Genomic DNA, 57,671 nt, shown 5'->3' on the forward strand with positions numbered 1-57,671 from the left:
ACTGGCCCGGCTCAATATTTAAGGTATGAATGAATCCATAGAAATTCGCTTCGTTTCCGGATTCGGCCAACGGCGTCGTGAAGGGATCCTTTTGCTGGTCCCCTAATCCGGTTAATCCATTATCGAACGGATCCGGAGATCCGACCGCAACGCCTAGCGGCTTATTGTTTCTCGCGCTGCTGTCTACAACAACCCATGAATCATCCGTCGTCACCTGGAGATCGTGCGAAGAGGTTGCCTTTACGACAGCTGCATTTGTTGTCGTACCGTAGCCTAATGAGCCGCCGAAAGAGACATCGACCTTTACGGCCACGTTATTTATATTCGTGAACGTATCAAAAAATCTCGTTCTGTTATTTTTGGTATCGACGTAAACCTCGCGTGTGATCAATATATTTCCCAGATTAACGGATTGCGTGGAAACAAATTTATTGACCCCGTCATAGGACAGGTTAAATCCGCGCATCATCTGACCATTCATCAGCGAAGCTGAGGGCGACGACACTTTAACAAAGATATTGCCGAAGCCTTGTACTTGCGTTGAACCGACCGTACGTAAACTTCCCGTGTCCAGGCTAGGGGCAAAAGCATCGTGAATCTCCCATACCGTGCCGCTCTCCGAAGTGACTCGCGTTAAGGCATCCGCAGATTGAAACGGAAATACGCCCGTTGCGATCACGGATAACGCAATCGAAGCGGCAATCACTTGCTTTTTACCTTGACGCAAACGTTTTGATTTATTCATTATGTAGGTTTCCCCTCCTTTGTATGTAAGGAAATATAACCTCATAATGATTGATAGTCAATAAAACCTAGACTTATTTATTATTTTTATCGATACTATACGAAAAAATCGGGATTTATTGTGATTTTTTTATAACACAAATATTTATTATATTACATATATATTACATAAAATACATGAGTATCTTGTACGCCTGCCGAGTTTTTATTTCTATGAATCGACCGCCTCGAGCACCCAGTTGCCCAAGCGTCGGCAGGTCGCACAGAATAAGCTAGGGGCAAAACGACTCGATGCCAGCTTATCCAGGACGAGGAGGCCCTTATGCCAAAGGTTATTCATATTGGTGTTATGACAAGAAGAAAAGGAAAATCCTTCTTCGAATCCGGTTATTTCCGGCATATGCATAAAGAAGGAGAGAAGCTCGGTTTAAACGTCTATTTTTTCTCGCATGAGGATGTTCATGTAAACAAACGTCTCGTATATGGGTATGTGCCTAAAATAAACGGAGGATGGATAAAAAAGCTGTTCCCCTGGCCGGATATCGTCATCGACCGTTACCGAAGCGGATGGACGCCGTCCTTCAAAGCACTCCGGAACAGCGGGTTGCTTCGCATCGCCAATCCCAAATTCACGACCAAGAACAGAGCAACGAAGCTCTTCGAGGATACGGCAAGCATGAGGAAATGGATCCCGGAAACGAAGCCTTACCATGCATCCACCCTGAAAGAGATGTTTAACGCTCACCCCATTCTCTATTTAAAACCGGCAAACGGGACCGGCGGGGCCGGTGTCGTTCAATTAAGAAAAAGAAAAAACGGGATCTCCGCCCAGTTTCGTACTCGGGCCATGAAGGTGGGGAAGTACAAGTTCCCGACGATTGGGAAAGCCGTAACCGCTATGAACAGGTGGGTACAGAAGGAGAAAATCCGCGGTGGGGCTTTCCTGCTGCAGCAAGGGCTGGATCTGGAGCTCGTTCAGGGCCGGTGGGCGGACATTCGGCTATTTATCCAAAAGAATGGTTCCGGCAACTGGGAAGTGACGGGAATCGGGGTACGTCAAGCGGCGGCGGGAAGTCCCAATACCAACTTGATCGCCAAGGGGAATCAAGGTTATCCGTTCCAATCCTTTATGGAAAAGCATTTCGGGGAAGAAAAAACGCGCCAAATCCAACATGAATGCGAAGCGCTCGCTCACGAAACGGTAAAGGTTATCGAAAACCGCTTCGGGAGCATGATGGAATTCGGGTTGGACATCGGAATCGACAGAAACGGGCATGTATGGCTGCTCGAGGTCAACCCTAAGCCCTGCAAAGATATCATGTGGAAAATCGGCGAGTCCCAGAATTACCTCCGAACCGTGCGCCGGCCTCTACAATATGCCAAATACTTGGCGGAAAATAAGAACGGCACACCGTAGGTCGGGTGCATCTAACAACCCAGACCGGAGATCGCAGTGTGAGTAGGGGAATCTGAACAAACCTTATATGCAAGTTCAGGGCCATCCGACGGGATGGCCCTATCGCTGCGAAGATCCTAGTCCTCTTCATGGACAACAGTCTAATTAGACTATATAATATTTTTAGTCCAATTAGACCATAATCGTTATGAAAGGAGTGAAGGTTAAATGATAAAATCGTTTTTAATGTTGGGTCAGTCTAATATGGCAGGCCGTGGATGGTTGCAGGAAGTCGACCCTATCTATAATGAGAAAATCAAAATGCTGCGCAATGGGCAGTGGCAGATGATGACAGAGCCGATTAATTATGACCGTCCGGTTGCCGGTGTCAGCCTGGCGGCGTCTTTCGCCGATGCCTGGTCGAGGGCCAATCCCGATGAAGAAATCGGGTTGATTCCTTGTGCGGAAGGCGGCAGTTCCTTGAACGACTGGCATCCGGAAGGCATCCTGTTTCAGCATGCTTTGTCCGAGGCCCGCTTCGCTTTGCGGTCCAGTCAAATCTGCGGAATCCTTTGGCACCAGGGCGAGAGCGACAGTTATCGTTCGCTGCATGAAACTTATTACGGGAAATTAACCTTTATCATCGAGACGCTAAGAAACGAATTGAATCTTGAGGAGGTGCCGTTGATCATTGGCGGACTTGGCGATTTCCTTGGGAAGACCGGTTTTGGACAGCATGCGACAGAATATCGGCAGGTCAATGACCAATTGCAGCGCTTCGCTAACGAGCAGCCTAATTGTTATTTTGTAACAGCGGCGGAGTTGACCGCGAATCCTGACGGCATTCATTTAGACGCGGTCTCGCAGCGCAAGTTCGGCTACCGCTATTTTGAAGCTTTTTCGAAAAAGTGTCATGTCCTGGAGCCCATCCCGGGTGAGGAGCAGTCGCTGAAAGTGGCGCGCGAATATTCGAAAACAGAACAGATCTACCTGAATAGCATGGATTTGGCTTCGGGTCGAATCACGTACGCGGAATACGAGGCGAAGATCGGGAGGGTTATGCAGCCTTGATCCCCTTACTCATCCTTGGCTTGCTTATCCAAAACCCCGGCGCTCACGGCTATGAACTACTGGCCCTCATGGAAAAACGCCATTACCAATATATCGTAAGCTTCACGAAAGGCTCGTTTTATTACAATCTGCAGCAGCTTGAGGAAAAAGGCTGGATTGAACAGGTTCAGCAGAATCCTTCAACCAGTGGCCGCGAAATTCGGAGCTATAAAGTCACCGGCTCGGGAATGGCTGAATTCGAAAAGTTAATGGTCGAATACGGCACCAAGTCGGAATATGTGAACCTGCAATTTTATGGGGCGCTCCTCTTTGCCGATGAATACGACAAAAACAAACTGCTGGCGCTGATCCAATCGCAAATCGACCAGACGAGAGCCCGAATCGCCCTTCTTGATGCGTACCTGTCCAACTCACAAGAACTCCCCGGCACAATCGATTACTACCGCCGCATGAACGAAAATTCCCTTTCCCATCACTTGGTTAACTTGGCGTGGTTTGAACAATTGAAGACAGCTATAGAGGCTATAGAGGGACCTGTTGCATAAAGCCCCCTGTTGCGAGGGGGCCTTCCACTGCAAATTTCCCCAATGTGAAACCACCCATTTTAGGCAGCTCTTCAAACACTTTTCGGCATCCATCGCTGCCATTGAACTGATTGTTTTGGCCATTCCGTTTTCAGGGTCTTGCCGCAAAGGCGTTACTACCGGTCCAGGCGAGATCGAGTTCACTCTAATACGACGAGGTCCAAACTCGCCAGCCAGCATTTTCGTCAAATTATTAAGCGCCGCTTTGGTCGTGCCGTAAATTGGCAATAACAATTCGGGCATCTGTGCATTTACGGAAGAGATATTTACGATTGCACCCTCATGGTTCTTAAGGATATGCGGTAATGCCGCGAAAAATAAGCGGTTGCGCTTAGAATTCCGCTGGTTCGATGTATCATCTAGACGGCGAAATTGAAAAGGCACCCAGTCGGGTGCCTTCGCTTATGAAATCAATGTCGAGCCGTTTGGACATTGGAACTATTCCGATTTCCAATTTCGACCGCCAACTGCCCTAGAGTAACGTTGCCTGACGGATTGAATTGCAAAGAAAAGACGAGCTCCGCGTCGCCGCGAACACTCGCCCCCTATTCTTATTCCCGTTCGATCAAGCGCATTAACATCAACACGACCTCTGCTCGCGTCGCATTAGACCCGGGCATGAACGTTGCATTCGGGTACCCGTTGATCGCGCCATTTGACGCCAGAATTTCCACGCTGTTCGCCGCCCATGACGGAATCCGATCTAAGAATGTCTTGCGGTTACTTGCATCCGCCTTCAATTGATAAGCATTCTGGAACAACACCGCAATCTCCGCTCGCGTAACGAACGAACTTCCTTTGACATAATGCTTGCCATTATGCGCTGAGCCGGATATTAGCCCATTCGCGTAAGCGGCGGCAGCGTAAGGCTTGCTCCATTCGGCCAGTTCGTTCCAATCGGCGAAGAACGCCGCAGCCGCGTCCAGGTCGGCCTGATTGCCGATGGTCAACTGCCTCGCTCGTACAAGCATCGCGATCGCTTCGGCTCTTCGCGTATCGCTGTTCGGAGCGAATACCTCAGGCGCTCGGCCGGCAACAAGACCCATCTTGTAAGCTTTTTCAATGGCCGCCTCAGCCCAAGGCGCTTCGGCATGCACATCCTTGAACGTGGACTTGGGCGGATTGCCATTGTCCGTCGAGCCATCGGTTTGTCCGGTACCCGCTGGTACGCCGTCTTTGCCTGGGTTCGTGCCCGGATTCGTGCCCGGGTCCGTGCCTGGATTCGTGCCTGGGTCCGTTCCTGGATCGTCAGACTCGTTGCCTTTCACAATTGTGACATCGTCTTGGGAAAGGTTGCCCACATAATCGATCGCCGTTAGCGTGATATAAGTTTTCTTGTCCGCGTTTAACGTACCGCTCATGCTAAACTTGCCCATATTGTCCGCCGTCGTACGACTTCCCCGACTGTCCAACACGGTAGCATACGGCACCGTACTGCCTTGAATCTGATAGCGACCTTCCGAATCGGTCACAATCTTGCCGTCCGGCCCCGTTTCGACGAACAAAGCAGGCGGAAGATGATTGTAATGGACGGCCAGACCATACTCGTATACGTCGCCCTGATCATTCTCGGCCACGATCCGTATCAGGCTTGAACCGGCATCGCCATCGACAGAGATCGGCACGGATATCCGAGGCTCATAATCGGAACTGATGTAGATTCGATTAAAATTCGGCATATTCGTGACTGCGTCGATCGTACCGTCGCTCTGCCACACTGTGAACTTCGCGTTCAGGTCCCTGGACTGTCCGTCCTCGGCGCTCACGTAAGTGGTCGCCACATCCAGCTTGAAGTCGCCGTTCACCGTAAGCACGTTGCCCAGCAGCGAATCGCTCGAGATCGCGCCCAAGCTCGGTGCCACATGAATGACGGGCGTCTTGACCAGCGGCACGTCGACGACGGCTGTAACCGTCGAAGCGCCATAAATAGAAGACGCGTTGGAATCCGAGGGGTCCGCGCTTGCATATGGCGTCACCGCAAGCTTGTAGCTGTTGCCCGGCTCCATCCCGCCGAAGTCAATAGCGAATGCGCCGCCAACCGCATCGTCGGCGGAGATTTGATACTCGATTGGTCTGCCTGCATGCGCGATTTGGTTGCCCGTCGGATTGCCGTCGCTGCCGATCTCATCCGTATACTTCAGAGGCGACATAACCGCGTTGCCATCGGCATCAAGCAAGCGAATCAGATAACCGTGCGCATTGGAGACGGCGCTCCAGGTTGCATGGATCGTGCCGCCGCCGCCCGCCGATACCGATACCGCGCTGACCGAGTCGGGCGCAAGCGGATTGACGACGTCCATGGCTTGCTTCGCGTTCAAACTTGCATACGGAATCGTCCTGGACGCATCGCTCTTCGGCGTTCCGATCAGCGTCACCCTCGGGTAATACTGCCCGCTCTGCAAGTAGCTTAAGTCTTGCGCCGTGAAGGCGTAGCTGCCCCCTGCGATTCCGTCCGTCACTTGCCCGGCAACGATATCGACCGTATGGACAAGCACGCCCGCGCCAGTCTGCGTCGGATCGTCGCCGTTGTCCGTCGACAACCGAACTTCGACCCGGTAGTCTTCCGTCTCCGTATCGAGACCTGTCAGATCCCAGCTTGCCGTGCGGGTGCCCGCATCGTACGTCGTGCCGGCGATCTTCGGAACAGGCGCAATGGCGATAACCGAACTGTCAAAAGACTGGCTCGAAGAGATCGTCCAATCTCCGGGTTGCCTGCCCAAGCGAATCATAATCGTGTTGTCGGACACGACTGCGGCATTCGCATTCGGGTCGTCATAGAAAGGCGTTCCGTCAGCCAATGTTACGGGATACGTCAAGCCGTACGGATTGCCATCGGGGTCTAAGATGCTCATATCTTCCGAATCGGCGGAGACGAGTACGGCATAATCATCCGTCAAGCCCTCCGGGAACGACACGGTATGAACCGTACCCGAGTCGTTCGTCGAGATCGAGGGCGTAAGGGCAAGCGTCCGTAATCGGCCAGTCGAGTCGCTCGATGCGACCAAGCTTACGTTGGAGAAGGCATTAATCTGCCCGGCCGCGTTGCCGTTCTCATCGAACACAGTTTGCCCTGTCTGCTCCGACTGTATCGAACGCAGGGTCCGCCGCCCCACGCCGACAGAGCCGCTTCCATACGCATAGTTCACCTTGAGCCCGAAGCCGAGCACGCTGAACGTCGCATAGGCGTTCGTATCGCTAAGGCCGATGTTGCTGTTGAGCAACGTATACGGACCAATGGAGAACAGCCCGACTTCGATCTCCGGTATCTGGAGGCGACCATACAGCTGACCGTTCAAATTGTAGCTGCCGCCTCTGTAATAGGTGAGGTTGGCATTGCCGCCTGCCAGAATAACCGAGAAGTTCTTCAGAATATTGGCGGCGACTTGCATTTGATACGATACAGACGTATTGGTCACATAGATACCTGCTTGGAACTTATCGAAGACTTCCATCTTGAGCAGCTTCGGATTCCCCGACAGGCTGATCTGGGAAGGTCCGATCGCCAGCTGTACGTCGCTGAACTCAAGCAGGCCATTGCCGGGAATCAAGCTCCCTACTTCAAGGTCGCCGTTGATCAGAATCAAGATCGGGGCCACGCCTTTATAGTTGCCTGTAATCGTGTCCGCCAGACCCGAGACGCCGCCGCCGACTCTGGTCAACTTCGCGATCGGCAGCGCGGGCGTTACCGGAATGCCGTCGCCTAATCCGACGACGATCTTGATCGTGTCCGGAATAAACTGACCGGTCGCGCTGTTCTTCTTCAGGCTCATGTTCGCCGCGAAATTCGCCAGCTTCGCGTCCACGTCAAGGGCAACGGAGTACTCGCTCTCGAACGTATCGATCGAACCTTCGGCCGTTGCACCCAACCCGAAGCCGCCGAGCAGTTTCTTGGACATATCGTTGCCGGGGGTGAAGTAACCGTCCGCCTTGACCCCTTGGAAGCTCAAGCTTCCCTGACCGTCCGCGCCGTATTGAAGCCGGTCGATATTGAGACCGAACCCCACGTTGCTGCTGCCCGGCAGCGCCATTCCGAAGTATACCTTGCCGTCGAACATCATCGCATTGCCAAGCAGCGCAGCTCCGGTAATTTTGGCTGTCATTCCGCTGCCCAGAACGGTCAGTTGGTTCCGGTTATCAAATGCGATCTCGACATTCTGCTTGTCAGGGTCCAGCAGCTCCCCATCCGGGTCCTTCGCATACTCGGTCACGTACTGGACGCCCTTCTCAAGCTCGATCGAAGCGTCGGATTCGGACAGAAGGTTGAACGCGCCTGCGACCAGGGTGACCTTGTCCATCGTGATCGTGACACCGCCGCCGGCATCGTCGCGAACCCGCAGCTTGCTCTGACCGGTTGGCAGGTAGCTCGTCAGCCCGCCGTTAATGATGGTCGTTCCGCTGAACGCATATTCGCCCGTCACGGTCGCGCTTGCCGTGAAGCTGCCCTTCAATTTGACGATCGGATTGCGCCCCCCCAGCTGCTGGGTCAATTCCTTCTCGCTTTGCGCCACGATGACGGAATGCTTGAATTGATTGTCGGATACGACGGCCATACTCCCGAACGCGGTATGGCTCAAGTTCTGAGCCGTTGCGATCGTGACTGATCGTTGTACGCCGTTAATGGAAATATAATAAGTAACATCCGTACTGTTGGACAGCATGCCGGCAGGTACGCTGACGACCAGCGATGCGGATGTCGTTTGGGATACGGTCGCCGGCACTGTCGGATTAGGCGACGTGCCCAGCAGCACCTCTCCTCGGCCATTCATATTCGTTCCATACACCACAATGGATTTGAATATGCCCGCCAGCTTGGAGTTCGGCGCGATGGATGCCATCGTTTTGGTTTTGACTGCACCTGGAATGGATTCTATATTCGTCGAATCGTACAGCAATTCGACGGATTGGGTGGAGCTCTTCGTGACAGCCGGGCACGTATATACGCTCTTCGTCTGGTCTTGCGCGTCTGTCCTCACAAACGTACACGGATATACGGATGTGAGGCCCGGATTAAGCGCATCCCGGAACTTGACCTGCGGCTTGTAGATCTTGCTCGGATCCTCCGGCGGCGCAAAGGTGAGCGGAATCGCTTCATTGATTTTTACCTTGACCGGATAATTCGAAAATTGTGCGTTGCTATTCGTCGTTACAGGTATCGCGATATCTTCGAAGTTGACGATCGCTTTTATCGTAGCCCCAGCCACTAACTCAGTGCTTGAGGATACGGGCTTGATGCTAAAATCGATCCTTGAAGCGTAGGGATCGGACGGTTTCCCCTGCTTGTAAAGCGATCTCGTGTTCTCGAACACGCGCCAGATCTGAACGTTCGATACATATTTCGTCTGATCCGTGTTGACGATATGTAAATTAATCGTATCGCCCGCATAAAAAAGCCTCGAGATCCTGGGTCACTTGCGCCCCGCTATGATTCGCAACCTCTACTTCTATCGGATTCGAGACGATCCGCTCGACGAGAACCGTCACGACCGCATCGGTGAACGGCATCGCGAACGAATAGGTGCCATCCCCGTTCGACGTTGAGGGCAATACGACATTCAGCAGCTCGGATCGTACTTCAATCCCGGTAATCTTGTACATCCGATGATCGTAGCTGCCTGGATTGACGGTCACAATGTCGCCCGAATGATCCGTCGCAAGCGCCCTCGCGGTCGCCTGCACGAAGGTCGCGCCCCCGGACAACGCCGGCAATACGACGCCCGGGATCGTGGCTCGTGCCAGGATGCTATGCGCGGCCTTGCCGTCCGTGGACGTCACCGACATGAAGACAGGCTCGCTCGGCATCGTGAAGGTATAGCGGAATTGATAGGTCGACGTATTGAACAGCGTATTCGTCAAAGGCGACGTTTTCGACGAGCTTTTGCCCACGAGCTGAACGCCAGCCGGAATCAGCCCCATCGACGACGTCTGCATGGATAGCAGGTCGCCTGGCAGAAAGTAATAGTAGTTGCCGTATTCATAAGGATACGCTCTTCTTGGATTCGGCTGGTTCGCATAATCGATCGTCGGATTCGTGAAGCCGGCCAGATTGCGAATATCGATTCGCTGGGCGGTGGCGGTATCTACCGTCACTGTGATCGTTCTGGCGGCTGAGGTCGTATTCTTGCCGATCGTAATCGTCAGGCTCCACGGATGATTCTGGGCAACGCCGCTCGACACGACTTGTACGTTCTTCAGCGCATTGTTGCCTTGACCGTCTAAGACCCTGACGCTCTTGACCATTGCCGCAGTCAGCGGCGCGGACGGATTCGTCGTATCGATTGAATCGTTCACCAGCGTAATGCTGTAATCATCTGCCGCTGCGACGGATAAACCCTGCGCGGGAATGAGCGTATGGCCTGAATAAGCCTGGAAGTCAGCCGTATTGTTCAAGCTGATCTTTACCTTATCGCTAATTGCCGTTGCCGGCCAGGCGACGATAATCGTCAGCGTATCGTTAGCCAGGCTTGTCGTCGACACTTGGGCCGTGAATGCGCCCGCGCCCAGGCTGGCAATGCCGATCGTATTGTATGCCCCCGCTGTCGCGTTAAATTGATAGCCGGTTAGGGCAGTGAGCACATACCTGGTCTTATAGCTCGTCCCGATTGAGAATGTCCCGCTCGCAGGCTGATAGGAGCTTCCATTGTCGGCTGACCATGCGATGCTCGCGGTCGCATGATTGAAGACGCTGCTTCCATCCGCTTGAGCGGCTCCCGTCAGCGGAGCCGCCGTTCCGATGGAGATGTCCGCTGGCACGATCGTGGCGGGGGCCGTAGTCGGCCACGTGACAATAACCGTCAGCGTATCGTTGGACGAGCTTGCCGTCGATACGGTCGCGGCGAACGTGCCCGCGCCCAGATTGGCGATTCGACCCGTCAGATCTCTCGCTCCGTTCTGGTCGTATGCGCCCGCAGCCGAATCGAAGGCGTAGCCCGCCGAGGCTGTCAGCACGTATTTGGTCTTATAGCTCGTCACCGCGGCGAATGTGCCGCTGGCTACCGCGTAAGTCGTGCCGCCATCTCCAGACCAGACTACGTTCGCGTCTGCATGCGTCAAAGCAATCGTGCCGTTCGTCTGCGCCGCGCCTGTCGCCGGAGCGACCGTGCCGATCGCGATGTCCGAAGACAAGATCGTTGCCGCGCCCGTCGTCGGCCATGTCACAATAATCGTCAACGTGTCGCTCGTCGCCGCGCCCGAAGTCACGTCGGCGCTGAAGGAGCCCGTGCCGAGATTCGCAATGGCAACGGAATGGTAGGCATCAACCGCCGGATCGAATCGATAGCCGGCTGCCGCAGTCAGCACATACTTCGTCTTATAGACCGTATTGGGCGCAAAAAAGGCCGCCGGCTGCCGCATAATTTGCGCCGCCATTGCTTGACCATGTGACGTTGGCGGTCGCATGAGCGAATGCGTTCGTGCCATCCGCCATTGTCTGTCCGGCCACAGGGGCAATTGTCCCGATGCCAAGATCGGCAACGACGATCGCAGCGGCGGCTGTTGCCGGCCAAGTCACCGTAATCGTCAAGGTGTCGTTGGCTGTGCTCGACGTCGATACTTGAGCCGTGAACGTACCGGCTCCCCTATTCACGATGACAATCGCGTCGTACGCGCCAGCCGCCGAATCGAAGATATAGCCCGCGTCCGCAGTCAGTACGTACTTCGACTTATACGTCTTCCCAGGCGCGAACGTGCCGCTCGGCGCAGCGTAAGTGACGCCATTGTCATTCGACCACGTCACGCTTGCGCTTGCATGCCCGAATGAATTCGTGCCGTTCGCAATACTGTCCCCGGTTGCCGGCGCAGCCGTTCCGATCGACAGCCCCGCAGCGGCGATGGTTGTTAGCGCAGCCGCGGTCGTCTTCGGCCAGGTGACTTCAATCGTTAACGTGTTATTCGACGCACCGGATACGACCGCCGTATAGGCGCCCGAACCGAGATTGGCGATGCGGCTCGTCAACGAATTCGCGCCGCTTGCTCCGTATACGCCTGCAGCGGGGTCGAAGGAGTAGCCGGCTGCCGCCTCGATGACGTATCTCGTCTTGTAAGTGGTCTCATAGGCATAGGCACCGCTGGCCGAATTGTAGGTTGTGCCGTTGTCGGCGGACCACGTGACGATGGATGATGCATGACTGAACGTATTTGCTCCGTTCGCCATGCTCGCTTCCGCAACCGGCGCTAGCGTGCCAATCGAGATATCGTTCGGTACGAGGATTCCCGTCTTCGGCCAGGTCACTTCGATGTACAAATCATCTCCGTCAGGACTGTAGACGTAAAACGTGCCCGTGCCGAGGTTCGCAATCCGACTCGATAAGTCTCTTGCTCCACCTTTGCTGTACGCGCCGGGCGTGTCGAATGCATAACCGTTCGCCGCGAGAAGATGGTATCCCGTTTTATAGGTCATCAGGGAGACGAATGGATCCCCAACATCCAGGGACTTGAAGGGACTCGTCTGACTCCACTCCACATAATCGAACGTTCCGCGGTTGAATACGTTCGTTCCATCCGCCACTTGAGCATTCGGTGCCGGTGCGGCGGTTCCGATCAGGATGTCGGCGGCTCCGATGAGAGTCTGCCCCGATGCGTTCGCTGTCGAATCCCACATCACGACGAGAGTCAAGGTGTCATTGGCGCGCACTTGCGTCGAGACGGACGCCCCGGCCAGAAAGGCCGTACCTAGATTGGCGATGCGGCTCGTTAAAGACTTTGCCCCGTCCTGGTAGATGCGGCTCGTATTGTCGAATGCGTACCCTGCGTCGGCCGTAATGACGTATTTCGTGTAATAATTCGTGCTGGGTGCGAAGTTGCCGCTCGCCGGACTGAAGGATCCGCCCGTAGCGGACCAGGTAATAACGGCGGTGGCATGCTTGAACGTATTCGTGCCGTCTTCGATGGCCGCGCCTTTGACCGGAGCGTTCGTACCGATCCAGATGTCTGCGGGCTCGATCGTCGCATTGGGCCATGTTACCACGACGGTTAGCGTATCGTTCAGCGTGAACGCCTGACTTACGATCGCCGTGAACGTCGCCGAACCTAGATTGGTGATACGGCTCGACAAGTCCTGCGCACCGTCCTTCTGATACGCGCCGGGTGCCGGATCAAATACATGGTTCGAATCCGCCGTAAATATATAACGAGTCTGATAGATCGTACTTTGCGCAAAGCTGCCGCTGGCCGCAGCATATTGGGCTCCGTTCGCGGACCACTTTACATCCGTTACCGTTCCGCCGCCGAATGCGATCGTTCCATCGGCCATGCTCGCTCCGTTCATCGGAGCGGCCGTCTCGATCGTGATATCGGCCGCGGCAACAACGGTCTCCGCTGATGCGGTGAGCGGAAGCATCGCGAATAGGAGTACAATCGATAGGGTCGCCGATACCAGCTTCGTAGCGATTCTTGTTCTCAGGTATAATTGCAATCGGTTCATGGCGTCCTCCTATTGATAGAACTAGGCCAATGGCACAGCTCTCGGATGCGAGAATCTGTGCCTTTCGATAACGAGCTATTTGGAAAGGTCTATCAACTGCAAATCGACATTTCGGCATACGGTCAGCATTCGAACAATCATCGCTGCCGCCTGCTCGCGAGTCGTATAGGCGTTCGGATAAAACTTGCCGTCGCCCGCGCCTCTCACAATATCCGCGTCAGCTATCCGCTCGATATATGGACGCGCCCAGTTAGCGCTCGTGTCCGAGAAATAGGCGTTGCCAGTCGTCTGGTCGAAAACCATCAACCGTGCCAGGATCGCTGAAATCTCGGCGCGGGTAATCGGCTGATCAGGCTTGAACGAACCCGCGCCTACGCCTTCGATCACGCCGGCAGCTTTCAAAGTCTCAATTGCGGTCGCAGCCCAGTGACCTTGCGTATCGGAGAACGTTGTGCCCCGCTCGCTTGTCGTGTCGAGATACAAAGCCTTCGCCACCATCGCGACAAACTCTGCGCGGGTAATCGATTCGCTGCCGTGGAAGCTGCCGTCCGGTCTTCCTTGGACGATGCCAAGCTGCCGGGCGACTTCGATCGACTGATAGCTCCAGTTGCCCGCCGAGACATCAGGGAACGGCTCAGGAGCTGTCCGGTTAAGCGCAGCCAGAGCGGCTTCCTTCACTTTCTTAACGTTCGTGATGGCATCGTTGAGAAGAGGGCCCGGCGATGCTGGCGGCGAGGCGCTATCGCCTGCTCGCTTCACCGTCACGATGTACGTCCTCGTCGTCGTGCCGTCCTGCGCCGTCACGACGACCGATATCGGGTTGTCCCCGAGGCTCAGGTTAATGGCACCCGAGGCCGCACCGCTCGTCACCGTCGTACCGTTGACCTTCACCGTCGCCGTGCTGTCGCTCACCGTCGGCGTAACCGTGATGCTGCTCACGCTGTTCGCCACGCTCGCCGCGTAGCCCGTCGTGCCCGCTGCAAACGCCGGGCTCAAGCTCCCGCTCGACAGCGTCAAGCCGCTCAGGCTTGCATTCGTACTCCTGCTGACGCTGTCGCCGCTGGCAATCGTCGCAGCTCGCGTCACCGTCACGGCGTACGTGCTCGTCGTCGTGCCGTCCTGCGCCGTCACGACGACCGATATCGGGTTATCCCCGACGCTCAGGTTGATCGCTCCCGAGGCCGCACCGCTCGTCACGGTCGTACCGTTGACCTTCACCGTCGCCGTGCTGTCGCTCACCGTCGGCGTAACCGTGATGCTGCTCACGTCGTTCGCCACGTTCGCCGCGTAGCTCGTCGTGCCCGGCGCGAACGTCGGGCTTAGGACGCCGCTCGACAACGTCAGGCTGCTCAGGCTCGCGTTGCTGCTTGGCGCTCTAGTCACCGTCACGGCGTACGTCTTCGTCGTCGTGCCGTCCTGCGCCGTCACGACGACCGATATCGGGTTGTCCCCGACGCTCAGGTTAATGGCACCCGAGGCCGCACCGCTCGTCACCGTCGTTCCGTTGACTTTCACCGTCGCCGTGCTGTCGCTCACCGTCGGCGTTACCGCGATGCTGCTCACGCCGTTCGCCACGCTCGCCGTGTAGCCCGCCGTGCCCGGCGCGAACGTCGGGCTTAGGACGCCGCTCGACAACGTAAGGCTGCTCAGGCTCGCGTTGCTGCTTGGCGCTCTAGTCACCGTCACGGCGTACGTCTTCGTCGTCGTGCCGTCCTCCGCCGTCACGACGACCGATATCGGGTTGTCCCCGACGCTCAGGTTAATGGCACCCGAGGCCGCACCGCTCGTCACCGTCGTTCCGTTGACCTTCACCGTCGCGTTACTGTCGCTTACCGTCGGCGTTACCGTGATGCTGCTCACGCCGTTCGCCACGCTCGCCGCGTAGCTCGTCGTGCCCGGCGCGAACGTCGGGCTTAGGACGCCGCTCGACAACGTCAGGCTGCTCAGGTTCGCATTGCTGAGCGACGTCCGTGTCACTTTGTACGTCTTCTTCGTGCCATCCTCTGCCGTCACGACGATCGCCACGGTGTCTCCCACGCTCAAGTCGATAGCGGCAGATTCCATGCCGCTCGTTACCGCCGTACCGTTGACCTCCACCGTTGCGTAGCTGTCCCTGACGGTCGGCGTGACCGTAATGCTGCTCTCGCTGCTTGGTATGACGGCCGTGTAGTCCGTGGTTCCCGAAGAGAACCCCGGACTCAGGCTGCCGCTGGACAAGGTCAGGCTGCTCAAGCCGGCATCATTGGACTCGCCGATTCTCCGGACCACATGGTTCTCTGTATCCGCAATATGCAGATAACCATCGCCGTCAAAGGCGACGCCGTTAGGTGAAAATAAATTGGCAGCGGAGGCGGGACCCCCGTCTCCCGAATAGCCGGTAAGCCCGGATCCCGCAACTTTGCTGATCGTGCCTGCAGTCAGGTCTAATTTAAGTATCGTCGTGTAAGTTGAGATAAAGAGATCGCCGTTGTCGAAGGTCATGCCGATCGGACCGTTTAAATCAACGGAAGTAGCCGGACCCGTCTCCATGTTGCCTCCTCCAGCCACAATGCTGATGTTGCCTGACGGATCTACTTTGCGAATAAATCCGCCCGCGCTTATGGAGTATTCCTCGGCAATATACAGATTGTCTTCGTCGTCCACGGCCAATCCGGCCACCGCGCTTAAGGGTGCCAACGCCGCGGACGTCTCGACCGCCGAATAGCCTTGGTCTCCCGTACCTGCCACCGTGCTGATGATTCCTGTCGACGCATCAACCTTCCGAATGCGGGCATCGTTCGTGCTCGAGATATACATATTGCCATGGCTGTCAAACGCAAGGCCCCGGATCCAGCATAGGTTGGCCGATATGGCCGGCCCCCCATCTCCAATGTCGGCACCGTCATTGCAATATCCGTTGCCCGCCACCGTGCTGATCGTTTTAGAGGATAAATCGACCTTTCGGACCGTTCCGAATCCCCCCGATGTACAAATCGCCGTCGTGGAACGCAAGGGCGTAAGGCAAACTCAATTGCGCCGATGCCGCCTGTCCTCCGTCGCCTGAATCGCCGCCGATTCCCGTACCCGCCAACGTGCCGATCTCTCCGGTCAGCGCATCGACCTTGCGGACCCGGTTCTCGTTCTGATCGGAGATGTACATGTTCCCGGCGCTGTCGAAAACGACGTTCTGAGGAGAATTCAACTGGGCCGACGTCGCCGGTCCTCCGTCTCCCGAGGCCCCCCCTCGCTCCTGTGCCCGCCACCGTGACAATAACCTTCCGGCTATCGGCATAGGCCTTGCCCCCGAAACCATCGATCAATGGGAACGCCGTCAATAGGATAACCATAACAAACGCTATAATCGGTTTTACTTTGTAAGGGTTACGCATTCTTGTTCCTCCTTAAGAAACGGTGCCAAATTCAAAGTTATAAGAAAACCGACAAGGACGCATCTAGAGAAAGTTATAGACACCATGAAAAGACTCTCTATTTGTCAAAAGAAGTCGAGAGCTTGCGCGCGCGCCAACAAAAACAGACCATAGCCGATGTCCCGAATGGGATCGTCTATGGTCCGCTAGCGTGAAATGGATCGTCTAGCCTAACAGCAGGAGCTCTCTTGCCTTTTTGATCGCCTGCACCCTCGTACGAACCTCCAACTTGCCATAAATATTGTTTGTGTGACTCTTGACCGTTCCTTCCGTAATCCCCAAATGCGACGCAATCTGCTTGTTGGACATCCCTTCGGCCATCAGACCGACAATCTCCCTCTCGCGATTCGTCAACCATTCAACCGGGAATGCCTTCAAGCCGCGTTCCCTTGCTCCTGCCTTAATCGGCGCTTCCGATTCATCTGGCAAGCTATTCAACACCCGAAGCAATCTATTGGCATAATCCACTAGAACGGAAGGCGTCTCCCTTGAACGACGGTCTTGATGCGCTCTCCAATAAGCGTTCAGCAGCTCCGCCATCGCTTGGCCCTCGTCCACGAAGCTGCGAATGAACCCTTGCGGCTCCGCCAGGCGCAAAGCGGTCTCCAGAAGACCGATCGCCTCCCGCATTTGACCGGTGCGATGCAGCGTCACGCTTTGCAAGATAACCATTTTGATTCGATCCCGGAGACGATCCTCTCTCCAGAACAACTGCTGCAATCGTTCGGATAGCGACATCGCTTCCTCCGTCCGCCCGCATGCGGCGAGCACTCTGGCGAGAGCCATCCGCTCCGCCGCGCCGTTCAGCGACACCTCGTCCGTCGAAGCCATCCCGCACCGATCCAGCCATTCTACAGCATATCGCATATTCCCTTGCCGTAAGGCCAAACAAGCTTGCTCTGCTTCGATCTTCCGCACAAAACGCTCAAAATCCGGAGATTCGATCCGTAATTTTAGCTGCTCCAGCAGTTCAGCGGCTCGGGTCGGATTGCCCAGCGATTGCCGAATACGCGAAGCGTTCACGTAAATTTGGAGCAAGCTCCTCGGATTGGGTTGCCTGGAATTGGGTGTCAGTACCCGTTCAATGCAGGCCTCGGCTTCCTCCACTCGGTTCCATTCATACAGCACCATGCTGTATGAAGCATGAAAGATGGCGGCAGACGGATGAACTTGCTGGTCTCCCCAATGTTCAATCCACTTGAACATAAATGCGGCAGCGGCATGATAATCGTTAATGTAGGACATATGATCGTCGAATTCGTCGTAGCCGTAATATTTGTTGTCCCCCAGAGATTCGAAGAAGCTGCCTTCCGGCGCGACGCGCTCCGAGAGCTCGAAGTATTCCGAGATACGATTCAAATCTTTTTTGAAAATAACAGGCGCTCGCGCACAAAAAGTACATATTGCCCATCAATTGCTTCCATTCCGCCTCGTCCATGCTCCCCTGCATAGCTTCATAGCGGATTTTTGCTTGCTCTATTTTTTGAATCGCCGTCTCCCATTGCCTGATGCCGATTAAGAGGGATAAATAAAACATTTCGACCAAGGGCCTCTTCGAAAGGAAGCTTTCCGGCAATTGCAAAACCCACCTGCTTAGCTTTTCAACCTTTTTTATGCAAAAAAAGCATGCAGATTTTTTTCGATCACCCGAACGACATCATCGTATTGCTTCGCTTCCAAATAATGCTCGGCGGCCTCCTCCTCAAAGCCATGAGACTCCAGCCACTGCGCCGCATGAACATGTGCTTGCTCCCATAATTCAGGAGCCGTTCGGGCAAACAGCTGCCGCAAAAAATTGGACAGTAAATGGTGATAACGATACCATTTTCTTTGATCGTCCAGCGGGAACGCAAACAAATTCAACTGCTCTAACCTCTCCAGGTACTCCTGGCTGTTCGATTGTCCCGTAACGGCTTGACATAGGGAGTGATCCATACGGCTTAGAATAGACGTCCGGAGCAAAAAAGGCGCGCATCTCCTCCGATAGACGCGAAAATACTTCTTCGAGTAAATAATCCGAGATATGATGCTGATGGCCGTTAAACTGCCTGATGGATTCCGCGATGTTATCGCTGCTCTTCAGTGTAAGCGCCGCGAGCTGCAGTCCGCTGACCCATCCTTCCGTCTGATCGTACAGCTCCGCGACTTGCTCCCTGGACAACGACAAACCCGCCGTATTCCGGAAGAAGACCAACCCCTCCTCAGGACGAAACCGCATATCCCGTACCGAGATTCTCTGCATTTCTCCTTTGGTCATCAGCCTGGCGGTAGGAAAAGCTAGATCGTTACGGCTCGCTATGTAAAGATGAATGTGCGGGGGCAGGTGCTCCAACATATAGCCAAGAGACTTCTGAATCGCGGGATGTTCGATCGCATGATAATCGTCGAGCACGATGGCGAGCGCTTCGGGTAATAAATTCAGCTCGTTCAACATGGCGGAGATCGCAGGCTCCGAGGACACGGATGACGCCGACGGCCCCTTCTCCAGCAGCGGCCAGATCTTCCGGGCGTAGCCGGGGACCCTCTTCTGGATCGCAGCGGTTACGCTGCTCCAGAACGAAAACCACTCGTCATCCTGTATATCCAGCGACAGCCAAGCCACCAGGATGCCGCATTGCCTCGCCCATTCGCTTAACGCCGTCGTCTTCCCATAGCCGGCCGGAGCGGAGATCAGCGTCAGCTTGGCTCGAAGTCCCTCATCGAGTTTGTGCGTCAACCTTGGCCGAGGGACTAAAGCGTTACGTACATGGGGGGATGTATAATTTCGTTTGAACAATCAACTGGACCCCTCCACGATAAATTCTATATCCCATCGACCGACTCGAAGGCCATTGATTCGAATGATTACTATTTCGACAATAACAACCAGAGTCCTACATACCTGGCAGCAGCCCATCGAGCAGCAGCTATTTCAAGTTACAATCCTCGCAAGAATTCACAGATAAAATATTCGCCGTCACTTATGATAAGGTTCGCCGTCTCATCTTCTCATCTATAGAGCGAAATCAAAAGACACCCGAGTTGGGTGCCTTGATATGTCTGACCACGATCGCCGGAACATCTTGACGTCCCTGATCCAGCGTTCCTCACTAGTCGAGGATATAGGCTCCGCAGACGTCACCAGCGTCAAATCCAGCTTATCGTCCAGCTTTTCTTTCACCCACTCGCTTGCGCCAGCATGTTCAGCAGCACCGTCACGGCCTCTGCTCTCGTCGCAGGGTTCCCCGGCGCATACCGGTTCGCGCCCTTGCCTTCGATGATGCCCAGCTGGTTCAGGGCCGCGACCGCTCCTTTGGCCCATGCCGGAATATCCTTGTCATCCGCGAAGCCGGTTGCCGTCTCTTGGACGGACTGTCCCATCGCGCTCGAGATCATGACCGCCATCTCGGCACGCGTAATCTTCGCATTCGGACGGAAGGTGCCGTCCTCGTATCCATGAATGATGCTGGCCTGCACGGCTTGCGCGACGGCTCGCTGCGCCCAGGCGCCGATCCGCTCCTTATCGGCGAATGCGAGCGCCGCTCCCTCTTGCTGCGGCTTCAACGCATTCATCAGCATGACCGCGAATTCCGCGCGCGTCACCGCGGCATTCGGCTTGAACGACCCGTCCGGATAGCCGCCGACGATTTGCATGCCGACCGCTTGCTTGATTTTCGTCTCCGCCCAGTGTCCCGAGATGTCGCTGAGGCTGATCGACGGCGTCGCGCCGTCCGTCGGGTCTGCCCCTTCGCCTACGCCGAAGACCGCGAATTTGGTAAAGTGATTCACCTTGACGGTAATCGTATTCCCGTTCACCGTGCCTCCGACCTTGACCCAGTTCTTCTTTGCTTCGTCATAGAAGAATACGGCAGGGATTTGATTGCCTTTTAACAATTGCGGATCAAACGTGAAGATCAGCGTGATATCCTTCTCGAAGTTTTCCGCGAAGCTTTTCAGAATTTCATAGACCGGGGTGGCCAGCACGTCATGGCTTGTGAGCAGACTTTGCGTGTCCGTCACTTGTTGGATCGTGATTTTCAGCGCTTTGCCCGAGGCATCGGCGGGGATCACGACCTTGACCCGGTTCCCCAGGCTAACCTCGCCTGACTTGCCGACGGGAAGCGTGAGCGTACCGTCCGACGAGACGACGTTATTGCCGGCAGCCGCCGATCCCGTTGGTCCCGTCGATCCCGTGTCGCTGTCACTGGATGTATTCGCCGTCAGCCACTTGGCGTACAGCGTCACATCCGCCGTCCCCATCGTGAACGAAGCGCCCGCGGCGTAATCCGTACCGCTGCCGTCCGCTTGCGTATTCCAGCCCGCGAACGTGTAGCCTGTCCTCGCCAGGCCGCCGACGTTGCCGGACAACGACACCGCAGCGTTCTGCTCGTACAAACCGCTGTCCGCCGGCGCGCTTCCGGACGTAGCTCCGTTGGCATCATAGCTCACAGTGTACGTAGGATTCTTCGTCCACTTGGCGTACAGCGTCACATCCGCCGTCCCCATCGTGAACGAAACGCCCGCGGCATAATCCGTACCGCTGCCGTCCGCTTGTGTATTCCAGCCCGCGAACGTGTAGCCCGTCTTGGCCAAGCTGCCTGTGTTGCCATACACCGATGCCGTGACACCCTGCTCATACGAGCTGCTATCTGCCGGTGTGACCCCGCTATCGCTGCCGTTACCATCGTAAGTCACAAATTTTTGTATCGCACGCAGATAAGGATATCCGTCATTGCCTGACGCGTTTATCCCCCATATGCTTGTAAAATCCCAGCCCGCATAGGTACTTTGCTTCCTCATATCTAAAGTCGATAAGCCAATGCCCTTGCCTGTATCCGATTGGTTCGTTGTTTCCGAGTCATAGAAGCTATCGCTAACCGTAGCATAATTATTACCGACCAAACCGCCTGCTGCACTGCTTCCTGTTACACTTCCCTCGGCATAGCTCTTGTCAATCGGAGCATAATTATCACCGATCAAGCCGCCGACATTATTGGTCCCTGTTATACTTCCCGTATGATAGCTGTTGCTGATTGGAGCGTTATTTTCGCCGACCAAGCCGCCGACACTATCGGTCCCTGTTATACTTCCCGTATGATAGCTTTGGTCAATCGGACCATAATTTACGCCTACGAAGCCGCCGGTAGTATAGCTTCCTGTTATACTTCCTGCAACATAACTGTTGGTAATTGCTCCTCCATTTCCACCTGCCAAACCGCCTGTATTCATACTGCCTGTTATACTTCCCGTAACATAGATGTTGCTCATCATTCCGCTATTCCAACCTGCCAAACCACCAACGTAGTTAGATCCTTTAATATTCACATCCACTAGTTTCAAATTGGTCACGCTGGCATTTTCGTTGTTAATAAAGCCAAATAGCCCTGTAAAACCGGCTGACCTATCAATAAAGAGGTTCGTGATCTTGTGTCCATTGCCATCCAGATTCCCCCTAAATGGCGTATTTTCTCCCCCAATGGGCTCCCAGCCTGCTCCTGACTGATAATCGCTCAGGTCCAGATCGGCCGTGAGCTTGAAATACAAGCCACTCTCCAAGAAGTAGTTTCTGAGCTTATCTAATTGCAAGGGAGTTGCAATCTGAAACGGATCATTCGCTGTTCCCGTGCCACTATACACGGACGCTGCAGGCTCACCCCACTTCCACCAGTCATACAACCTTACGTTGGCATTCCCCATCGTAAAAGTAGTGCCTGCAGGATAGAGAGTCCCCGTTCCATCCCACATCGTATTCCAGCCCGCGAAGATAAAACCCGGTCTCTCCAGCTCCCCTTGGTCCGGAACCGTAACAGTTGCCCCCACTTCATATGAATTACTATCGGTTGGCGCACTCCCGGTTGCAGCGCCAGTGCTGTAATACTGCACACTCCCTTTGGCGACGTAACACGCTTTCTTTACACCATTGATGGGATCGCTGACATGGAGATGATCGATCATACATACCACACCTGAGGTAAACGTAGCAGAATTATAGGCTCCGTTCGCGCCAAAATAGACAACCTGCGTTCCCGGAAACTTGCAATAGTCAAGCTCATCTGCACACTTAAACATCTTGCTCGTGTCAATGGAACCCGTATCGGCCGAAGCCGGCGACGCAAACGAAAATGAGGACCATACCATCAACGCCAGTAATAAAAGGATAGCGCCCTTCTTCAGCAACTTGTCATTCACTCCACTTCTTTATTCTGGTGACTGCTTATTCAGGTGACTTCTTGTCGATTCTTGAAACTTCAACCTACTATAAAACGATAGGGGATAAAAAAAAATCCCCCCGTCCGGGGGATGCGCGGGAGAAGGATGTCAGTCCAATATGCTTAATTCTCTAGCACGCTGCAAGGCGCGAACGCGGTTGTTTACCTCAAGCTTTCTGTACACGCTTTTGATGTGCGTCTTGACGGTCTCCCCCGTAATGTTCAGGCGAAGGGCGATTTCCTTATTCGGCAGGCCGTCCGCGATCAGCTGCAGGATCTTCGTTTCCTGCTCGGTCAGCACGCTTCTCATCGGTTCCGGCGCGGACTGCATCGCTTGAAGCAGCCGCTTGGCATAGGCCCAAGCATCACCTGGCGCAACTCGAGCGGGAGCCTTCGGCCTTGTCTTCACATACGCTGACAGCAGCAGCTCCATCTCCTCGCCCTCGTCGGCGAAGCTCCGGATATAGCCTTCGGGCTCGGCCAGCCGCAGCGCGGTCTCCAGCTTGGCCAGCGCCTCCGCTGCCCGGCTCGCGCGCTGCAAGGTCACGCCTTGCAGGATAAGCACCTTGATTCGGTCCCGGAGGTGATCCTCCCTGCGCAGCAGCGCATTCAGCCGGTCCAATAATCCCAACGCTTCTTCCGGCCGTCCGCCTGCCGCGAGCACCCTGGCATACGCCATATGCTCTTGCACCTGATCGAGCGCGACTTCGTCCGTATGGGACAAGCCGCAGTCCTGCAGCCACGCGAGCGCATCTTCGACAGCGCCCTGGCGCAGCGCCAGACAAGCCTGCTCGGCTTCGATCTTCAGCATGAACAATCGATATACGGGCGTGTCGAGCTGCGACTTCAAGTCCGCGAGCAGCTCCGAAGCGCGGTCCGGTCGGCCTAAGGCCTGTTGAATCCATGAAGCGCCGATGGCGACCTGCGTGAAGATCCGTACATAAGGCCGGACATCCCTTCGTCCAAGCGCCAGATTCGCATACCGTTCCGCCTCCTCCAGCCGATCCCACTCGTACAGCAATTTGCTGTAAGCGGCGAGGAAGGTGCCCGCAAGCGGATACGCGGTCTTGTTTCCCAACGCATCGGTCCAGCGGGATAGGAACACATCGAGTGCATGAAGATCATTGATATGCGCCAAATAATCCGTAAAGGGGTTATAGCCGACATACTGGTAGCGCCACATCGTTTGAAAGACGCTGCCCTCCGGCATATAGCGTTCACATCGCTCATAGTATTCGGAGGTTTTGACCAAGTCCTTTTTCAGAAAAGCGTCGACCGCGCTGAAAAAGTAAATATTGCCCATTGCTTGCTTCCATTCCGGCTCACTCAGCTTATCCTTCAGCGCTTGGAACCGAGCCCGGGCCTGTCCGATTCGAAGAGAAGCCGCTTCATGATCCCCTGTCCCCGATAGCACCGTGATATAGAACAATTCGACCAAGGGCTTCTCGGCAAAATAGGACTCCGGGATCGCCTTCATCCATCTGATAAACGCAATACTCTCGGACTGCACCAGCGCATTCAGATTTTTCTCAATGAGTCGAACGGCATCCCCATAGTGATGTCCTGCCAGGTAATGCTCCATCGCATCCTCGTCCAGCCCCTTGCGCTCTAACCAGCAAGCGGCATTCCCATGCGCCTGCGCCCAGTCGTTCGTATCCGTCCTCGCCCCCATACGCTGCAGGAAGTCCGAGAACAGGTGATGATACCGGTACCAGCTCCGCTGATCGTCGAGAGGGATGATGAACAAGTTCAACTGCGCTAATCTCTCCAGATAGCGCTCGCTATCCTGCCGCCCGGTTACAGCCTGACATAGGGAAGCATTCATTTGACTTAGAATAGACGTTGCCAGGAGAAAGGATCGCATATCTTCCGTTAGATGACGGAAGACTTCTTCCAGCAAATAATCCGATATATGATGCTGCCGCCCGTTGAATTGACGGATGGATTCAGCGATATTATCGCTGTTCCTCAGAGAGATCGCCGCCAGCTCCAGGCCGCTGATCCAGCCCTCGGTCTGATGAAGCAGCTCCGCCACTTGCTCTGCAGTTAACCCTAAATCCGTCATGTCCCGGAAGAAGACATGCCCTTCGTCCAGCAGGAAGCGCATTTCCTGCATCGTGATGAGATTGCATTCGCCCTTGGCCATAAGTCTGGCGGTCGGGATCGCCAACTCGTTGCGGCTCGCGATATAGAGATGAACGTGGGCGGGCAGATGTTCAAGCAGATAAGCCAAAGATTCATGAATCATAGCGCTCTCGATGAAGTGATAGTCATCAAGAACGACAGCCAGCTCGTTCGTTAACCGATCCAGATCGTTCAGCAGCGAAGGCACCGCATACGCCCGGGACGCCCCAAGCCCCTTTTCAAGGAACGAGCAGATCTCCTCTCCAAAGCCTGGGACTACCTCCTGAATAGAAGCCGTAACGCCGTTCCAAAATTGAATATAATCGTTATCCCTCGCATCCAGTGAAAGCCAGGCGACAAGCGCGTCGCCTTGTTTCGCCCATTGGCTTAACGCGGTTGTTTTGCCATAGCCGGCTTGCGCGGAGATATGCGTCAGTTTGACTTGCATTCCCTCGTTGAGCCTATGAGTCAGTCTCGGTCTAGCCACCACCTCGTGACGCACATGGGGGGATATAGAGCTTCGTACGTACGATCATGGGGAGCCCTCCACATTAACGTTACTATAGGCTACAATTCGACAAAATGCTCGCTTCTCCTGTAGCGTACTGCGCATTTTAAACGCCGGCTTGCCAATAACGCTCCCGCTTCTTTCGTTCTATTTATGGAGATGCCCCGATTTTCACAAAGGAATACGATTTTATGACTTATTGCTTAATAGAAACGGCTTTAAGAATAACCGTGGCAGCCTCGGCACGCGTAGCATTGCTCTTTGCCCCAAATGTGCCATCGTTGTAGCCTTTCATTAGTCCTTTCTCGACTGCGGCTGCTATATCTGCAATGGCCCAACCAGAAACCGCTGAATGATCCTTAAAGTCAATGGACCTACTGGATGCCGTCAGCTTAAGCGCTCGGACGACGATCACGGCCATTTGCTCTCGAGTAATCCGATCGTCCGGACGGAAGGTATGATCTTCAAGACCGGAGACCATACCCAAAGCCGCAGCCGTACCGATCGCATCCTTAGCCCAATGGCTTGCTGTATCGTCAAAGCTGTTGCCGGTCGTTGCTGTCAGCTTGAGTGCCTTCACTAGGATGGAAACGAACTCAGCCCTTGTAACTTTCACTTGCTTTCACTCACCTTTCACGATTGTGGATATTGTCCGCTAAAATGAATATGAAAAAAGGCCCAATACGAAATCGGACCTCATAATGCTAATTCAACAGTTGCAGCTCCTTCGCTTTGTTAATCGCCTGCACCCGTTTGTTCACTTGCAGCTTTCCGTAAACGTTGATCACATGCGTCTTGACTGTTCCTTCCGTTATCGATAATTGAAAGGCAATTTGCTTATTGGACAATCCTTCGCCCATGAGACGAAGGATATCCACTTCACGGCTCGTTAACGCTACGACGATTGAAATTGCGGGTTTCGAAGCCTCCAGCGTATCCTTATCGTCCGAGCGATCTTCCCGACACTTGGGACGTGGAATAAGAAAATCGCAATCGAGAGCGCACGCAAATTAAGAACATACAAACCCACCCTAGGATCCTGTTCAACTCGGCAGGTATTATGCGCGCATTCGAAATAATGGACGATAACCTCGATTTGGAGCGGACCACCGCAATGGGCATCGAGTCTATCGTAGAGAACAGATGCAAAGCATCCTATTTTTAACCCGACTGAAGGCCACGGGAATGACGATAGAAGAAATGAAGCGATATCGTGAGCTCTCAAGCCGCGGTAACGATGCCATTCCCGAAAAAATGTCTATACTCGAACATCATAAGCAAAAGATCCAAAATGAAATTTCTAGATTAATGGAAGTTCAGAAGATTATCGAATATAAATTGGATCACTATCAAGAAATCGTCCAGGATCCCGATCTTAACGATACGGGTTGTACGCCTACCCTTTTAGATAGAAAAGGCAACCACCTTTATCTTATTGACATATCGGAAAATGTAGATATAATGGGAGGATGGATCCAATTGAGTTGTTCAAGGCATTGTCTAATGAGTCGAGGCTGCAGATTCTACAGTGGCTCAAGGAGCCCGAAAAACATTTTGTGCCCCATGAAGGAGTGGATATGAGGACAATCGGGGTATGTGTCAGTCAGGTGACGGATAAGTTGAATATGACGCAGTCAACGGCTTCGCAGTATTTGTCCATTCTGCAACGGGCCGGACTGATTCGGACCGAACGGATCGGCAAATACACGTACTACAAACGGGACGAAGAGAAGATCAGCGAGTTGGCTGCCTATTTGAACCAGCAACTCTAATCTGAACTGAATACCTCAAACGTATTCAGTTTTTATTTTGCACAAAATATCGATATATCGCGATATGTAGCTTTGACAGCGATCATTAAACAACGAAGAAGGAGAAGAAGAGGCATGTCTAACACGTGGAAAGTCTATTTCTTGGCTTTGGTTACTTTTTTTGGTGGGCACATCCGAATATGTTATTTCCGGCATCTTGGACAAGATCTCGGATACAATGGGCATTTCCCTTACCTCAGCGGGGCAGTTGGTCACGATTTTTTCCTTCGTATACGCCATCAGCACCCCGATCCTTATGGCATTGACGGCAAAGGTGGAAAGACAAAAGTTGCTGGTTGGGGCGCTAGGTATCTTCGTAATCGGGAATATATTGTCATTCGTTTTGCCTGGCTATTCCCTATTTGTCGCAGCTCGCGTGGTCATGGCCATAGGCGCGGGAGTGGTCGTGGTAACCGCCTTGGACGTTGCCGCGAAAATCGCCGCCGCAGGCAAACAAGCGAGCGCGATTGCTACCGTCGTTATGGGCTTTACGGCTTCCTTGATTATCGGCGTGCCCCTTGGCCGCATCGTCGCAGCGCAATTCGGGTGGAAATCCGTGTTCGGCATATTGGCACTGGCAGGTCTGGCGGCTATGTTCGTACTGTACGCCGTCATCCCTCGGGTTCAAGGGGATCAACCGATTCCCTTGTCCAAGCAGCTTGCCTTCCTGAAAAACGGAAACGTAACGCTAGGGCTCGCGATTACCTTTTTCTGGCTTGGCGGGTACTCGATTGCCTACACCTACATTTCACCGTACCTGCTTCATGTTGCCGGTTTGAAAGAAGGAATGCTGAGCGGCGTGCTGTTGGCATTCGGCATCGCCAGCCTGATTGGATCCAAATTCGGCGGCTTCAGCACGGATAAATGGGAGGTATTCCCGACCTTGTCCGGGGGGGATGCTCCTGCACGTCACCGCGCTGCTTCTCCTCTCTCTAACCGTTACCTATACGCACGCCTGGCTGCCGATTGTGACCCTCCTGACCTTGTGGTCGTTTGCGGCTTGGTCTTCCGGTCCAACCCAACAATACAATCTGGTGCGAATTGAGCCGAATTATTCTGGCATTATGCTGAGTCTGAACCAATCCACGATGCAATTGTCGATGGCGGCAGGTGCTGGAATCGGAGGAGTCATCGTCGACCGGGCATCCCTGTCAATGGTTACATGGGTTGGAATGGCTGGAGTCGCGATTGCGATCGTGCTCGTGGCGTTCTTGAAGATACGGATGAGTGCCGGGAGACAGGGCGCCGGAGCGCTCAGCAGAAACTAATACAAAGCAAAATCAGCCGAAGTTGAGGAGCGCCGCCTCTCGACTTTGGCTTTCCTGGAGAATTTCCGGTTCTCTTCTTTTTATTTCAGCCGCTCAAGGACCCTTTCCAACACCGGCTCCTTCCCGTTATCGATATCGGTCGCCGACCCTTGAAATAAACTGCTTAGGGATCAACTGCTTGCGTTCATAGAATCGCAAAGTGGATATGGGTAAATCCGTCAGCTTAGAAACTTCGTTAGCTTTCATCATTTTTCCCTTCTGAATCAACATTAAATTTATATTTGCTATAAACCTAAGTTCATAGTTCAAAATAACATTAGGATAACCCGGGACATCGTTACTGTCAAAATAAATGGGTTGTATCAAAAGGAGTGCATGTATGCTGGAGCGTATCCAAAATAACGATTTTGTCAACATTTTGACCGGCCGTCGTTCCGTACGACTGTACGATGAGAACGTCAAAATTTCAGAAGAGGAAATGCGCGCAATCATTCAAGAAGCAAGCTTGGCGCCCTCTTCTGCGAATATGCAGCCATGGCGGGTAATCGTGGTGCATTCCCCTGAAGGGAAAAACAAGCTTCGGCCACTGGTCCAGTTTAATACACGACAAAATGATACATCTGCGGCGATGCTCATCATTCTGGGAGATACGCAGAGCGAAGTATATGTCGAAGAGATTTATAATATGGCTGTGGAACAAGGGAAAATGCCCAAAGAAATACGCGACAAGCAGGTCGCGCAGATTCTGAGCATGTATCCGCAAGTACCTAGAGAATTAAAGATCGAAATTGCCAAAATCGATGCAAGTTTATTCGCCATGCAACTGATGCTGGTAGCCCGTGCGCATGGGTATGATACCAATCCGATGGCAGGCTTTGACCGTGATCAGGTTGTTAGCGCATTTGATCTGGACGACCACAGGTATGTTCCGGTCATGATCCTATCCATCGGAAAAGCCAAAGATGAGGGCCATGAATCCGTACGCCTGCATAGCGAGAAGATTACCTTTTTGGCGCTAATGCGAATATATTTCAGAAAGCAGAAAGGGTCGGACCGTACAGCCTCGACTCTTTCTTTTTCTTATTAACAGGTCAGCCAGCATTTCTAGCAGGCAAGTTTCATGGCAGTTTTGATTGGCGGTAGAGCGTATTGCAGCCTTATGTTCTGCTCCGATCTCCGTTCTCCAGCATATCAAGCAGCAGGCTGGAAAGCGGGGCTGGAACTTGTGCATTATGCGCCGCCGACAGCAAGAGGCCGACATCTTTCTGCGGAATTTTGCTTTGGGATATAGATGCTGACTTTTCGGCAATCATTTTTCCATAGCTTTGATAGATGGGGGCGGTAAACAGTGTGCTGGTAAGCATATCGACCGCTGCTTTGGGATCAACCCCGCCGCGCTCGGCTATTCCTAGCGCTTCTTCCAGTGAGCTTGCGGCGGAGACGATCAGGAAGTTACCAATCAGTTTGACGAGTACAGCCGAACCGGCTTCCTCGCCAAAGTCAAAGATCCCTTTAGCGCCCATCGCTTCCAGCAGCGGCCGCACCCGCTCCTTTGCTTCCTGCGGACCCGCTATTGGAATCCACAATTGCCTGGCGGCGGCTGCCTCCGGCCGCCCAAAGATAGGCGCCTCAACATAGACGGAACCGTGCCGCGCGTGCAGATCCGCCAGCTTCCTGCCCGTATCCGGCGACACCGTACTCATCGATACATGAATACCGCCTATGCCCAGGCGTTCGAGGAAATCTTCGCTTTTGACGACGTCCTCCAACGCTTCATCGTCCCACACCAAGGTGACGACGATGCCGCCCGTTGTCACGGCGTCAGCTGGACGGAACGCCTGCAGCGCACCTTGGGCCACGAGCGGCTCCGCTTTTTCCGGAGTGCGGTTATATACGGTCAACGCATAACCAGCTTGCAGCAGATTGGCGGCGACCGGCATGCCGAGCAGTCCGAGTCCGATAAATCCAACGTTTTCCTTCATGAAATTAGCCTCCTTGGAATAATAAACATGACGTTAACCTCATGTTTAGAGCAAAAAAAAATTAATCGCCTTCATTCGCCTCGAGCCACCGCTCAAAACGTTCTATATTCGACTGCAAATCGCTGCGGAATAGCCCAAGCGCTTCAAGCTTCTGGTCCGTGTCGGCCAGATGCCGGCGCAGTATGCCAAGGACTTTCCGTTTCGGCTGCACCCCGCTCGTATCCGTAAAGTAAAGCTCGACGACGTCCCGAATTTCCTCCAAACTTAGGCCAATCTTCTTCAACTGATCGATTTTTTGCAGACGGGTAACCGTTTCTTCCGTGTAGTAATGATGACCGTTGCCTTCGCGCTCGCCCGATGGAAGCAATCCAATGCTCTCGTAATAGCGAACCGTGCGCTGGGTTACCCCGGCTCGTTCTGTCAAATCGCCAATGCGCATGCGGTTCATGATGGATCACTCCCTCCAATATATAATATGACGTTAACGTCATGTTTGCATGATAGCATTCGGATTGGAAAATGTAAAGGAAGGCTTAGCCGCAGCATGGCGACGACACCTTAACAGAGATTATAATGATCGTGTACGTAAAGCTAGGGTCTATTTGCTCAAATACGATACGTATTCTTCCATATAAGTAATTAGAGGTGAGCTGCTTGAAAACAAATCGTTCCTCATCGGCATTGGGCGAGTTCATCAAATCGCGCAGAGAACGCTTGCAGCCATCAGAGGCGGGGATCCAGCCGCTGCCCGGACGAAGACGCACGCCGGGACTTCGAAGAGAAGAAGTCTCTTATCTTGCCCATATCAGCGTGACTTACTATACCTGGCTGGAGCAAGGCAAGGAGGTGAATCCTTCGCCGGAAGTGCTGCTAAGTATCGGCAAAGCGCTTCAGCTCGACGAAGATGAGCAGAAGCATCTGTTCGATCTGGCCCATGTAGACGCGGCGAGTGTCGTTGCAGTGCCGAATAACGGAGGGCCGGATGCGGGATTTTTGCAAAAAATCGTAAATCAACTTTATTATCCTTCTTTTATCACGGACGAAGGTACGGATGTGATCGCCTGGAATCGGGCAGCGGACTGTTAGTCCCGTTAATAGAATAGACGTGCTGTGGCTAGCAAACATGTTTCATTACAGGAGCGTTTGGAGGCTTGGCTTCACGTTTAACTCGCCGGTTGCTGGACAGGGGGGATCGTGTAGCCGCAACGATACGCAAGCCGGGTGTGCTGGATAATCTGCAGGCACAGTATGGCTCCCAGCTATGGCAGGCTCATTTAGATCTGACCAACCCTCAGCAAATTGCCGAAGTCGTGGAACGCGCATTTTCGGAACTGGGCACGATCGATGTGTTTGTCAATAATGCAGCCTATGGGTTGTATGGCGCGGTCGAAGAAGCAAGCGACAAGCAGATTGAGCATCTGTTCATGACTAATGTGCTTGGCTCCCTGCGTGCAGCGCGTGCAGTCCTGCCTTTTTTCCGCAAGCAGGGCGGCGGCCACATTGTACAGATCTCGAGTATGGCGGGTCATTATTCAATTCCGGGCATGGGGCTGTATTGTTCTTCGAAATGGGCGGTCGAAGCCGCCTTTGAAGCGCTGGCTAAGGAAGTGGCTCCGTTCAATATTAAGACCACGATGGTGGAGCCCGGCGGGATCCGAACGAATTTTATTACAAGCAACGCCGTATTCGGCGAGCGGATGGACGAATACCGCAATACGGAGGCGGGCCAGTTCGTTAGCCTGATGAAGGGGGGAACTGCCAGGTATAGATATGAGCATGTTCAACCAAATGGTTGTCGGCGATCCGGATAAGATGGCGCAGCAGATTATACGCCGCGTCGATCAGGGAGAGGGTGCGACGCGCATGGCGTTGGGCAGTGACGCCTATGAGCAAATCCGGGCAGCCCTGCTGGACAGACTGGCCGCTCTGGAAGCACAGAAAGAGCTGGCTTACTCCACGGATGCAGATGATGTGGCAAAGCCAGTTTAAAGAACACCAGGGACTTCGGCATCCACGGTAACTGATAGGCTTCCTCTGCGAGCAGCCGGTTTCGTCTATCGGCAAAAACGAATGGCGGCCCTGTGGCCGCCACGTATCGTCTTGCTTATGCCCGTCATGACTTTTTCGGGGAATACGAGCACTAATCTTGCGGCATTTGCCAACCCGCTTCCTCATCCCAGATGGCATCCGTATCATCTAGATGCACATGCCAATCCCCATTAGAAATGCTTCTTCTCACATCCGTCAAACAGTTCAACCAATAAAACAGCGCATGCCATGTATCTTCGAAATTATCTGAAAAGGGCAGCTTGGTAGAACCTGCAAATATCACTGTTGGCTTATCCTGATCATAGTCATAGACATAAAATGTTTCTCCCATATCCTTCAATTCAAAACCTTCATTGTATTTATCGATGATGGCCGTTATCTCTTGCTCCTCACTGTCGGTAAGGTTATGGTCTCTCATACAAGTGTAATAGACAGAAACGCCCACGCTGCATTTCTCCTTTTTCTCAGTATATCAGAACCGATGTTGGATACTCATCTATGCGAATCGGAATTGGGCCACTTGCCTCGCCATTCATTTAAATCAGTATTTGCGCGCTGCATCGAACCAGCGTAGCGCCATATCTTCCGTTATAGGCTGGCCAACCAGGTGATCAGCCTGGCTGAGCTGCCAAACGGCTTCAGCAAGGTCCTCTCGTTCGGTGGTTTCGATGCCTTTGAGCGTGTTGAAGCGCATGGTGAACGCGGTAATAGCCGCCTCGGCTTCGGCCAAGCTGCGGGCCTGTGCTAGATTTGCCAGTGCAACGTTGTAAGCTTCGTTAGCCAGCTTGGCCAGATGTTTAGGCCAGGACGAGAACGGGCGTCCGAACTCGGCAGTCCACCATTCAGGCTTCCGCAATTGGCTCACCGAAGCATGGCCGGCCCAAGGGCGGGTTTTCGCGCGCGTTTTCATTTCCTGCTTCAGACGCTTACCCTCGGACTCTTCCACATTGTAAGCGATAAGAGTGTCAAGTGACGGCCACGCATTTAAAGACGGAAAGCCTTCCAGATCAGGCATGAAGCGCAGCTCCAAATCCGTTAACCGGCTATGCCGAGCCAACAAGTCCATATCGCAGAAGTTCCCGCGCAAATGTAGTGAGTTTAGGTTGGGGAAGCGGCTCAGAAACGCTAGCGAGATGGGCTGCCCCAGCGGTGCATGATGCAGGGCAAGGCTCGTCACTTGATGCAGCTCGCCCAGGTCGGGCATCAAGAATGGGGTGTCATTCTTGCGTCTACCGGTACGCGGCGCCAGTGTCAGAGAAGATGGCATATCGCCTGTGCCCGAGAAACGCGATAAATCGCCGGACACGCCCAGAAGGAAACATCGCTTCGGAAGCTTCAGGGTTAGTCGCCCGCCAGACGGATTCATCTCGATATGCAAGCTATTCAAATTGGAGCGGCTGGCATCCACCACGGTGTCGGCAGACAGGATTGGAGCCCACGTCATCTCTTCAATGGGACGCCTCTGCGCCCAATCGAAGAAGCCTGCGTCACTTCCCGTATAACGCAGATATCGCGGCCAGGGTGAACCCGCCGGCGTAGAAAAGGCATCGAATACGGTCCAATCGATTTTCGCATCAGGCGCAACATGAAGGTCGGCCTTCTTCCCCAGCCGCGACGGCCCAACCGATAGACTGCCCACACCGCTTTGTATAACAAGTGTGTGACTGCCCGGACCTGTCAGGTCGATGGGATAACAACCCTCTTCTCTGATCGAGCCAACGGGAGGACGAGTTTGGTTATCTTTTGACATTTCCAGCATCCTTTCATCGAACCATTCGATCAGTCTGCCATCAATGATATACGAAGCTCTCTTGCCAGAGAAGCCTGCCTACAGACCCTACCTTTGTCTCAAGCGGAGGCAAAAGGCCCGATCCTCCGCTTCTACAGCCTTAACGGCCAGCGAATCGATCTCTTCCCCCAATCGGCAAAACACAGGGCATCCTTATAGGGATGCCCTGTTCCCTAGCAGAAGCAATCCGGTTTGTCCTTCGGCTGCACCTCTGTTGACGTTTGCTGCTCCTGAGACATGCCTTCTTCATAGGCAACCAAGGAATGGGTCGCATGACTCAGCACGGCACCCGCACGCGTGCAACTCGCGACAAGAACCGCTTCGAAGATCTCCTCACGTGTTCCGCCAAGGGACTGAAACTTTTTTGACATGCGTGTCAATGCAGTAAGGACAGCCCGTTATATGGGCGACGGCCAACGCAATAAGTTCTTTCGTTCGCAGGGGTATTGTCTTAAGCTCCTCATACACTTGATGCTCGAAGGTGAAGTACGATTGGGCGGCTTCCGGCGCAAGACGAATAAGATCAGGGATCTTTTTCAAGTTACTGCGATCATAGTAATTCATTTGTGCTGCGCCCCCCTTGCTGCCGCGGTAAGTGCTGATGCCCAGCCACCTGTAGACGATGCAAGTCCCTAAAGCAGCTGTCAGCAACGGGAACACGCCCAGCAACCCGAGATACCGCCTACTGGAATCCGCTTGAAAGAAAAGGATCGATCGAAACCGCTAAGATTTTTCATCTCCTACACCTCATTGGAAGTTCAGATTTGAACCCATCTTAGCAGCATCCTGCAGCGCATTCCGTGACAAAGTCACAAGACCTCGTCTTGAAGAACCTGGAGCAGCCGGTCCCGGTCCAAGACTTCTATGTATCCTCTGCCCTGGGAAATGAGACGGTTATCCGTTAACACTTTCAGCGCGCGGCTGACGACCTCTCTGGCGGTGCCACGCTCAATCGCAGCTTGTTCGTGCGTAATGCGGAGTGTCGCGTCGTGGTCGTTGGTGCTTCCCAGCAGAAACTGAGCGATTCTATACGTGATCGGCCGGAAAGCGATACTGTCGAGCAGGGTCATGACGGACGTGATCCGCTCAACCATTTGGCCAAAAATAAATTGTTTCAGCGGCTGGCAGATTTCAATCCAATCTTTGAAAAGCGGGATCGGTATGAGTAAAAGCTCCGTTTCCTCCTCGATCTCCACTGATGCTTCATAAGGGGTATCCCCTAAAATACTAGCCATCATGAGGACACAGTTTTGGCCGTCCTGCACGCGATATAGGGTGATTTCGTCGGGGATAGAGGCCAAGCAGGGGAACGTTATGGATGCCTTATCTTTAATGGTAGGGTGCATAACCGTGACCTCCGGTTCTTCAAGGTGACTAACGGTAGGTGACCGCCGCGCTCATTTGGGGTTACCTGTGATACGGTTCAGCTTAACATGCATAACGGCGAAAAATGCGAATGGAGCAACTCGCGGCTGCTTCTTCGTTGGTATTTGTACATCGTTCAGGAGGAGCATAGCTGCTATGAATGCTGTTTGGAATAATAGAAGTCTTGGTTTAACTCGCTTATTAAATCAGGCTGTACAGCCTTCCAGCCGAGCTCTTTTTTGCGTCCAATTGCTATTTGCCGGGGTATGCAATGATACCGTCATACTGAACCAGGAAAGTTTGATAATTGCTTTCAATCTGCTTGCGCTGCTCAAAGGTAAATTCAGTTTTTTGCTCACTGTAGTGGCGATCTGCTTTACAGGTACGCCTTCCGCCGCCGCATGATACACAGAACCGGACTTCCCTTTTTCCAGTGCCAGTCTGTACAAATGCGCTGCATCAAAACGGTGAACCGCTGGCCAAATGTTAGATCCATCGCCTATATAATATACATGTTGATTTTTTCTTGCATATTCTATGAAAAATGAAGTAAACGCCCGGTCACCTTCACCGTGAACAACCGGGGGCATACGAATGACCATGGTCCGGATTCCTTGTGCGGTATAGGTGAACAGGAGTTCCTCTGCGCGCCAGCGAGTACGTGTAATAAAATTCAATTGCGGTGTTTCCTGTTCACTCCCTTTCTGACTTTTACCGAATATCCCCGTAAAGCCAGATGTAATAATAAACGGCTTATTTGTTCCCTTGATGGCTTCAGCTATCGTATGAATAGCTTGACGGTCCGCTTTCGCTGCCTTAAAGAAATTCCTCATATTCGGATCATAAGCCAAATGAATAACCGCATCTGCTTCTGCTGCATGTCTTTGCAAGCTTGATAAATCCGTTAATGAACCGGATACGGGGGTAGCACCGGCATCTAACAGCTTTTGAGCAGAATGGTCCGACCTTGCTAACCCCATAACCTCATGGCCTCCAGCAATCAGCTCCGCTACAACCCCAGAACCAATGAATCCTGTCCCGCCAGTAACAAATACTTTCATTAAACTCAGTTCCTCTCAAAAGTAGTTTGATATGTTTTTTTATCTTTTGCCCTTGTTTATCGTGACGTTTCTTCGCTTTCGCGAAGTGTCGTGTAGATTTCTGAAACTAATTGATCGACCTTCACTGCATCTTCCATCCCTTTTTTCTGCAGCATGACTTCTCGCATTTGCTCGAAATATTGCTTGGCAAATTGATGGATAGCAATCTTTTTTGTCTAGAATCTGTTCTTTCTCTGCTAATATTCGGATAAATACTGGATGGTTTCTTTCGTCAGGTTTCCGTTTTAGTTGAAATAACTCATGGATTTCTGACAATGAAAACCCACAAAATTTCATGACCTCGATATAGCGCAAATCAATGAGGTCTTGATCGTCATAATAGCGGTAATTGTTTTCCCCTCGTTTGGGACTTACCAAGCCGAGTTTGTCATAATACCTTAACGAATCTTTAGGTATGCACAGTAGATTTGATACTTGTCGGATCGAATAGTTATCACCCACCGTATCCCTCCTCTAAGGCGAAGTATATCGTTGGAGTATGCTCGAAGGTCAAGCCTTTTATAAGTCATCTTAATTACCGTCACCATATGACCGGGTGTCCGGATTGATCCCCTCTTAGAGCGTATTTCTTTGTTAAAAAAAGGACCTCAGAGCCTCCACTGAAGTAGTGGAAATTTGAGGTCCTTCTGTGTGTGTTCTCATATAGCAATCTACAGTTGTTCTATAGCAAAATCCAGTCCCGTAAGGGCTCGCAGTTTCAAAATTTCGACCTACTTGTGATATGGTTCACCGTATGCATCATCTATAGAGCGAATCGAAAGAACCCAATTAGATTCCTATAGCCCTTCACGCCTCTAACGATCGTCCGTCTCCTCCCAAAACGAGCCAAGCAGCCCTTTTTCGTAGCCTTTGGCGACGGCGCCGATTCGCGTCTTTACACCTAGCTTCTGGTTGATGGACGTGATGTGATACTCAACCGTTCGCTGGCTGATGGACAGCTCGGCTGCGATTTCCTTGTTCGTCTTTTCCTCCGCGACTCTTCGCAGCACGTCTCGCTCCATGCGCGTAAGCTTCTCCAGATCGGCACGCCATATGTTCTCCGCGACAAGCGCATGGCCCAGCATGCTCTGCTTGATCGCGTTAATGATTTGCGGATAGGGGCTTTGCTTGGACAGGTAAGCATGGACGCCGATTTCGTACGCTTTCTTATAGAATTCCTCGTACATGTAACCGGACAGCACAATAATTTTAAGCGTATGGCCGTACTTCTCCTTCAACCTCTGACCGAGCTCGAATCCGTTCATCCGCGGCATCGCGATGTCCATGACAAGCACATCCGGTTGGCAAAGCTCGATTCCCTCTATCAGTTCTACCGGATCGCTGAACGTACGAGGCACCTCGATATCCGACTCCTGCTCCAGCCGTCTCTTCAGCCCTTCGAGCACGAGGGGATGGTCGTCGAGCAGGACGACTCTAATTTTCGACTGCATCGGTCATCTCCTCCCTGTCGAGCGGCAGCATCAGATGAACGGATGTGCCCTTCCCTGGTATCGAATGAATGTCCGTCTCCCCGCCAAGCTGCCGAATTTGATTGTAAAGGGAATGGATGCCGAAGCGCCTCTCCCCTGCTGCAGACGGGGCCATCACGGTCGCAGCGTCGAAGCCGCGCCCATTATCCCGCACGCCGCAATACAAATAGCGTCCGTCTCGCCATAGATGAATTGTTAATCGAGTGGCTCCGGCATGCTTGAAGACGTTGTTCACCAGTTCGCGAATCGCCCGGAACAAGTTCGATTTAACAAGCTCATTCCGGGGCTCGTGCGGCTCCAACTCATAGACCAGCTCGGCTTCGATACCATCCTGCGACCTTTGCTTCATGCTGCGGATCAGCCACTCGACGGCGGCTCGCAAGTCCCCGTGATCGATAATGGGCGGATGAAGATCGTCGCAGAGGGCGCGAATGTCGCTCTGGGATTCGTAGATGCATTTCAGCCACAGCGCGACTCGCTCCTTGTCCGGCTTTCCGGTGTCATAAAGCTCTTCCAGATCGCGCGATACAAAGATCAGGTTCTGAAGCAGCCGGTCATGCAGGAAATGCGAGGTGCGAATCCGCTCCGCCTCCTGGGCTTCGAGCAGCGACCTGTCTGCCGGAACGGCACGCTGCCCGGAATCGGCTTGGTACATGAGTCTCACAACCCACTCGGCAGCCTCACGCAGCAGCTCCCCGACCTCCTTTTCCGAGAATGCCGAAGCGTCGTTCCTTATCCCGATATAGCCAAACGTTGCGCCGCTGCCTGATGGACTTCTCAGCTCGATCAACCGGCTCAATCCAATAGAAGCGAGCCAGCTCATCGCTTCCTCCGGCCTTCGATAATCTGGTTCAAGCGGCTCACCCTCGATTCCCTTGTAGGCTCCCGTGCCTTGAACGATTGTAACCGCACGATCCTGCCAGAGCAGGCAGACATCTTGAGTGCCCAGCCGCTTGCCGACCATCTCGGCCAGAAGCGCCAGAAGCTCGCGGGTCGCTTGCCTGGATTCCAAATCTGCGGATAGCGCGCGCTTTTGCCGATCCAGCTTTTCTCCCTGTACGACAGTCTTCCTCCGATAACGCAGCAGCCCTCTTTGATAGAGGAGCGTGAGCGCAATAAATACGACAAAAAGGACATAAAGCCGTAGCTGCACGCCCTCGGCTGATCGCACAAGAAGCATAAATGCAGCCGTAAAGTACAGCACATGCACGACGAGCCGAGGGAAATGAAGGCGCATATCGAGCATGCTCCGCTTTACGAGAAGAAAAGTAAAGATGAGAGAGAACGGGACAATACCAATGAGCGCATACTTCAACGGCAAAATAAAGGGCTCCTGGAACAGAACGGGTATCGCGTAGAGAAAGGTGTATGGCAGCAGGCTGAGAAGCAGTCCGGCGAAGAGCATGAGCAGTTGATTGCGCTCGACCCGGTCGAACAGCCTCCAGCTTCGGAAGGTGACGCCCGCCAGCAGTAGCGTCGTTCCGAGCAGCGCCCAATTGAGCACGTCCGTGATCCACTTGAAGACCTCGATCTCCGCGACAACAAAGTAAGTCATCACAAACGTAAACGCGAGGGTACCGAGCAAAAAGACGCCCTTCAGCTTCTGAAGACGGAAGACGGAGGCGCGATAAATAAACTGCAAATAGAAGGATAACAGTAAATAGGGAAGCCAAATGGAGCAATAGGTCAGCAGAAGCTGTGACAGACTGCCCTCCGGCGAGTAAATGCTGAGAATAACAAGCGCAAGCAAGTAGTTTAAGTTGAAAAAGGAACGAATGACCGCCGACTCCGGCTGTCTCCGAAGCGCGTAGACAGCAAGTCCGAGCAGCAGCGCCTCCATCGCTATCGATACAATGAAAGCGGAAAGGGATAGGTTCGCCGGATGATAATGGACAAGCCCCTCCGCAGGTCGCGCTACCGATAAATCGTCGGCTTGGCGTAGCCGGTAGAACTCCCCTTCTCGGGTCAGCTTCGCATCCGGATCCAGCATGACGACGCGATCCCCGGGCTGAAGACGCCAATCCGTGGCCAGGCCGCCCTCGTCCACGGCTTCAATCCGCCAACCGCTCCCCGGTAACGGCTTCAGGACAAGGCCGATATACGGGGATTTGAGGGCTTGAATATGAATATACGCGGCTAACAGGATGAAGAACACGAGAGACATATAGAGACGCCGCCCATATTTATGCCGGGTAGCCAGATGGGACGCTGTAGTCATCGCGATCGATCCTCCGGTCCAAGTATAGCATTATTCTGCCAAATACGGATAACGGCCATGCCGGAGCGGCATGGCCGAGCATTGTGCGATTGCGGGGCTCCTTACGGATAACGATGTATCATCGCGGCCGCTTCTTGTCGCAGCATCGGCTGCCTTGAACGATAATCGAACGCCCCGTCCGCATCGGGGGTGACCTCCGGGCCATAGTAGCCGCTCGCCACAATATGTTGAACGCCGTCAAGCGCCCAGGCGTCGGTTTGCCCTTTTAATTGAACTTTGGCAGATGGCATGATACCGAGTCCAAGCTGTAGCAGCCGGGAAAGAATAACGGCTGCCTCCTGCCGAGTAATGGAGCGATTCGGCTCGAAGGTTCCCTTTGGCATGCCGGTAATGACGCCGCCCTCGAGCGCGGTTTGAATCTCCGCTGCATACGGGCTGTTCCTGGTATCCTTGAACATAATCGGCTCCTCGGACAACTTGATGCCGAAGGTCGGAATGAGCCATCCCATGAACTGGGCTCTCGTAATCGGCTGCTCCGGATTGAAGTTCAGCGGATCTTCCCGCTCCAGCAATCCCTGCTGCCGCAAATATCGGATATCCTTTGCATAAGGCGAATCTGGCGGCACATCTGCATACAGCTTCACGTCCGGCAGCCGCTCCGACCAACTGTCGGCTTTGTTGTACTCGAAATAGGCGATGCGACCCTTATCGTCTTTCTTGAACGCGGCTAGTCGGCCTGTGTCGTCTATGAATAATAGATCCTTGAGCTGCTTCAGTTCATGCACGCCGTACGCGTCGGTCACGAGCAATCCGCCATGGGTCGCTTCAACCTCGTAATGCCATGCCGGCAGTCGCAGATCGCTGTAGGTACCCTCCAAGTATTGGAGCTCGCTCTTAAGCGTGTTCATATAAGAAGGTGGAGACGTAACCGGTTTGGGGAAGTAGTGATCCATGAAGCTTTGGAACAGCAAGCTTCTCATCTTGCGGGCGTCCTTGGCGCTGTTGAGCGCGATAAACAATCCCGTCTTCTGCTCCGGAAGCAGCCACTGCTGAGACTGGAAGCCGGATCCCGCTCCGCTCTTGTCGATAACGAATTGTCCGTTATTGAAGTTGGGGAAGCTCGACTCGAAGCCGTAGCCGACGCCCGGGATATCCGGATGAATCGACACACTGTACCGCTCCATCGCCTGCATCGTCTTCTCTTGCAGAACCGCCTGGTTATCCAGCTTGCCTCCGTTTAACTCAGCGAGCATAAACCGCGCCATATCCCCCCCCCGTCGACATCAAGCCCCCGTCCGGGGGAGTTGTACGGATACGTCGTATACTGCGCGATCGGCTCGCCGGAAGCGTCGTACGGCGTAGCCAGCTTGGCGGCCAATTCCGGCATATACACGAACCGGCTATTGTCCATACCGAGCGGTTTAAAAATATGCTTCTCGATATAATCCTCGAATTTCTGTCCGGAGACGCATTCAACGAGATACCCGAGCAAATTGTAGCCGTAATTGTCATAACGGAACGCCTCTCCCGGCTTGCGGATGACGGTCGGCATGTGGTCCGCCACGAAGGCATCCAGCCTGTAGACCGGACCGTCCGGGTCGCCCTCATCCTCCGGTATGTCGGTAAAATCAAAGCCGCTCGTGTGCGTCATCAGATCTCTGGCGGTCAGCGGCGAGCCGGTTCGATTGGCGATCTTCATGCCCTTTAGGTAGCCGTTCACATCCAGATCCAGATCCAGCTTCCCCTGCTCGGCCAACTGCATGACCGCCATCGCAGTGAACGTCTTGGAGATCGATGCCAGTCGGAATAACGTATGGCGCTCGTCTACCGGTTTCTGGGTCTCCACGTTCGCATAGCCGTAGCCTTTGTTCAGCAGCACCTTGCCGTCCTTCACGATGACAACCGATGCGCCCGCCAGCGCAGCCTTCACTTCCGGACGCGCGAAGAAGCTATCCATAAAAGCGGCGACCTCTTGCGGGTCGGACGGCCCTGGCGCGGCTATGGATGCGGAAGCCCCAACCGATTGGGCTGAAGCGGCGTTTGGTTTTCCGACATACAGGACCGGGGTGAACAGGCCTAGCGAAAAAATCAATGCGGACGCAAGCAGCGCTCTTGGGACGTTCATGATCTTGAAGTTCATTTGCGGTCTCCTTTGTAATCGGCTTGATCTAACCTCCTGGTTATGAATCAAGCCTACCAAATGACCGTAATCCGCGAATCCGTATAGAAGGGCCAAATTGCGACGCATCCCCGCCATCTTTTTTTGCGGGATCGCGCAAAATGCCGATTCTATATCCCCGTATAGGGCAGATGTAAAAATTCCCGTTGCATTCTACCACACAAATGCGTATTTTATGCCAGGGTCGGTTAAACCACATATTTCGCCCTACTTGTGATACGGTTCTCTCCGGTTAATCTTAAACGCCCGGTACACCTGCTCCAACAGCAGCACGCGCATGAGTTGGTGCGGGTAGGTCATGCGCCCGAAGCTCAGCTTCTTGTCAGCGCGCGCCAAAACCGCCGGCGAGAGGCCGAGCGAGCCGCCGATGACGAAGGCGAAGGCGCCGCCGCCGTAGACGGCTTGGCGATCCAGGTGCGCGGCAAGTTGCTCGCTGGACCAGGCGTCGCCGTCGATGGCGAGCGCGACTACGTGCGCGTCGGGTTTGAGCGCGGCGAGGATGCGCTCGCCCTCGCGGACGCGGACCTGCTCTTCTTCGGCCGGGCTCATGGCATCCGGCGTCTTCTCGTCCGGCAGCTCGCGGATATCCAGCCGGGCGTAGGCGCCCAGCCTTTTCGAATATTCGGCCACGCCGTCCGACCAGTACTTCTCCTTCAGCTTGCCCACGCACACGATTTGAATTTGCATCATCGTTCGCTCAACCGCCCTTCCGATCCTGAATCTGTTACCTACAGCTTATTCCATCGGCGGCAATGGACGCAAAAGATCCGAACCCTCGCACCGCGGCGATGATTCGAACCTTTGCTGTCGTTATAATAGAACGAGAACGTATCGATTCGACCCGCCCCTATTCGCTCACATCAGCACGCACCCGCTCGATCAACTGCTTATACGCCTCGTATTCCTTCTCCCACAACGCCTTGCGCGACTCCACCGTCCTGCCGTCCAGCAGCGCGACGATGACATCGAGGCATACATGCCAGCCGGCAAGATCGCGCGGCGTATGATCGGTGATTCGCGCGATGCGCTCGATCAGGACGAGCCGGCAGCCTTCGGGCGTCTCGTCGAGCTCGAAGCGGACCCGGTCCTCCGCCCACGTATACGCGAGCACGGCGAGCGGCTCGAGCGCGAGAATCTCCATCTGCTCCTCGTTGCCGCCGCCCATGTCGAACTTGAATGCGCCGCCTACGCACAGATCCGCCACGCTAAGTTCAGGAAACCATTTCGCAAGCTGCTCATTCTCGGTCAGCATCGCCCAGACGGACGCGACCGAGTAACCGCCCAATACACGTTCGAATCGCGCCTCGTAAGCCTCGCCGTTCTCGATAGATCGAATGGTTGCCAGCATCGTCGGATGCCCCTCTCTTATTTAATCAAGCAGTGGCCGGATCGCCTCGGCCAGCACCGAAGCCGCCTGCGCATGCGCCTTCTTCCCGGGATGATTGCGCGCGCCGGCTGTATCTTCCGTCATCCCTGGCAGCGCAATGACCTTCACCTTCTCGTCGCCCGACTGCGCCCGGTACTCGCCCACCGCCCGCTCGATCGCGGGCAGCATCCCCGTGCCGAGCATGCCGTACGCCCATACGATATGCGCGTCCCGATTGCACCGCCGCAGCTTGCCCACAAACTGCGCCACCGCCCCCCTCGAAGACCGCCAAGTCGTCCGCGTGCATCGTGCCGTCCGCATTCATCCGCTGCTCGTACGTCTCGCCCGTCTGCGGGTCCCGCCATTCCTGATAGTGGAACGCCCCGTCGTCGTTGGTCCCCAAGTTGACGACCACCACGTCCGGCTGCCAGGCGGCAAAGTCGTTCGCCTCCAACGCGCCCAGCTCCCGATTCCGTTCGCCCGTCAGCAGTCCGCATACCTGCTCGTAATAGGCCGGGAGGCTCGAATGCGGATTGTTGTCCCAGCCCGTCACCACGCCCCAGCCGCTCTGCGACAAGATCCGGTACTCGGCGTCCAGCGCTTCGGCCGTCATCGCGGCGTAGTTGTCGATGGCGCTGAACCACATCGGGATCCAGTCCTGCTCGCAGGTCGCGCCGATCGCGCCTTCCCCAGACGTGATGCTGTCGCCGACGAACTCGATCTTCCGCGGCTTGCCCGCTACCGGCAAAAATTCGCCGTCGCACCGAACCGACCGGATCTGCAGCAGGCAGCCCGGGTCGCCGCTCATCGCCTGCGTGTCCTTGACGACCCGCACGTTTTTGACCGCAGCTCCATTCATGCTCCTGAACACGCACAGCCATTGCCTGCCCGCCGCGACCATCTGTCTGCCCACCCAGGCGCCGTTGACGAGGACGCTGATCCATGGCTCGCAATCATCGTAGTCCGCCTCGACTTCGATCCACAGCTCGCTCGTCTTCACGTTCCATTCGACGCCGCTCCCCGTCCAGAACAACGTCAGCGGATCGAGACGCCCCGTCGTGCGTCCGTGCACCTTCGTGTGCGCAATCTCGGACAACGCGTACGTCCGCAGCTTTTCGTTCGCCTTCATCAACCGTTCCCCCGTTTCGCTCGTTGTCTCCGATTCTATCCTGTCCGGTGTCTCCCGGCAACCCAAGGCCGGCTTTGAAAACTACACCGGATCGGGCGGCGCAAAACGGTACCTGGTCGCTTGTTCGTAAGCGTAGGCGAGGCGGAGAAGCACGGGCTCGCTGTAGGCTGTACCTACGAAGGTAATGCCCTGCGGTCCCTTGGTCGTATAGCCGCCTTCCGCAATAACTCCCGTCTCCGCATATCCGCCCGGCACCGTAATCGCCGGATATCCCGCGCGTGAGGACAAGTCGAGCCCCTCCTCATTGCCGAGAAACAGCAGCGCGTCGAGCCGATGCTCGCGAATTGGGTGATCGATGCCCTGTTCCCGAGCCAGCTCTCGGTTCAGGCGCAAGCTCTCCGCATATTCAGGCTCGGTCAAGGCGCCGCTTGTCCGGTTCGACCAGATGAGCGTGTCCTGCCCGTATTTTAAAGCGGCGTCGCGATTCGCTTCATTATAGGCGATGAGTTCGTCCAGCGACCGGACGTAAGCGCCGGGGCCGGCTTTGGCGAGGTAGTCGTTCAGCCCCTTTTTTGAATTCGAACGGCATTACGTCCCACTCCCACTTCGCTCTCTCGCAAGGCAAGGATATCGGGTCGACGACGATCGCGCCGCGCGCCTTGCACAATTCGATCGCCCGCTCGATAATCGCCGCCCGGGCCTCGTCCAGTCCTTCATAATAATGCCGGGCAACGCCGATTCTCGCGCCGCGCAGACCGTCCGCATCAAGGAATGGCGTGTAATCCTTATACGCGACACGCCCGCTCACGCTCATGGCCGCATCCGACGGGTCCGCGACCGTCATCGCGCCGAGCAGGATCGCGGCGTCCCTGACCGTGCGGGTCATCGGACCGGCCGAATCCTGGCTATGCGTAATGGGGATGATGCCCGTGCGGCTGACGAGACCTATCGTAGGCTTGAAGCCGACGAGACTGTTTTGCGAAGCCGGGCTGATGATCGAGCCGGAAGTCTCCGTGCCGATGGCGGCGGCGCATAGGTTCGCGGCCGTCGCGGCGCCCGAGCCCGAGCTCGATCCGCCTACGAAAAACTCTCCTGGACTGTACGGATTGAGCGTGAGTCCCCCCTCTGGAGCTGTAACCCGCCCACATCGTGCCGGACATGAAGTTCGCCCACTCCGTCATGTTCGCTTTGCCGAGAAAGACTGCTCCCGCAGCCCGCAGCTGCGCGGCCACGGCCGAATCCGCCGGCGCGAAGTGCTCCGCAAGCGCGATAGACCCAGCGCTCGTATGCATGCGATCGCCCGTATCGATATTGTCCTTGAGCAGGATCGGGATGCCGTGCAACGGTCCGCGCGAGCCGCGTTCGCGCCGTTCCGCGTCGAGCGCCGATGCGATCGCGATCGCGTCCGGATTGACCTCGAGCACCGCGCTCAGCTTCGGATTGAACCGCTCGATCCGCTCCAAATACCAGCGCACGCAGGCCACCGACGTTATGGTTCCTGCCTCCATCGCATTTTGCAAAGAAGCGATATCCGCTTCTATTAAACGCTCATTCATATTGACGTCCATTGGAGGGTCCCCCGTCATTGTCTCTGTCTTTCCAATTCGAACAATCGCTCTAATACGATCGCTACGCCATCTTGATCGTTCGTTTCCGTCGTTTCGTCCGCCGCGGCTTTCAACGCGTCCACCGCATTGCCCATTGCCACCGTATATCCAGCAATCCCGAACAGTCCGAGATCGTTATAATCGTCGCCAAACGCAACGACGTCGCTCATTTCAATCCCATAAACCTCGCATAGTTTCCGAATGGCCGTCTCTTTCGAAGCTTGTAGCGGCATGATCTGGATCAGCCGGCCTTGATCGGTGACGATGATGTTAACGTGCTGTCCAAAACGCTCGAGTAGCATAGGGATCGGACTGCTACTTGCAATCAATATTTTCGTTGCATGCAGCGCCTTTAATTCGTCTATCGATTTTACGACTGGATTGGAGGCCGTATTCATCGCGATGGTATAATCCAACGCTCGAAGACTGAACCATTCATCATTGACTTCAATAGATAATTCCAAATCAGGCTGGTGACCCCGTACATAGTCGATGAGGGATGAGGACACGTCGGAAGGGATGGATTCGCAAAATGAGGTTCCCGTGTGATTGCACACCACCTGCGCGCCATTGTAGTAGACGAATGTGCCGGTGCTTATCATTTCTTCAGACAGGAACTGTCTGACCGACCGAGGCGGGCGAGCCGTCGCATAAATAATTTTGATTCCTTTTTCATAGCATTGCTGAACCGCATGACGATTGCGGTCCGTTACCCGTTTGTCTGCATTCAACAACGTTCCGTCTAAATCGAGCACGACAGCCGAATAGCGCAAAGCCCATCCCTCGCTCTCCCCTTTCCTTCCAGTATACAAGTTTTTTCCTGCGGCAAGACTGGTATCCGTGCAGATCATCTTCCAAAAACGAACAAGAACAGGAGTCCCGCTATGCTAACCGTATTCTGGCAGTCCCTCGTATTGGCTGTCGCCGGTATTCTCTTGCTTCGCTTAAGCGGCCGCAAGTCGATCGCCGAAATGACGATCCCCCAGATTGGCGTCCTGTTGACGATCGGAGCGATTTTGGGCTCCGATGTCGCCGGCAAGGGGCTGTCCCAGTCATTACTCGCCGTATTTACGTTTTTGGCTGTCCTTTATGTGTCGGAATGGATATCGCTCAAGTGGAATCTGGCGGAAAGGGCGTTAAAAGGCGCGGCGGTGCCGGTCATCGAAAACGGAAAACCGCTGACCGCTAATATGAAAAAACTTCGGCTGACCGTGGACGATCTGGAAAAACGGCTGCGAATCGCGGGTGTCGCCCGCGTTCAGGACGTGCAATTCGGAACGATCGAGACCAACGGCGAGTTTGGCTGCGAGCTCATGGCGCATGCGCGCCCCTTGACGAGGGGCGATCTGGAGGAGATCCTAAAAGCGAACTTCCCGCAGATCGTTGTGCCGCCCCCCAAGAAGCAAGCCGACATTTTCGCGGAAACCCTCATTCCCCAAAACCAGCCCCCCGCGCCCAACAAGCTTCACTAGTACTGCCGTCTAGCGGAGGCGGAAATATAAACGGGCCCTGCGACGCTCATGGCGCAAAGCCCGTTAGCTTGCCCTGCCGTTTCCTGCCTATCGCTTAGATCCCCTGAACCTCGATCCCTAGCATATCCGCGGTACGCTTGATCTCCGCCGCCTGGCTGCCTTCGCCCAGCGCGAAGTGATAGGTCGGGCCCGCGCTGCACTACTGCTCGACGAACGTAGGAACCCGGCGTCCTTCCCGAAGCTCCCAGTAGGATTCGTGTCCCACCGTCATGATGCCGATACGCGCACGCATGCGTTGGAAATTTTTAGACATGGTCAAGTCCTCCTCTTGGTCTCATCAAACCTCTTACTTCATCGTAGGCAAACAGGCGAATCGTAACAATGAAGTCTCCAAATTATTTTGGAATAATACTACGATTTATTCTAGAAAAAAAGATGTGTAGCGAACCCGAGGAACGGTGCGATTCTATCTCTTCGAATTGACGTCATTAGCGGTTGCGGCATACAGCGATTATCGTTTCAACTGTTGGTAAACGCTTTTCGAATTCAAACCCCTCACTTTATTTAGACATGAATACACCTCTAATGTCCGTCGCAATGCGAATATAGATAAATCCTTTAAGATCACGTCCCCCCAAACTTCGGTTTGCCATCCGATCGCGATCCTCACTTTTCATGTCAATCATTTACATTTAAATTTTTACATTAATGATTAATTCATCCTTCTCCGTCGCCTGAAACATCAATCACAGGTTTAGAAATATATTACGATATCTTCTATAATACACACAGGTGTCGAGAGAGGGAGGAAGCAGGAATGTGCGCGAAAAATGGGGAAAAAGGGCGATGATCGAGTCGGCAGCGATTTATTGCGAGCATGGCGAGGCGGGTTGACAGGTGCCGCGATCGCGGACGAACAACCATATCGCGGTGCCGGTGACGGAGGGGCAGGCGGTATTCGAGATGGAGCAGGGAAGCTTCAGGCTGAGCCGGGGAGATATGCTGTTGTTGCCGAAGGGGCTCGAACGCAGCGCGCCCAATTCGCCCGAGGGCGCATGAGATGTTCGTCGCGCCTTTTCAATACGAGGGAGAGGGAGAAGGCTGAGACCTGCTCTTGATCTCGCAGATGAACGTCGGGGAGATCTCGGATTCCCTGGTTTTTTGCGAGCAGCCGTATTTTAACAAGGTGTTCAAAAAAAATAACCGGCACCCTGCCCTCCGCATACGTGCGGCACAAGGTGAACCGGTCGGAGACAGAAGGCGACGTCGATCAGACCTTGGTCAGCGCCTTGATCGTCTCATTCTGAGATTGCTGCATTTGCTGCAGCATCTGTAGAATTTGCTGGATTAACTGCTGAATCTGCTGCTGCATCTCTTGTTGTTGCTGCGCCGATGCGGCCTCTTCATTCTTTTTCGCGGCTTCATCCGCCTTCTGCTGCGCGGCTTGATCCGTCTGCTTTTTCAGCGTTTCCGCGTTCTGCACGAGCTTGCCGACCTGCGCTTGCTGCTGCTGCGCGGCGTTCAGCGCGTTCTGCGCCGCCAGATTCTGCTGCCAGATCGTATTGCTCGTCGAATTGCCCAGGGCATCGTTGACCGCCTTATAGGCGTCGCTGCTCATCATCAGGCCGATCCCGCCCGCCAAGCCCGCTACGAAGAGTCCCGCTGCCTTCAATACCGTCTTCTTGTTCATTTTAATAACCCCTCCCGATGGAATTCCTATGCGTTCATCATACGCGATATACGGGAAGGGTTCTGTAACGCAGACTACATTATGGCAAGGTTTTTTTGTCCGCTCGTCCTTACGACGACCGGCGTGCGGCGCCATACGGTTCGATATTCGCCTCGTAATCCGATAAAATAAAACGAACGACATCTATTCGGAAACGAGGTCTCGATATTGGGAAGCGGAAAAAAACAGTCTGTCGTATTAAGAAAAGTGCTGCGGGGATTAGCCGTCATCATCGGCGCATTCATAACGGCCTATGGTCTTGAAGCCGTGCTGATTCCGAACAACGTATCCGACGGCGGCGTGACAGGTCTCAGCATCGTGGGGTCGGAGCTCATCGAACTGCCGCTCGGCCTGTTGATCGCGGTTCTGAATATCCCGTTCATTTTTCTCGGCTACAAGCAGATCGGAAAAAGCTTCGCCATCAACTCCGTGCTCGGCATCGCTTCGCTGGCCATCGGCACGATCACGATGCATCACATCAAGCCCATTCTCGAGGGCGATACGCTGTTGGTCACCGTTGTCGGCGGTATCATCATCGGTTTTGGGATGGGTCTGGCCTTGCGAAACGGGGGCGCATTGGACGGGATCGACATGCTGGCGGTGCTGCTGTCCCGCAAGCTGCCTTTCGGCACAAGCGACCTGATCCTGTTCCTGAACGCATTCGTCTTTATCGTCGTCTCGACCGTCTTCGGCCTGCAGGGCGCGATCATGTCGGGTATCGCCTACTACATCGCCTCCAAGGTGATCCATATCGTCGAAGAAGGCTTAAGCGGCGCCAAGACGTTCAAGATCATTTCCAAACATCCCGAAACGATGGTCGAGACCATCCGCGACCGGCTGGGCCGCGGCGCTACCTACAACGTCGTGGAGGGCGGCTACTCGAACGAGCAGTTTAAAGAGATCACCTGCGTCATCAACCGGCTGGAAGAGAGCAAAATGAAAGAAATCATCTACGAAATCGACCCGAGCGCATTCGTCATGGTCTACGACGTGGCCGAGGTCAAAGGCGGTAATTTCAAAAAGCACGATATTCACTAGGCGAAAAGGCACCGGCGACCCGGGTGGGCCGCGGGCCGCAAGTGTTCCTAGCTAGGAACACTTGAGCGATCAGGGTGGGCCGCGGGCCAATTTTGTTCCTAGCCAGGAACACTTGAGCGATCAGGGTGGGCCGCGGGCCAATTTTGTTCCTAGCTAGGAACACTTGGGCGATCTGGACAGGCCGCGGGCCAATTTTGTTCCTAGCTAGGAACACTTGAGCGATCAGGGTGGGCCGCGGGCCAATTTTGTTCCTAGCCAGGAACACTTGGGCGAGCTGGACAGGCTGCGGGCCAATTTTGTTCCTAGCCAGGAACACTTGGGCGATCCGGACAGGCCGTGGGCCAATTTTGTTCTTAGCCAGGAACACTTGGGCGATCCGGACAGGCCGCGGGCCGCATGTGTTCCTAGCTAGGAACACTTGGGCGATCTGGACAGGCTGCGGGCCAATTTTGTTCCTATCCGGGAACACTTGGGCGATCCGGACAGGCCGCGGGCCGCATGTGTTCTTGTCCATCTGCTATATAAACTTAGGCCTGTGAACTGCCGTTCCAGCATGGAACGTGCAGTTTCACAGGCCTAATTGTTTGATCCATCATCCGCGGAGAAGTCGGGGATTACGTGCTGGCGCCGGTTGTGCCGGCGGAGCTGCTGCTCGTCGAATCGGTCGCGCCGGTTCCGTTCGTGCTGTTCGTGCTTCCAGCCGAACCGGCCGTGTCGTTCGTGCCGGTACCGGTGCCAGAGCCCGTCGTGCCCGTCGTACCGTCCGCACCCGGACGGCCCATGCCCCGGCCGCCGCCGAAGCCGCCGCGTCCGCCGCCCATGCCGCCCATCTCGCCGCCGCCGGTCGTGATGCCGGACTCGTTCACGTACGTCGTCTTGTCGCCCATCTCGAACGTGACGACCTTGGTCGTGTCGGCCGTGCCGCCGCCGGTATATAGGCCGTCCTTCGGCGTGCCGCCGGACGTGCCGCCCGTCGAGATCGTGTAGCTCTCGCCGGATTTCAGATCCGGGGAGGAGTATACGAGCGTCTGGAACGTCTTGGCCGGCGCGAAGGTCGCGACCGCGTTGCCCGCGCCGTCCGTCAGCGTGACCAGGGTGCCCGCATCAAGCGTGCTAGGGAAGGTCATGAGCAGCGATACCTGCGACGAGTCCTCGGACGGTGCCTGCGCCATGCCCGCTGCACCGGCGGCGATCAACGTGCCGCCGGACTGCTCGAACGTGCCGTCGTAATCCAGCGCGCCGTTGCCGGCGTTGGTTGGGCCGTTGACGATGGCCGTGCCGCCGGTCATGACGGCCGAGCCGTTGGAGTCGAGACCGTCGCCGCCCCCATCCACGTAGAGGTAGCCGCCGGAGATCGTGAGCAGCGCCTGTTCGGTGCCCGCGGATGCATTGACGCCGTCGTCGCTGGACGTGACGTGCGTCTCGCCGCCCGCGATCACGATGCTCGCGCTCTCGATGCCTTCGTAGCTCTTGGCGATGTCGATCGTGCCGTCCGAGATGGTGAGCGTCGTGTCGCCGTGAATGCCGTCGTCTCCGCTCTGCAGGCTGAACGTGCCGCCCAAGATGCCGACATTCGCGTTGCTGTGAATCGCGTCGTCCGCCGCATCCACGGAGAACGTGCCGCCTGCGATGGCGATGTCGCCGCCTGCCTTCAGTCCCTTGACGCTCGTCGATTCGGTCTCTTCAGCCGACGCCGCTGCCGTCTCATCCGCGTCGTTCCCGCTTTTATCGGTCGAACCCGAAGCCGTATCGCTCGAACCTGTATCGCTCGAAGCCGCAGCGCCGGAAGCCGTCGAGTCAGAAGTCGCGTTTGAAGCCGTCGCCCCGGCGGCCGGCGGCGTCTGCGCCGGATCCGTCACGCCGCTCGAGCCCGGTCCTTGGCCGTCCGTCGGCGGCTCGGGCGGCTGCTGGCCGTCAGCCGGCATTTGCCCGTCGGCCGGCGGCTGAGGCATATCGCCGTCCGTGCCTTGCCAATCAGGACGTACGCCGCCGAAGCCGCCGCCGCCAAACCCGCCCGGCCCCTCCTCCGCATGCGTCTTCGTCGAATTCGCCGCGCCGCCGCCCGTTATGATGTCGAACGTGCCGTCCGCCACCAACAGCGCGGTCTCTGCCTGGATGCCGTCGTTCGCCGACGTGATCTTGAACGTACCGTTCGCGATCGCCACGAAGCCCTTGTCCGCATCCTTGTCATTGGTGGACTTGATGCCGTCGCCGCCCGCGTCGATCGTGATGTCGCCGTCCTTGATCGCGACAAGGTCCTTGCCGATCAGTCCGTCGTCCGCCGACTTGACCGCGAGCGTGCCGCTCACGATTTTCAGGTCGTCCTTGGCGGCGATGCCGTCGTTGGCGTTGCCCGCGACGGTCAGCTTGCCGGTGCCGTTGATCGTCAGATCGTCCTTGCTGAACAGCGCGGCCGTTGGCGCTTCATCGGAGGTATCCGCATAGGTCGCGCCGTCCGTCACGGCGTTCTGCGTACCTTCCGCGAGCGTTACGACCGTCTTGTCGGCCGATTTGACGTAGATGGCGGCGCCGTTCTTGTTCGTGATGTCGGCGCCGTTCAGCACGAGGCGCACGACGTCGCCGTCTCCCGCTTCGACGACGATCTGCCCGTCGTCCAGCGTCCCGCTCAGCACGTACGTACCCGCCGCCGTGATCTTGACCGCGCCGCCCTGGGCCGTCGCGCCCGATCCGGTCACGGTCGCCGCGCCGCCGTCCAGCGCGATCGTCGTCGCGCCATCCGCCGACCATGTCGCCGTCGTGTCGTCCGCGTCAAACGTCACCTTGTCGTCCAGATTTACGCTCGCCAGCGTGATCGGCGTACCCGATGACGCGGACGCTGCGGATGCGATTTGGCCCGTGGTGTTGGCGGACGCGGCCCCTGCCACATCCGAAGACTTGGCGCTGCAGCCTGCAGCCAGCATGGCGGCGAGCAGCGCAATAGCGATGGCTTTTGCTTTATGCGAATGTTTCATACAATTCCCTCTTCTCGGTTAGGATGATGCTGCGTATCGTCTTATGCCTCTAACAACAACTTGCTCAATACTCCTGCACGACCGGATTCATCGTGAGCGTGATGTCCAGATTCCCGTTGCGCGTCCGTACCGCGTCCAGCAGCTCCTTCTGGCTCGTATGCGGCCCGATCTGGACCGCGTACACCAATTCGTACAGACTGCCAAGCTCCGTCGTGCGTACCTTCTTCAGCTCATAGCCGACGCCGAACTTGCGGAAGATTTCGTCGAACGCTTCTTCATAGCCCAGATTCTCGGGAATCGTGACCTTCAGCAGCTTGGTCTGCGCCTTGTTCGCGCCGAAGTTGATCGCTTTGAGGACGAACATCAGGATGCACAGGCACACCGTGAACAGCGCCGCGTAGCCGTAAGCGCCGACGCCGCACGCCAGGCCCGCCGCCATCGAGAACAGCACGTAGGAGATATCCTTCGAATCCCCCCGGCGCGCTTCGGAACCGGATGATCGAGAAGGCGCCCGCCAGGCTGAACGCGCGAGCGATGTTGCTGCCGATCAGGAGGATGATGATGGCGACGATCGTCGGCAGGACCATCATCGTGAGCGTGAAGCTCGGGGAGTAAGCGACCTGCGTTTTCATATAAGTAAGGCTGATGACGCCCCCCAGCAGAATAGCGATGCCGAAGGTGAGCAGCGCGTGCGTCAAGGTCAGCTCCGCGTCCGCGGCGACCGTCGTGAAGATCGAGTCGATCATAGCAAAATTCTCTCCCTTTCCATTTTCGTCCGTTCCATCGTGTCGGCATCGATCTCTCCGGCGCCCGCCGCATACAGCTCCGGCACCTTGCCCGCGTACCGGATCGACTTCTTATATTCGTTGCCGTACTTGCTGAAGCCCGTCCGGTACATCGACAGCTCCGACAGCAGCCGCGACAGCCACACCGGCACCGTTTTCTCCGCCTTTACTTCCATCAGCCATTGGCCCTTCTCCATCAGCTGTTCGCCGTAGTCGCCGGCCTCCATCACCAGGTCGTGCCGCCGCGACCGGATGTTCGTATCGAACGTGATCCGCAGATCCCGGCCGTCCTTCGCGAACATCGCGATCCGGTCGTACGCCAGGTACGTCATCGGCACCAGCGCGTACCGCGACAGGAAGTACTCGATCTCCGCGATGACCTGCTTGTTCATCCCCTCGCGGAAGGCCGGCGGCCGGCCCGTCCGGACGAATTCGTACGCTTCGCCGAGCCCGAGCGACGTCCGGCGCTTGTTCACGAGGCCGAACACCTTCTTTTTCAGCTCCAGGTACACCTTCGCGTCCGGCTCAGGCACGCCGTAAGCCCGAATTCGCAGCTTTTCCCGATACTTCGGCTTCGAGAGGCTCGTGCGGATCAGCGTGTGCTGCGGGGTATCGTAATATAGGTTGCTGATCGCGTAAAACTTGTCGTCCTTGTTGTACGCGTCGAGGTTCATGTATGCCGTCAGACGGTTGTAGATGCCGTAGAAGGCTTTCGTGTCTATCAGATATTTGTTCTCGTAGCGGTTGAAAACTTCGATCGCCATGCGCCCGCGCTCCCTTCCTTGTCGGCGACTACCTCGCCCTTCCATGATCCAAGCTTACCGAGGGAACCTTTAACGAATCTTAAATTGTAAACGCCGTGTAAAAACGTATGGTCCGGCGCGCCGCAGTGGTACGATTAAGGTTGATTAAAGGTTCTCTCCCTACAATAAAGGGCAAGACGATTGACGAAGGGGTTCGGACGACCATGAGGATACTCATCGTAGAAGACGAAGTGCATCTGGCGGAGGCGCTCTCGCAGATTCTTCGCAAAAATCACTATTCCGTGGACACCGTACACGACGGACAGTCGGGGCTGGATAACGCGCTGAGCGGCATCTACGACCTGCTGCTGCTCGATATCATGCTGCCGGAGATGGACGGGATCGAGGTGCTGCGGACGCTCCGCGAGCAGGGCGTGCACACGCCCGTCATCCTGCTCACCGCCAAGGGCGAGACCGACGACAAGATCGCGGGGCTCGACTACGGGGCGGACGATTATATCGCGAAGCCGTTCGTCACGGGCGAGCTGCTGGCGCGGATCCGGGCGGCGCTGCGTCGCAAGGGCGAGGCCGTCATCCCGGACGACGGGCTTCGGTTCGGCGACCTCGAGCTCAACACGTCGACGCTCAAGCTGTCGTGCAAAGGCAAGGAGCTGAAGCTGATCTTAAAGGAAAGCGAACTGCTCGAGCTCCTGATCTCGCGCCGTCAGGCGGTGACGAGCAAGGAGCAAATCATCGAGAAGCTGTGGGGCTTCGACTCGGACGCGGAGCACAACAACGTGGAGGTCTACATCTCCTTTTTTGCGAAAAAAACTGACCTTCCTGAACGCGTCGGCGCGCATAAGCACGATACGGGGCGTCGGGTACGTACTGGAGGCCGCGGACTGATGTTCAACCGGCTGCGCAATCGATTTCTCCTCATGAACATGGTTATCATCACGATTATTATGCTGGTCGCCTTCGCGTCCATCTATGTCATCACGTACCAGAATACCAAGCGGGACATCGACATGGAGCTGCATCGCGTCGCGGACTTCTACCACAAAGGCGATGCTATGAACGGGGGCAAGCAGCGGCAGGGCAAAGACGGCAGCCGGCTTCCGCAGCAGATGGACGACGGCGGCATGGGTCCGTTCGCGGAGCGCTCCGTCTCGTTCGGCCTTCGGACGGACGCGCGGTGGAATCTGGTCCAGGCGGACTCCCGGTACGACATGGACGACGAATTTTATGCCGCGGCGCTGAAAAAGGCGAAGGCTGATCCGGTCGACAGCGGACGCTTCACGCTGAGCGACACGCGCTGGGCGTACAGCGTGGAGCCCGGCCCGTCGGGATACACGGTCTCCTACATGGACGTGACCGCCCAGCAGAAGATCCTCACGAATCTCGTGTACACCTTCTCCGCGGTCGCGCTCGTCATGCTGGCGGTCATCTACGCCACGAGCCGCTACTTCGCGGGACGCTCCATCGCGCCGGTACGGGACGCCTTCGACAAGCAGAAGCGGTTCATCGCCGACGCCTCCCACGAGCTTAAGACGCCGCTCGCCGTCATCAACACCAACGCCGACGTGCTACTCGCCAACGAGGGCGATACGATTGCCTCGCAAGCGAAGTGGCTGCACCATATCAAGTCGGAGACCGAGCGCATGAAGACGCTGACCAACGACCTGCTTTATCTAACCGAGATGGAGGACGCCCGCGCGCGGACGATCTTCGTCCCGTTCGACGTCAGCGATGCGGTCGAGGGCGTCCTGCTCACGATGGAAGCCGTCATCTTCGAGCAGGATCTCACGCTCGCGTACGACTTGGAGCCCGGCCTGACCGCCGTCGGCAGCGCCGAGCAGCTCAAGCAGGTCGTCATGATCCTGCTGGACAACGCGGTCAAGTATAACGAGCCCCAGGGCGAGATCTCGCTGACGCTCAAAAAAGCAGCATCACCAGATCCAGCTCGCGGTCTCGAACACCGGCGCGGGCATTCCCGCGGAGCACGTGGACCGCATTTTCGACCGCTTCTACCGCGCCGACGCCTCGCGTTCGCGCAAGCAAGGCGGATACGGCCTCGGCCTCGCCATCGCCAAGTCGATCGTCGAGCAGCACCGCGGGCGGATCGTCGCCAAGAGCGCG

The 57,671-nt window shown here is 55.2% G+C and carries 45 protein-coding genes and 5 pseudogenes (2 of these 50 only partly in view); 15 read left to right on the top strand and 35 right to left on the bottom strand.

The window, feature by feature from the left end; all coding sequences use genetic code 11:
* A protein-coding gene (locus OMP38_RS33205; protein ID WP_277568847.1) for an amidase family protein crosses the window boundary here: on the bottom strand, window positions 1-745 show its 5' portion. The gene continues 2,309 nt to the left of window position 1, outside the view; only the first 745 of its 3,054 coding nucleotides appear in the window; it begins with the start codon at window positions 743-745; its stop codon lies beyond the left edge, outside the window.
* 321 nt (window positions 746-1,066) lie between these two features.
* On the opposite strand from OMP38_RS33205, the gene OMP38_RS33210 reads away from it, so the two are divergent.
* From OMP38_RS33210 to OMP38_RS33220, 3 genes are all read left to right on the top strand, one after another.
* Window positions 1,067-2,161: a YheC/YheD family endospore coat-associated protein gene (locus OMP38_RS33210; RefSeq protein WP_277568848.1), complete on the top strand. Its 1,095-nt coding sequence runs from the start codon at window positions 1,067-1,069 to the stop codon at window positions 2,159-2,161.
* A 207-nt stretch (window positions 2,162-2,368) separates the two neighbouring features.
* Entirely contained in the window at window positions 2,369-3,211 is an 843-nt protein-coding gene (locus OMP38_RS33215) for a sialate O-acetylesterase (protein ID WP_277568849.1), read from the top strand.
* Entirely contained in the window at window positions 3,208-3,756 is a 549-nt protein-coding gene (locus OMP38_RS33220) for a PadR family transcriptional regulator (RefSeq protein ID WP_277568850.1), read from the top strand. The genes OMP38_RS33215 and OMP38_RS33220 overlap by 4 nt, the downstream gene beginning before the upstream one ends.
* Window positions 3,757-3,858: 102 nt before the next feature.
* Here OMP38_RS33220 and OMP38_RS36525 read toward each other — a convergent pair.
* The 12 genes and pseudogenes from OMP38_RS36525 to OMP38_RS33275 all read right to left on the bottom strand — a co-directional run.
* A pseudogene (locus OMP38_RS36525) lies at window positions 3,859-4,179 on the bottom strand (SDR family NAD(P)-dependent oxidoreductase); the annotation flags it as partial.
* A 167-nt stretch (window positions 4,180-4,346) separates the two neighbouring features.
* The gene (locus tag OMP38_RS33225) at window positions 4,347-8,996 is read right to left on the bottom strand and encodes an S-layer homology domain-containing protein (protein WP_277568851.1); all 4,650 of its coding nucleotides are present in this window, start codon (window positions 8,994-8,996) and stop codon (window positions 4,347-4,349) included.
* 163 nt (window positions 8,997-9,159) lie between these two features.
* Complete coding sequence (locus OMP38_RS33230; RefSeq protein WP_277568852.1) at window positions 9,160-11,145, bottom strand: autotransporter outer membrane beta-barrel domain-containing protein; 1,986 nt, start codon at window positions 11,143-11,145, stop codon at window positions 9,160-9,162.
* Entirely contained in the window at window positions 11,102-13,213 is a 2,112-nt protein-coding gene (locus OMP38_RS33235; protein ID WP_277568853.1) for a hypothetical protein, read from the bottom strand. The genes OMP38_RS33230 and OMP38_RS33235 overlap by 44 nt, the downstream gene beginning before the upstream one ends.
* A gap of 75 nt (window positions 13,214-13,288) precedes the next feature.
* On the bottom strand, window positions 13,289-15,940 hold the full coding sequence (locus tag OMP38_RS33240; protein ID WP_277568854.1) for a cadherin-like beta sandwich domain-containing protein: 2,652 nt from the start codon (window positions 15,938-15,940) through the stop codon (window positions 13,289-13,291).
* A gap of 193 nt (window positions 15,941-16,133) precedes the next feature.
* Window positions 16,134-16,484, bottom strand: coding sequence for an NHL repeat-containing protein (locus OMP38_RS33245; RefSeq protein ID WP_277568855.1), 351 nt, complete (start codon window positions 16,482-16,484; stop codon window positions 16,134-16,136).
* Window positions 16,485-16,785: 301 nt separating this feature from the next.
* On the bottom strand, window positions 16,786-17,979 hold the full coding sequence (locus OMP38_RS33250; RefSeq protein ID WP_277568856.1) for a LuxR C-terminal-related transcriptional regulator: 1,194 nt from the start codon (window positions 17,977-17,979) through the stop codon (window positions 16,786-16,788).
* 252 nt (window positions 17,980-18,231) lie between these two features.
* The gene (locus OMP38_RS36745) at window positions 18,232-18,555 is read right to left on the bottom strand and encodes a winged helix-turn-helix domain-containing protein (RefSeq protein ID WP_477100093.1); all 324 of its coding nucleotides are present in this window, start codon (window positions 18,553-18,555) and stop codon (window positions 18,232-18,234) included.
* A gap of 1,221 nt (window positions 18,556-19,776) precedes the next feature.
* Window positions 19,777-22,737 carry an S-layer homology domain-containing protein gene (locus tag OMP38_RS35380; RefSeq protein ID WP_338130747.1) on the bottom strand — a complete coding sequence of 987 codons (2,961 nt, stop codon included), beginning with the start codon at window positions 22,735-22,737 and terminating at the stop codon, window positions 19,777-19,779.
* A 180-nt stretch (window positions 22,738-22,917) separates the two neighbouring features.
* Window positions 22,918-25,380, bottom strand: coding sequence for a winged helix-turn-helix domain-containing protein (locus OMP38_RS33265; RefSeq protein ID WP_277568859.1), 2,463 nt, complete (start codon window positions 25,378-25,380; stop codon window positions 22,918-22,920).
* Between the two features lie 256 nt (window positions 25,381-25,636).
* Complete coding sequence (locus OMP38_RS33270; RefSeq protein WP_277568860.1) at window positions 25,637-26,056, bottom strand: S-layer homology domain-containing protein; 420 nt, start codon at window positions 26,054-26,056, stop codon at window positions 25,637-25,639.
* Window positions 26,057-26,144: 88 nt separating this feature from the next.
* Window positions 26,145-26,420 (bottom strand): response regulator transcription factor, encoded by a 276-nt coding sequence (locus OMP38_RS33275; protein ID WP_420869807.1) that lies wholly within the window; start codon window positions 26,418-26,420, stop codon window positions 26,145-26,147.
* 163 nt (window positions 26,421-26,583) lie between these two features.
* Between OMP38_RS33275 and OMP38_RS36530 the strand changes: the two genes are divergently transcribed.
* The 3 genes and pseudogenes from OMP38_RS36530 to OMP38_RS33285 all read left to right on the top strand — a co-directional run bounded on the left by OMP38_RS36530 (window position 26,584) and on the right by OMP38_RS33285 (window position 28,519).
* Window positions 26,584-27,021 (top strand): MerR family DNA-binding protein, encoded by a 438-nt coding sequence (locus OMP38_RS36530; RefSeq protein WP_420869792.1) that lies wholly within the window; start codon window positions 26,584-26,586, stop codon window positions 27,019-27,021.
* Window positions 26,910-27,212: an ArsR/SmtB family transcription factor gene (locus OMP38_RS33280; RefSeq protein ID WP_277568861.1), complete on the top strand. Its 303-nt coding sequence runs from the start codon at window positions 26,910-26,912 to the stop codon at window positions 27,210-27,212. The genes OMP38_RS36530 and OMP38_RS33280 overlap by 112 nt, the downstream gene beginning before the upstream one ends.
* 114 nt (window positions 27,213-27,326) lie before the next feature.
* Window positions 27,327-28,519, top strand: a pseudogene (locus OMP38_RS33285) (MFS transporter).
* Window positions 28,520-28,645: 126 nt separating this feature from the next.
* Here OMP38_RS33285 and OMP38_RS35385 read toward each other — a convergent pair.
* Window positions 28,646-29,011, bottom strand: coding sequence for a MerR family DNA-binding transcriptional regulator (locus tag OMP38_RS35385; protein WP_338130731.1), 366 nt, complete (start codon window positions 29,009-29,011; stop codon window positions 28,646-28,648).
* Here OMP38_RS35385 and OMP38_RS33295 point away from each other — a divergent pair.
* Entirely contained in the window at window positions 28,899-29,606 is a 708-nt protein-coding gene (locus tag OMP38_RS33295) for a nitroreductase family protein (RefSeq protein ID WP_277568862.1), read from the top strand. The genes OMP38_RS35385 and OMP38_RS33295 overlap by 113 nt on opposite strands.
* A gap of 70 nt (window positions 29,607-29,676) precedes the next feature.
* Here the strand turns inward: OMP38_RS33295 and OMP38_RS33300 are convergent, their stop codons facing one another.
* Window positions 29,677-30,501: an NAD(P)-dependent oxidoreductase gene (locus OMP38_RS33300; RefSeq protein WP_277568863.1), complete on the bottom strand. Its 825-nt coding sequence runs from the start codon at window positions 30,499-30,501 to the stop codon at window positions 29,677-29,679.
* A gap of 61 nt (window positions 30,502-30,562) precedes the next feature.
* Entirely contained in the window at window positions 30,563-30,949 is a 387-nt protein-coding gene (locus OMP38_RS33305; RefSeq protein WP_277568864.1) for a MerR family transcriptional regulator, read from the bottom strand.
* A gap of 206 nt (window positions 30,950-31,155) precedes the next feature.
* Between OMP38_RS33305 and OMP38_RS33310 the strand changes: the two genes are divergently transcribed.
* The 3 genes from OMP38_RS33310 (at window position 31,156) to OMP38_RS33320 (ending at window position 32,490) form a co-directional block, all read left to right on the top strand.
* Entirely contained in the window at window positions 31,156-31,587 is a 432-nt protein-coding gene (locus tag OMP38_RS33310; protein WP_277568865.1) for a helix-turn-helix domain-containing protein, read from the top strand.
* Between the two features lie 65 nt (window positions 31,588-31,652).
* Window positions 31,653-32,312: an SDR family NAD(P)-dependent oxidoreductase gene (locus OMP38_RS33315; protein WP_277568866.1), complete on the top strand. Its 660-nt coding sequence runs from the start codon at window positions 31,653-31,655 to the stop codon at window positions 32,310-32,312.
* Window positions 32,272-32,490, top strand: coding sequence for a Rossmann-fold NAD(P)-binding domain-containing protein (locus OMP38_RS33320; RefSeq protein ID WP_277568867.1), 219 nt, complete (start codon window positions 32,272-32,274; stop codon window positions 32,488-32,490). Before OMP38_RS33315 ends, OMP38_RS33320 begins: the two co-directional genes overlap by 41 nt.
* A gap of 151 nt (window positions 32,491-32,641) precedes the next feature.
* Here the strand turns inward: OMP38_RS33320 and OMP38_RS33325 are convergent, their stop codons facing one another.
* The 15 genes and pseudogenes from OMP38_RS33325 to OMP38_RS33395 all read right to left on the bottom strand — a co-directional run bounded on the left by OMP38_RS33325 (window position 32,642) and on the right by OMP38_RS33395 (window position 47,644).
* Window positions 32,642-32,995 (bottom strand): hypothetical protein, encoded by a 354-nt coding sequence (locus tag OMP38_RS33325; RefSeq protein WP_277568868.1) that lies wholly within the window; start codon window positions 32,993-32,995, stop codon window positions 32,642-32,644.
* Window positions 32,996-33,091: 96 nt separating this feature from the next.
* Entirely contained in the window at window positions 33,092-34,300 is a 1,209-nt protein-coding gene (locus OMP38_RS33330; protein ID WP_277568869.1) for a leucine-rich repeat domain-containing protein, read from the bottom strand.
* 372 nt (window positions 34,301-34,672) lie between these two features.
* Window positions 34,673-34,999 carry a carboxymuconolactone decarboxylase family protein gene (locus OMP38_RS33335; RefSeq protein WP_420869808.1) on the bottom strand — a complete coding sequence of 109 codons (327 nt, stop codon included), beginning with the start codon at window positions 34,997-34,999 and terminating at the stop codon, window positions 34,673-34,675.
* 149 nt (window positions 35,000-35,148) lie between these two features.
* Complete coding sequence (locus OMP38_RS33340) at window positions 35,149-35,685, bottom strand: Crp/Fnr family transcriptional regulator (RefSeq protein ID WP_277568871.1); 537 nt, start codon at window positions 35,683-35,685, stop codon at window positions 35,149-35,151.
* A 225-nt stretch (window positions 35,686-35,910) separates the two neighbouring features.
* Window positions 35,911-36,765, bottom strand: coding sequence for an SDR family oxidoreductase (locus OMP38_RS33345; RefSeq protein ID WP_277568872.1), 855 nt, complete (start codon window positions 36,763-36,765; stop codon window positions 35,911-35,913).
* 39 nt (window positions 36,766-36,804) lie between these two features.
* Complete coding sequence (locus tag OMP38_RS33350) at window positions 36,805-37,266, bottom strand: MerR family transcriptional regulator (RefSeq protein WP_277568873.1); 462 nt, start codon at window positions 37,264-37,266, stop codon at window positions 36,805-36,807.
* 353 nt (window positions 37,267-37,619) lie between these two features.
* Window positions 37,620-38,255 carry a response regulator transcription factor gene (locus OMP38_RS33355; protein WP_277568874.1) on the bottom strand — a complete coding sequence of 212 codons (636 nt, stop codon included), beginning with the start codon at window positions 38,253-38,255 and terminating at the stop codon, window positions 37,620-37,622.
* Entirely contained in the window at window positions 38,239-40,512 is a 2,274-nt protein-coding gene (locus OMP38_RS33360; RefSeq protein WP_277568875.1) for a sensor histidine kinase, read from the bottom strand. The genes OMP38_RS33355 and OMP38_RS33360 overlap by 17 nt, the downstream gene beginning before the upstream one ends.
* A 101-nt stretch (window positions 40,513-40,613) precedes the next feature.
* Complete coding sequence (locus OMP38_RS33365; protein ID WP_277568876.1) at window positions 40,614-41,765, bottom strand: S-layer homology domain-containing protein; 1,152 nt, start codon at window positions 41,763-41,765, stop codon at window positions 40,614-40,616.
* A complete protein-coding gene (locus OMP38_RS33370; protein ID WP_277568877.1) occupies window positions 41,750-42,652 on the bottom strand; it encodes a serine hydrolase domain-containing protein in 903 nt (300 codons plus the stop codon). Before OMP38_RS33370 ends, OMP38_RS33365 begins: the two co-directional genes overlap by 16 nt.
* Before the next feature lie 246 nt (window positions 42,653-42,898).
* On the bottom strand, window positions 42,899-43,378 hold the full coding sequence (gene rlmH / locus OMP38_RS33375; protein WP_277569032.1) for a 23S rRNA (pseudouridine(1915)-N(3))-methyltransferase RlmH: 480 nt from the start codon (window positions 43,376-43,378) through the stop codon (window positions 42,899-42,901).
* Window positions 43,379-43,538: 160 nt separating this feature from the next.
* Window positions 43,539-44,039, bottom strand: a complete 501-nt coding sequence (locus tag OMP38_RS33380) for an SRPBCC family protein (protein ID WP_277568878.1) — start codon at window positions 44,037-44,039, stop codon at window positions 43,539-43,541.
* Window positions 44,040-44,064: 25 nt separating this feature from the next.
* Entirely contained in the window at window positions 44,065-45,186 is a 1,122-nt protein-coding gene (locus OMP38_RS33385; RefSeq protein ID WP_277568879.1) for an SGNH/GDSL hydrolase family protein, read from the bottom strand.
* 81 nt (window positions 45,187-45,267) lie between these two features.
* Window positions 45,268-46,754: pseudogene (locus OMP38_RS33390) on the bottom strand (amidase family protein).
* A gap of 14 nt (window positions 46,755-46,768) precedes the next feature.
* A complete protein-coding gene (locus tag OMP38_RS33395; protein WP_277568880.1) occupies window positions 46,769-47,644 on the bottom strand; it encodes an HAD family hydrolase in 876 nt (291 codons plus the stop codon).
* Window positions 47,645-47,677: 33 nt separating this feature from the next.
* Here OMP38_RS33395 and OMP38_RS33400 point away from each other — a divergent pair, with 33 nt between their 5' ends.
* Both OMP38_RS33400 and OMP38_RS33405 read left to right on the top strand, forming a co-directional pair.
* Window positions 47,678-48,265 carry a DUF421 domain-containing protein gene (locus OMP38_RS33400; protein ID WP_277568881.1) on the top strand — a complete coding sequence of 196 codons (588 nt, stop codon included), beginning with the start codon at window positions 47,678-47,680 and terminating at the stop codon, window positions 48,263-48,265.
* Between the two features lie 897 nt (window positions 48,266-49,162).
* Window positions 49,163-49,324 (top strand): cupin domain-containing protein, encoded by a 162-nt coding sequence (locus tag OMP38_RS33405; RefSeq protein ID WP_277568882.1) that lies wholly within the window; start codon window positions 49,163-49,165, stop codon window positions 49,322-49,324.
* Between the two features lie 211 nt (window positions 49,325-49,535).
* Here the strand turns inward: OMP38_RS33405 and OMP38_RS33410 are convergent, their stop codons facing one another.
* Window positions 49,536-49,955 (bottom strand): hypothetical protein, encoded by a 420-nt coding sequence (locus tag OMP38_RS33410; RefSeq protein WP_277568883.1) that lies wholly within the window; start codon window positions 49,953-49,955, stop codon window positions 49,536-49,538.
* Window positions 49,956-50,162: 207 nt separating this feature from the next.
* On the opposite strand from OMP38_RS33410, the gene OMP38_RS33415 reads away from it, so the two are divergent.
* Window positions 50,163-51,032, top strand: coding sequence for a YitT family protein (locus OMP38_RS33415; protein WP_420869793.1), 870 nt, complete (start codon window positions 50,163-50,165; stop codon window positions 51,030-51,032).
* A 614-nt stretch (window positions 51,033-51,646) separates the two neighbouring features.
* Here OMP38_RS33415 and OMP38_RS33420 read toward each other — a convergent pair.
* The 3 genes and pseudogenes from OMP38_RS33420 to OMP38_RS33430 form a co-directional block, all read right to left on the bottom strand.
* On the bottom strand, window positions 51,647-54,004 hold the full coding sequence (locus tag OMP38_RS33420) for a carbohydrate-binding domain-containing protein (protein ID WP_277568884.1): 2,358 nt from the start codon (window positions 54,002-54,004) through the stop codon (window positions 51,647-51,649).
* 64 nt (window positions 54,005-54,068) lie between these two features.
* A pseudogene (locus OMP38_RS33425) lies at window positions 54,069-54,750 on the bottom strand (DUF4956 domain-containing protein).
* A complete protein-coding gene (locus tag OMP38_RS33430) occupies window positions 54,747-55,553 on the bottom strand; it encodes a polyphosphate polymerase domain-containing protein (protein ID WP_277568885.1) in 807 nt (268 codons plus the stop codon). Before OMP38_RS33430 ends, OMP38_RS33425 begins: the two are co-directional and overlap by 4 nt.
* A gap of 203 nt (window positions 55,554-55,756) precedes the next feature.
* Here OMP38_RS33430 and OMP38_RS33435 point away from each other — a divergent pair.
* Window positions 55,757-56,438 (top strand): annotated as a pseudogene (locus OMP38_RS33435) (response regulator transcription factor).
* Between the two features lie 122 nt (window positions 56,439-56,560).
* A protein-coding gene (locus OMP38_RS36750; RefSeq protein WP_477100094.1) for a sensor histidine kinase crosses the window boundary here: on the top strand, window positions 56,561-57,671 show its 5' portion. 104 nt of this gene lie beyond the right edge of the window; only the first 1,111 of its 1,215 coding nucleotides appear in the window; its start codon is at window positions 56,561-56,563; its stop codon lies beyond the right edge, outside the window.

It is taken from the genome of Cohnella ginsengisoli (assembly GCF_029525555.1).
Classification (GTDB): Bacteria; Bacillota; Bacilli; order Paenibacillales; family Paenibacillaceae; genus Cohnella; species Cohnella ginsengisoli.

What these genes read in the sequence shown, in the direction of transcription:
- OMP38_RS33210 (WP_277568848.1), top strand. Translation starts at nt 1,067, where the DNA reads ATGCCAAAGGTTATTCATATTGGTGTTATGACAAGAAGAAAAGGAAAA.
- OMP38_RS33215 (WP_277568849.1), top strand. Translation starts at nt 2,369, where the DNA reads ATGATAAAATCGTTTTTAATGTTGGGTCAGTCTAATATGGCAGGCCGT.
- OMP38_RS33230 (WP_277568852.1), bottom strand. Translation starts at nt 11,145, where the DNA reads ATGCGGCAGCCGGCGGCCTTTTTTGCGCCCAATACGGTCTATAAGACG.
- OMP38_RS33235 (WP_277568853.1), bottom strand. Translation starts at nt 13,213, where the DNA reads ATGAACCGATTGCAATTATACCTGAGAACAAGAATCGCTACGAAGCTG.
- OMP38_RS33245 (WP_277568855.1), bottom strand. Translation starts at nt 16,484, where the DNA reads ATGCCGATAGCCGGAAGGTTATTGTCACGGTGGCGGGCACAGGAGCGA.
- OMP38_RS36745 (WP_477100093.1), bottom strand. Translation starts at nt 18,555, where the DNA reads ATGGATCACTCCCTATGTCAAGCCGTTACGGGACAATCGAACAGCCAG.
- OMP38_RS35380 (WP_338130747.1), bottom strand. Translation starts at nt 22,737, where the DNA reads ATGGTATGGTCCTCATTTTCGTTTGCGTCGCCGGCTTCGGCCGATACG.
- OMP38_RS33265 (WP_277568859.1), bottom strand. Translation starts at nt 25,380, where the DNA reads ATGCAAGTCAAACTGACGCATATCTCCGCGCAAGCCGGCTATGGCAAA.
- OMP38_RS36530 (WP_420869792.1), top strand. Translation starts at nt 26,584, where the DNA reads ATGCAAAGCATCCTATTTTTAACCCGACTGAAGGCCACGGGAATGACG.
- OMP38_RS33280 (WP_277568861.1), top strand. Translation starts at nt 26,910, where the DNA reads ATGGATCCAATTGAGTTGTTCAAGGCATTGTCTAATGAGTCGAGGCTG.
- OMP38_RS33295 (WP_277568862.1), top strand. Translation starts at nt 28,899, where the DNA reads ATGCTGGAGCGTATCCAAAATAACGATTTTGTCAACATTTTGACCGGC.
- OMP38_RS35385 (WP_338130731.1), bottom strand. Translation starts at nt 29,011, where the DNA reads ATGATTGCGCGCATTTCCTCTTCTGAAATTTTGACGTTCTCATCGTAC.
- OMP38_RS33300 (WP_277568863.1), bottom strand. Translation starts at nt 30,501, where the DNA reads ATGAAGGAAAACGTTGGATTTATCGGACTCGGACTGCTCGGCATGCCG.
- OMP38_RS33305 (WP_277568864.1), bottom strand. Translation starts at nt 30,949, where the DNA reads ATGAACCGCATGCGCATTGGCGATTTGACAGAACGAGCCGGGGTAACC.
- OMP38_RS33320 (WP_277568867.1), top strand. Translation starts at nt 32,272, where the DNA reads ATGAGCATGTTCAACCAAATGGTTGTCGGCGATCCGGATAAGATGGCG.
- OMP38_RS33330 (WP_277568869.1), bottom strand. Translation starts at nt 34,300, where the DNA reads ATGTCAAAAGATAACCAAACTCGTCCTCCCGTTGGCTCGATCAGAGAA.
- OMP38_RS33340 (WP_277568871.1), bottom strand. Translation starts at nt 35,685, where the DNA reads ATGCACCCTACCATTAAAGATAAGGCATCCATAACGTTCCCCTGCTTG.
- OMP38_RS33345 (WP_277568872.1), bottom strand. Translation starts at nt 36,765, where the DNA reads ATGAAAGTATTTGTTACTGGCGGGACAGGATTCATTGGTTCTGGGGTT.
- OMP38_RS33355 (WP_277568874.1), bottom strand. Translation starts at nt 38,255, where the DNA reads ATGCAGTCGAAAATTAGAGTCGTCCTGCTCGACGACCATCCCCTCGTG.
- OMP38_RS33360 (WP_277568875.1), bottom strand. Translation starts at nt 40,512, where the DNA reads ATGACTACAGCGTCCCATCTGGCTACCCGGCATAAATATGGGCGGCGT.
- OMP38_RS33365 (WP_277568876.1), bottom strand. Translation starts at nt 41,765, where the DNA reads ATGCTCGCTGAGTTAAACGGAGGCAAGCTGGATAACCAGGCGGTTCTG.
- OMP38_RS33370 (WP_277568877.1), bottom strand. Translation starts at nt 42,652, where the DNA reads ATGAACTTCAAGATCATGAACGTCCCAAGAGCGCTGCTTGCGTCCGCA.
- rlmH (WP_277569032.1), bottom strand. Translation starts at nt 43,378, where the DNA reads ATGCAAATTCAAATCGTGTGCGTGGGCAAGCTGAAGGAGAAGTACTGG.
- OMP38_RS33380 (WP_277568878.1), bottom strand. Translation starts at nt 44,039, where the DNA reads ATGCTGGCAACCATTCGATCTATCGAGAACGGCGAGGCTTACGAGGCG.
- OMP38_RS33385 (WP_277568879.1), bottom strand. Translation starts at nt 45,186, where the DNA reads ATGAAGGCGAACGAAAAGCTGCGGACGTACGCGTTGTCCGAGATTGCG.
- OMP38_RS33395 (WP_277568880.1), bottom strand. Translation starts at nt 47,644, where the DNA reads ATGATCTGCACGGATACCAGTCTTGCCGCAGGAAAAAACTTGTATACT.
- OMP38_RS33400 (WP_277568881.1), top strand. Translation starts at nt 47,678, where the DNA reads ATGCTAACCGTATTCTGGCAGTCCCTCGTATTGGCTGTCGCCGGTATT.
- OMP38_RS33410 (WP_277568883.1), bottom strand. Translation starts at nt 49,955, where the DNA reads ATGAACAAGAAGACGGTATTGAAGGCAGCGGGACTCTTCGTAGCGGGC.
- OMP38_RS33420 (WP_277568884.1), bottom strand. Translation starts at nt 54,004, where the DNA reads ATGAAACATTCGCATAAAGCAAAAGCCATCGCTATTGCGCTGCTCGCC.
- OMP38_RS33430 (WP_277568885.1), bottom strand. Translation starts at nt 55,553, where the DNA reads ATGGCGATCGAAGTTTTCAACCGCTACGAGAACAAATATCTGATAGAC.